Here is a 40651-nt window from a genome sequence, read left to right on the forward strand (position 1 = left end):
ATAATTCGCCTAGAGATAATTCGCCTAGAGATAATTCGCCTAGAGATAATTCGCTTGGAAGTAATTCGCCTGGAGATAATTCGCTTGGAAATAATTCGCCTAGAGATAATTCGCCTAGAGATAATTCGCCTAGAGATAATTCGCTTGGAAATAATTCGCTTGGAAATAATTCGCCTAGAGATAATTCGCTTGGAAGTAATTCGCCTGGAGATAATTCGCTTGGAAATAATTCGCCTAGAGATAATTCGCCTAGAGATAATTCGCCTAGAGATAATTCGCTTGGAAATAATTCGCTTGGAAATAATTCGCCTAGAGATAATTCGCTTGGAAGTAATTCGCCTAGAGATAATTCGCTTGGAAGTAATTCGCCTGGAGATAATTCGTTTGGAAGTAATTCATCTGGAGATAATTCGTTTGGAAGTAATTCGTCTGGAGATAATTCATACGGAGATAACTCGTCCGGAAATGCCCCTGTATAGATACCACAGAGCCGGTCGGGCAAATGCAGGCGGGTCCGATTGTTTAATTTGTGTATATTCCCGCTTCTTTATTAAACCATCTTTCTTCCGGTATTGTTGAAACTCCGGTTATTTTGAATAAATCGGTTGTTTATTTGAATAACTCAACCATTTATTCGGATAACTCAGTTATTTATATAAAAACAGTTATTAATTAAAAGAGATTCGATTATGAAAGAGAAGAAAATAATGCGTGAAGAATCCAATCGGGAAAAACTGGCAGGTGCGGATTGGGTAATGGCGGAGTTTTATGCAACCTGGTGTCCCCATTGCCAGCGGATGAAACCCGTTGTCGGAGAATTTAAGAAATTGACGGAAGGAATGCTGGAAGTCGTGGAAGTCGATGTAGACCAGGAGGCCGCCCTTGCCGACTTCTACACCATTGAGGTGACACCCACATTTATCCTGTTCCGGAAAGGGGAGCAGCTTTGGAGGCAATCCGGCGAACTTACTTTGGAAAGGCTTGAAAGGGCTGTGAAAGAGTTCAAGTCTTGAATAGGAAAGAACTAGAATCTTGAAAAAGTATTAATAAAAAAGGAGTTTTTCTTCCGAAAGTTTTAAATCGTGTTATAAAACATACTTTTTTATTTGGATTATTTGCAAAGTTGCCAAAAGTCCGTACCTTTGCAATGTGTTTTTCATAGTATTAGATTTAAGGTTAACAAAGGTTGGAGCAAGGCGTTGCTCCTTTTTTTATGTCCCTACCTTGCCTTCTTTCTCGAAACAGCCACTCATTCGGCCAGCCTTAGTTCGTACAGGCAGGCTTTTACCTCTTCCGGGCTGCCGGTGTGCTTGCCTTCGTCGTCAGACAATTTGACGCATTCCCTCCATTCCTGGTTGACGTTCATTTTGCATTGCGTGAGCTTCATGACGATATTCGAAGGTTCAAATCCGGTGTCGTTGGTGAGGTTGGTTCCGATTCCGAAAGAACAGCGGATTTTGCCTTTGCAATATTCCTGAATATCCAATGCTTTCGTAAAGTCGAGAGCGTTGCTGAAAACAATTGTTTTGGTCGTTGCGTCAATTCCCAGCTCTTTATAGCGCGCTGTCAGTTTGTCGATAAAATCGAACTCATTGCCGGAATCGCAACGTACGCCGTCAAACAGTTTGGCTTGTTTGCGGCTAAGGTTGTTGAGAAAGATGCCGGAAGTATATGTATCGGACAGGGCAATCCCCAAATCGCCGTCATAAACGTTCACCCAGTTCTCCAGCGCCATGTAATTGGCATGCTTGTATCCGAATTGCGCTCCGTGGAACATGAACCACTCGTGCGGGTGGGTTCCCATCATTTTCATCCCGTACTTCATTGCGAAATAACAGTTGGAAGTTCCCGTGCAATATTGCGCCGTTTCCTTTAGCCGTCCGATAACCGTCTCTTGCACATTTGCGGAAAATCTGCGGCGTGTGCCGAATTCCGAAAAACAGAGCCGGTGCAGGTTAGACAGCTCCGTCTTTTCCGCCAGTTTGCGGAGAATCCCGTCCATATCGGCTACATGGCCGGAAAAGCGGTTCTTGATTTCAGATACGATGGCAAGCAGGGGGACCTCGTACAGGGTGGCTTTGTAGAGGAAATCCGTGACTTCGATATGCAGGCGGCGTTCCCCGTCCAGACAGACGCGGATTTTATCCGGGTCGAAACGGAAAGACGACAGCCATTCCCAATAAACCCGTGGGAGGAACCGGCAGTTTTTAGCCATGTATTCCAATTCCTCCCCGGTAAGCCTTAATTGGCTGAGACGGCTGATTTCCGTTTGAAGGCTGTTTAAAAAGTCTTCGGTATATTCGGTTCCGTTTCTGTCATTGAAGCTGAAAGTCCCCATCGCATAGGGAAACAGTTTGATATAAGCATACGACGTGGTAAACTTATAAAGGTCGGTATCCAAGAGTGTCTTGACAATCATTCCATTGATGCTTTATGGTTTATAAACGCCGTAAAGTTAGCATTTATCGGATAAAAGAACAGCTTTGAAGCCGATAATTTCCCGTAAACAAAACATATCGGATACATGTTCTGAACAATATATTCATTTTAAAACGGAATCAGATATGGAACAATCATTTCAAAAAGGAACGGTACTCCGCCTGGCTTCCCTGGTGGAATATTCCGAAGGAGGCGTTATCAGCAAACAGTTAATCAAAAATCCGGCAGGCAACATCACCCTGTTTTCTTTCGATAAAGGAGAAGGGCTAAGCGAGCACCGCGCTCCGTTCGACGCCCTTGTGCAAGTGCTGGAAGGAACGGCGGATATCAGCGTGAACGGAAACCTGTTTACGCTGAAGGCCGGAGAGAGCATCGTATTTCCTGCCAATGCCCCGCATGCCCTTACGGCGACGGAAAGATTCAAGATGCTGTTGACAATGATAAAAGAATAAATAACCGGAGGGTATAAAAACAAAAAATGGCTACTCATCACGAGCAACCAATCTTTTGTTAACCTTAAATCTAATACTTATGAAAAAAACACAGTACAAAGGTACTAACTTCCGGATAAATAGCAAATTTTACCCCCTTTACAGACAATAATATAACACGGTTTAATACTCTCCGATGAGCGTTAACAATTTAGACTTCCTGTGTTAACATTTAACATATTCGTTCACAATCGGCATCCGATTGCTAACCGTCGGCCCACATTTCCCCTTTTCTCAGAGAAAAATGATAGCGGCAAAGGCTGTTTTACGCAATTTTGAAATAGAATAAGAGGGGGAGTGGTCCGGCGCAAACATCTGGAAGTTCTTCGGCGCCATCCTTCCGGAACATGAAGCCATAAAAAAAGGCTATCTATCCCAGACAGCCAATCTTTTTTGTTAACCTTAAATCTAATACTATGAAAAACACATTGCAAAGATACGGACTTTGGACAACATTCCAAATTTATCGGGCAAAACGGGGCATCTTATAACATGGTTTAATAGAAACCGAATCCCATTAACAGATAAGCCGAAGAATATTAACATTTTGCAGACTTCTTAAATACATAAAGGATTGACACAGGGAGAAATACAAAAAAAATCAAATACGCTGCCGAATCCTATTAAAGAGGGTTTACGCCGGATAACAAATTCCGGATACATTTGTTTTAAATCCCGAACAATTGTCAAATTCCATCCAATATGAATAGATTCAAAGATAAAGTGGCTGTCATCACCGGTGCGGCCGGCGGCATTGGCGAAGCGACCACACGCCGTATCGTCTCCGAAGGGGGAAAAGTAGTCATTGCCGACCGTTGCGGGGAAAAAGCGGAACAGCTCGCTTCCGAGCTCGCCCAATCGGGGGCGGACGTGCGTCCTGTCTATTTTTCGGCCACCGAACTTCAAAGCTGCAAGCAACTAATCAATTTTGCCGTAAAAGAGTACGGGCAAGTCGATATACTGATAAATAACGTAGGCGGAACCGATCCGAAACGTGACCTGAACATCGAAAAGCTGGATATCGACTACTTCGACGAAGCGTTTCACCTGAATCTTTGCTGCACCCTGTATCTTTCCCAGCAAATCATTCCCGTCATGATAGCGCATGGCGGAGGGAACATCGTCAATGTGGCGTCCATCAGCGGAATGACGGCCGATGCGAGCGGAACGTTGTACGGCGCCAGCAAAGCCGGTGTCATCAACCTTACCAGATACATCGCCACCCAGATGGGAAAGAAAAATATCCGTTGCAACGCCGTAGCCCCCGGCCTGATACTGACTCCCGCCGCTTTGAACAACCTGAATGAAGACGTCCGCGACATCTTTTTAGGCCAGTGCGTTACGCCTTATCTGGGCGAACCGGAAGATGTGGCGGCAACCATCGCATTTCTGGCATCCGACGATGCGCGTTATATCACCGGGCAAACGGTGGTTGTAGACGGCGGGCTGACTATCCATAATCCTACGGCGGAACTGTCATGAATGAAAAATACGGACTGTCGGCAATCCGCCAATACGGACTGTCGGCAACCTGCCGGCAACCGTTTCGCACGGATTGTCCGGACAACGTTGCGGCACCGGGCATGTCCGGGGCCGTCCGTTTGCGGAACCGATTGTCCTCCTCCGGTTTTTCCCTCCTGTCTTTTTTAATAAATTATTTTAATAGATTACCCGTTGGAAAGAGGCGGTTACGCCCCTTGTACAGGGGGATTTCCGGTTGTCGCCGGTGAAATGAATTCAGAAATTTTAAATAATGTCAAAACGGAAGATAAAAATCGGATTTTGTTATAATCTATTATTAAAAATGAGTATATTGCAGGTGAATTATTAATACTCATAGCCATGGATAAAAGAATAGTAGGGACTAATGCCGGAAAAGTCTGGTGTGCCCTGAAGGAAATTGGTGAAATTTCAATACCTGAATTGGCGAGAAAATTAAACCTTAGCGTAGAAAGTACAGCGTTGGCCGCCGGTTGGTTAGCAAGAGAGAACAAAATTTGTATTCAGCGGAAAAACGGGTTGATTGCTTTGTCCGATGAAAGCACCTTCCCTTTTAATTTTGGATAATGACGAATTTTGTGAGTGGATGTCTTTGAAGTTCCGTTAACTTATAAGTAAATAAATATCGGTACAATATCATAAGTTAAATTTGAACCTGGAGATTTTTAATTTTAAAAGAGTTGCCTGAAATGGGGCAACTCTTTTGTTGTATGATACAGGTACGCTCCCCTTTCGCCCTTAAAGAAATGGAGTAAAAAATATACACTGTTTTAAGCCGTATCTTCTGAAAAGGCGGGGTCGCGTATTCAGCCTTTTCCCCGGAATCGCAGGAAAACAGAAAACGGCATGCTTACTCTTCCGTGTTTTTATCGATTAAAGCCGTCGCGCTGCTTTTAATCGCCTGAATGATGCAGGAAGTAAACCCGCCGTGTTCCAGTTCGTTCAGTCCTTTTATGGTAATTCCGCCCGGAGTAGCCACTTTCTCAATCTCCAGCAGCGGATGCGTATCGTGGTTCAGAATCAGTTCCGTAGCCCCTTCCATGCTGTATGCTATCATCCGCATCGCGTCGCCGGCGGGGATACCCAGTTCGATTCCCGCCTGCATGGCAGCCTGAATATATTTGAGGGCAAAGGCGATGCCGCTGGAAGTCAGTGCGGAAGTGACATCCAGTTGCTTCTCTTGCAGGAACAGGCATTTTCCTCCTTCTTCGAATATCTGTTTTATCAATTGCCGGTGCTCTTTGTCGGTTTCGCGTGAGGCGATTAAAGTCAGGCTCGCGTGTTCCGTAATGGCGATGTTGGGAACCGCCCGGAAAATAGGCATTTCGGCTTCCGTCAGATGGGCGAGGTGGGAGATGCATATCCCGGAAACAAGAGATATGAGAATCTGCGAACGTGAGAAACGCAAGGGAAGCAATACTTCGTCCGCCTTCCAGGGGTTGACGGCGAGGATAATGACTTCGGCTTCCGATACGGCGCGTTGGTTGTCGGTCGTTATATGTATCGCGGGAAAACGTTTTTGCAGCCTCTCCGCTTTTTCGATGTTCGGATTGGCGACGATGATGTCTTTCTCGTTGTAAAGATGTCCTTTTGCCAGGCAGGCGACAATGGCGCTTCCTATATGTCCGGCTCCTATGATTGCTATTTTCATCTTTTCGGGTTTGTTGGTTAAGAATTTTCTGCTTCTTCCGATGAATCTTTCAGGCGGCGCGTTGGCTTTCGAAAAAATGGCTGGATAACGAACTGATAAGCCTGTTTTTATCTTTCGTATGTACGGACAGGGTAAAACAATGGTCGCTTCCTCCGTAAGAAATCAGAGAGATGGGAATATCCTTAATCGTATCCATAATCCGGCTTTCCACCTGCGTGCGTTCCCAATGGAGCGAGCCGATGATATGTATCACGGACATATTTTCGTCCACAACCATTTCAGCATATTTATGCAACTCCCTTTGGATAATTCGCAAAGTGTCCCGGCTGGCTGCCATCATCATGGAAACGGACACGTTGGTCGACGCCATTGACACAACGTTGATTTGGTATTTGTTGATAACCTCCAGCAGCTTGCCCAGCAGCAAATATCCCGGCAAGACGTTCAATGAAGTGAAACGCACGAACGTGACCGAATCTTGGGAAAGAATGGCTTTGACGCTGTTTCCCGTGTCGTGGGCGGAGATATAAAGCCTTTCCGTGTCGAGGTCGTGCATGTCCGTCAGCCGGATGGCGATGTTGGAACGCGCGGCAAGGGTGATACAGTCCGCATAGAGCAGATATACTCCGCTGTTGATTAGCTGTTCGGCTTCCGTGTACGTAAGCGAGTGTTGCTCTCTCCGGCAGTTGCGGTTCGCATAGATATGGTTGATTTCGGTAGACAAGAGTATTTCGTCCGCTTTAAATAAGGTAGCGAGTACCGTTGCGTAGTAATCATTGCGTTTGGCGCTCATAAAATCGATTTCGCCGTAAATGTTCTTGCAGATGGAGAGCGGGGCGATGAAAATATCCACATTCCGGTTTTCGTCGATGTATTGGCGGAGCGATTCCTGGATATAAGGGATGTCCGGTTTTCTTTCCAGGTTAATCTGCATGAATTTGCCGGTGTCCAGGGTTTGGGCATGCAACCCTTGCTGGCGCAGGCAATAAGTGAACAAGTCGCAGGACAACCCGTATATTTCCGCTTTAATCATTTTATCTATTAACAAATCCGCCTTATCTTCCACCAGGGCATGTATCTTATCGGTACATTCCTGAATCCGCGCTTTCATCTCCCGGTTTAGCCGGCTGTCTGCAATCAGCCGGTCGGCAAGGCTGCGGCAGTATTCCCCGATGGCGTTGACAGTAGCGTGCGACGCCTCGTCTTCTTCGTGGAACCAACTGACGGAAATGGATTGTAACCATTCCTGTAACGGAGCCAGTACGGGAAGTACGGCCACGTAAGGATGCTCTTTCTGAATGCAATTAATTACTTGTTTGATTTCATCCTCATTTTTAATTTTCTCGAATTTGCAAACTTTCATTGTTTTCTGATAATTTATCGGTTACTGTTCTTTTCAAAATGATATGCCCTTTTTCAAAAGGGAAGGCTCTGTCAGTCCCGCACCGTCACTCTTCAATCAGGCATGTCTTTAAAAATCAATTTGTTAGTCCGGACCCCCGTCTTTTTAAAGCGGTTCCTTTCTATAAATAACCTGCTAATACCATACCATATTTCATTTTAAAACAGGAATATGTACTTTTGCACTTTCAATGACCGATACAGATAAAAAATGACCGAAGATGTAAAAAACAAACTGCTGGTGTGCGCCGGAATCTACCATCGTCCGGATTTCATAGCCGATGACCCGGTGCAGTTTCCCCGCCGCTATGCGTTGAAGCAAGATATTGAAGTCAGCGGTTTGCTGACGGCGATGATGAGTTTCGGCAATCGCAAACAGATAGTGAAAAAGGCGGAACAGTTGCACAGGCTGATGGGGAACTCGCCATACCGGTATGTCCTTTCCCGGCAGTGGGAAAAAGATTTCCCTCCGGGGATGGCGGATAGCTTTTACCGTATGTTGTCGTATGCCGATTTCTATGGATATTTCTGTCGGTTGCACACGGCTTATATGCAGTTCGAAAGCCTGGAGGAAGCTTTGAAGCCTTATCCCGGAATACCGATGGAAAAGTTGTGCGCGTTTCTTGAAGTATCCGCCAAAAGCCCGCAGAAAAAATTGAATATGTTCCTGCGTTGGATGATTCGCAAAGATTCGGAAGTCGATTTGGGTATTTGGGAAAGTTTCGACCGCAAGGAGCTGATTGTCCCTTTGGATACGCATGTCTGCCGGGTCGCCCGTCATTTCGGACTGACGGATACGGAAACTTTCTCCTTAAAGAATGCCCGGCAAATTACGGCCGCTCTTGCCGAAGTCTTTCCGGACGACCCCTGCCTGGGGGATTTCGCCTTGTTCGGATTGGGAGTAAACGGGGAAATTTGAACGGGGGGAAGAGGGAGTTTGTCCTGCAGGACGGAGATTTTCCAATGACAGAACCGGAAAAGCCGATAGGAGAAAGCGGCTTTTCCGGTTGCAATTAGAGTAAAACCGGCAATTGGAGTAAAACCGGCAATTGGAGTAAAACCGGTAATTGGAATAAAAACCGGCAATTGAAATAAAACCGGCAATTGTCAGGACGCTTTTATTTTGCTTGCGTAATCTTTCCAGCCGTTTGCGGTTTTGTATTTTTCCAGAGAGACGGCAGGAACGTAAATGGCGGCAATGTCGTCCGGAAATCCGTACCATACGTGTTCGAATACCTGAGGAGGTGTTATCCCTTCAACCTTTACCTCTTTAATACCTGTATGATTGAAAGCTGAGAAATTAATCTGCATGACGCTTGCCGGAATGGTTATCCGGGTCACTTTCTTATTGCCGCCCAAAAGTCCCTGTCCCAGGATGCGGATACTTTGCGGAATCTCGAAACGGTTCAATTCCGGGCATCCTTCAAAGCAATATGCTTGAATGGCGGTGTCGGCGCCGGTGTCGGAAGCGGTTCCGTAAGTCGTTACCTCAGTCAATGCCCGGCAATAGTAAAAAGCCCTGCTTGTTATGGTTCCGATGCTGTTGGGTAGTTTCACCGTCACAATCCCGCTCTCCCGGAAAGCTTCCAGGCCGATTGACTTCACATTTTCGGGAATCTCAATCGTCCGGAGTTGCGAGGTCCTGAGGAAAGCCTGTGCTTCAATCTCTTTCAGCGTTGCGGGCAGAGCCGCTTCTTCGATGCCTGCATACATGAAACAACTGGCAGGGAGTCGGGTGATGTTTGTCCGGCTCAAATCGGCTTTTTTCAGGTTGCGGCAATAATAAAATGTATTTTTCCCCAGATGTTCCAGCGTGGAAGGAAAAACAATTTCCTGAACGGTTGAACAGAAGAAAGCCGCTTCACCGATAGATTTCAGCCCTTCATTGAGCACGATTCTGTTTATCCGGCTGCCGTAAAAAATGTTGTTAGGAATTGAAATGACGCCATCGGGCAGGATAATCTCGTCATATCCTTCCAGGACTTCCGCCAGTACGCCGTTTTTGATACGGACAGGCGCAATCCGGACGGTGAAACTTATTTGTTTCCCTTCTATCGTTATTGTCACTTCCTGTTCGTCGGCAGGGGCGGACGAGGAGAAGCCGCTAACCTGTTCAGGGGTAATTTTCACAGGGCGCCGCTTCCCGTCACTGTATTCGCCCGTCACTTTGAGTCCAGTCAAGTCTATGTTCTCTTCCAATGCATAAATCCTTTTTTCAGGCAACAGTTCTATAAGGAGATTTTCAAGCAAGACATTCTCTTCGGGTCCGGCAGGTCCGGCAGGTTCAGCCGGTTTTTCGGCAGGAGGCGTATCCTTCCGATATTCGTCGTTGTCTTTACTGCAACCGGTCAATACAAAAAATGCGATGCTCAATAGAATAACAATTTCTTTCATACTCATAGGTTTTTCAAATTTTTCCGGATGCAAAGATAACGAGGCCCTACCGTTTTTGAGTTACGATATAGCCTTAGGAATCTAACAGTTGGAAAATGAAAGTGTTGATATTCAGATAGTTATTCCGAGCGGATGCGGAAAAATCTAACACGTGCCTGACACCTGTCCGAAAAGCGCCAGAAACAGTTCCTTGTTTGCCGTTTCTGCCGACTTGATGCGTGATTTAAGCCGCGACTTGCGGGCATATACATTCGCCACCGTATCTTTCATGAACAAACTGATGACTTGCGGCGAGAAACCTGTAAAAATATAGCAAAGCAGCCGCAGGTCGTTCTCCTTCATCGCCGGGAAGTCGGTCCGCAGTTTTTCCATCGCGTTGTCATGGCAAGTGTTTACAATGAGCTCCAGCTCTTGCAGCACTTCATTGTTTTCGGCAAAGTCGGCGATTAACCGTTTGACCTCATGAAACATCGCCGCCTGTTGCGAGGCGGTATTTTCGCGTTCGTAGTAAGTTTTCCCCAGTTTGTCGATGATGTCGAAACGTGAGGCAATCAGCCCTTTCAGGTGTTTTTCCGTCTTGAGCCGGTCTTTTATATGTTCCGCCAATATCTTGTATTCGGAATTCGCCTCTTCCGCCAATAATAGATAATGTTCGGTGCGTTCCCGTTGCAGGTGCAGGCGTTGGCGGATGATGTAGCAGGCTATTCCTATGAACAGGAAAAGAATGCTTGCCGCACCGATTTCCCATGCCGTACGGCTTTTCATCCGGTATTCGGCAAAAGCCGCTTGTTCCCGGAAATATTCGCGTTCTACCATGCCGGCGGAAAATTGCATGTTCGAGCGTGTCAGGGAGTCGGTCAGGTAGATGTAACGGTGTATGTTGTCCGTCGCTTTTTTGAAATTCCCGGATAAGGCTTCGATTCGATAGGCAGTATATTGCAGTTCCGCCATATCGCGGACATCGGTCGTGCGTTCTTCTGCAAGAGCCAGGTAATAACGTGCGCTGTCCGGGCGGTTTTTCAGCAGTTGCACGTCCACCAGCGTATGATACCCGTATCGCGTGTCTTTTCGTGCGGAAAGTTCGATGCGTTGCAACAAGTCGCGGGGAATTTGCCGTTTTCCCGATATGACGTAGAGAGAAGCCAGATTAGTCAGGCTGGTTCTGGCAAGGCTTTCGCTCTTTATTTCGTCTGCCAGGTCCAGGGCGGCGGAATAAAGGCGCATCGATTTCTCCATGTCTTTAGAGCGGTATGCGGCTGCCGCCATGTCGAGCGTCGCTTCCGTTTCTTTGTGCAGGTTTTCCGATTGCCGGAAGTGGTTCCGGGCTTCGTAAAAATAATGATAGGCGCGGTTGTAATTCATTTGCGTATAATATACCTCGCCGATTTGACTGTAGAGCAATCCTTTGTAGTAGGGGTTGCCGGCAGTTTTCAGCTTTTCTTCAATCTCCAGGAAAATCCGTAACGCTCCCGCCCTGTCTCCTTCGTGCAGTTTGGTGCGCCCTAAGGCCAGGGCGCTGTCCGCGTCATTTTCCGACAAAGGCTTTGCTTTGTCAAGCCGGGAAATCCGTTCTCCGTTATGGCACGCCGCAACAAAGAGAATGATGGATATTCCGAATATGATTTTAAAATATATGTTCCGCACCGTTTTTCTGTTTCGTTTTCTGTTTTTTATATCCGGACCCTATTTGTCCGGAAGAATGTGAATGGACAGTCCTCCATAAAAACAAAAGCGGTAAATCCGTTTTTACCGCTTTTGTTTGATATCACATTGTATGATGATGGATGATGGGTCCGGAAATTAGAACCGGAAACCGATATAGAACCGCGGACCTGAAATATTGTATTTGATTTTTTCGTCCGTATCGTATAAATCGTATTTTACGGTTCCCCAACGTTTTTCAACTCCGAGGGAGATTACTCTGTAAGACACGGAAAGGCCGGATACGAAGAAAGTGGCATAACCTCCCGAATGGTAATCGTCATTTGCGTAGATTCCGGAATAGCTCGGTGCATAACGGAAGTAAACGCTTGCTGTCAGTTGGTCAACCGGATTCACCGTGACGGAAGGACCGATTTGCATGCCTGCCGTGAAATGATAGGCGTTATCTTTTCCCCCTTCTTCATAGTTTTCCATTTTATATCCTGCGGCGTTGATATCGAAATAAGTCCAGTCAAGCCCGATTTTAATCATGCTCAATATCGGAGTCTTGTGTAAATAATAAGTTTTTCCCATGGTGATTGCCGCTCCCCATTCGCTTTCGATGCTGCCGTCAAAACCGTCCACTTCTATTTTTTCTTTGTTGAAACTGAAATTACGGTATTTTCCGCGTCTCCATACGTTTGAGTTCTTGTCAACCGTTTCAATCTGTTTTTGCATGTCCTGTTGGTTAGCCTGCAAATCCTGAATGATTGTAGTTAACGAGTCTATTTTAGCTTGTTGCAAGTCCTCTTTTGAGGTTTGTGCGTTTGCTGTATAGCAGAAACCTACAGCCAATAATCCTAGTAAAAATGATTTCATAATATTTTCTTTTTCTTAAAATTAATTCGGGTGCAAATTTATTGCATCTGTCATAAATTTGCAAATCTATAAAAAGAATTAACGATTGATTCTTATGTTAATTTGCCGGTAAGTCCGGCGGAAGCCCGGTTTAGCCCCGAACCTTCTTTGATGGCCTTTCTCCACCTTTGAAACATTCTCATCAGGCTTTCTTCTTCCACCAGTTCCACCATATTATAATGTTCGACGAAAATCCCCATTGATTTTTTGAACATGATGCCGTGGCAATATTTGTTTTCCAGAAGAAATTCATAGAGTTCGGCTTTCATTTCCACTTCTATTTCCTTTTCTATGATAAGCGCGCTGTCATGGCCTATATAATTATATACATACGGATTCTTGCCGTTTCTCGGATGGGGAAGGGAAAAAGTGATGTTTCCGGTTTCGCGCCAGGATACATTGGGAGGATGGGGGACGGAAAGCTGGTGGAGAAAGTGATAGATAGGATGGGTATCGGGAAGATGGATGGCGGAATGGATGTGATTTTTGAAACGCACGTACATATAAGCCGCTAAATGGGGCTTAATGGAGAAAGTGACTGTAACCATTGGTATTAGAATTTAATTTGTAAATATTTGTAGATGGATGCTGCGCCGGGCGCCGGCATCCGTCTTTTTTGTGTCGTGAATTTCCTTTTAAAGAATGGAACAGTTTCTCTCTTGTGTAATAGGTTGTTTTTCAAATGGTTACATAAGCGTTTTTTGGTTTAAAACCAACGGGTCGTTCCTTTAAAAGGAACGACCCGTTGCACACCGAGAAACACCCCGTTGGTTTTAAAGCAACAAGGCGTCCCTTGAAATCAAAAGATAAATCTATATCAAATATCCCGAATTATTGAAATTAGGGGAAAATACGGCTTTCTTCAATGTAATGAAATAATATCACCGGAATACCTTATTGTTTTTATGCGTATGGAGGAGTGTCGGAGTGTAATATATACGGAATATTCAATAAACGGTTTTTTAACATAGTTTAAAAAAGAGGCTTTTGTATTTCCGAATTTATTTTATGTCGGGTTTTATTTTGAAATAAAACGATAATGTGTGTAAGAGATACTCCTGATGCGGATTTGCATAAAAATAAATACGGAATAATTATAAAAATGAAGATTTACCAAGTACTGATAGAACTTGGTATTTTCCTACTCTTTCCGCTATTAAAAAAAACTATATAATGTATAAAACGCTAATTATCTTCTATTCTTAGATAGGATTTATTAACTATTCTGTTATAGTATTAAACTATGGAACAAAAGTATGGATTCTTTTTGCAAAAAACAACGAAAAGACATATTTTTTTTGTGAAATATACTCCCCGGACAGGGCTAAAAAATAAAATATGGATACAAATTCGTTTTGAATAGCCGATTCGATGTAAAAACACGACATAGATATTGAAAATGGAATAAGTTCTATCAGAACTTATGCTAAATGTGAAATTTGAATTTAATTGTTTTAGGGCTATTTAATAACTTAAAAGGAGATTTATGAAGGAAAAATTAGCGCTGTTATTGGGATGCTTATTCTTAGGTATCGGATTGATAACAGCTCAAACGCAGAAAATTACAGGGGTCGTTATTTCCGAAGATGACAAACAGCCTGTCGTAGGAGCTTCTATTGTAGTAAAAGGGACCGCTTTGGGAACTATTACAGACGTAAACGGTCACTTTACCTTATTGAATGTACCGGCTTCCGTAAAGACGTTGCAGATTTCCTATATCGGCATGAAGACCGAAGTAGTACCGGTGAAGCCCTCTATCAAAGTCATTTTGAAATCAGATTCGCAATTGGTGGACGAAGTGGTAGTGGTAGGTTACGGTTCTGCCAGAAAACTGGGTTCGGTGGTCGGTTCGGTCACCACTGTGGGCAGTGAAAAAATAGCGAACAAACCGGCTGCCAATGCCGGCGATGCCTTGCAAGGGCAAATCGCCGGTTTGCAGGTGTTTACTCCGAGCGGGGAACCCAGCGAAACCGTAGTCATGAGGCTGCGCGGCGTCAGTTCCATCAATTCAAATACGGAACCTTTATTTATATTGGACGGCTCGCCCATCTCTTCCGGGGCGTTTACGATGCTGAATCCCAATGACATTGAAAGCATGACGGTGTTGAAAGACGCTTCTTCTACCGCTATTTACGGTTCGCGCGCCGCCAACGGGGTCGTGATAATGACCAGTAAAAAAGGCAAGAGGGGGCAGAAAGCGCGTGTATCGCTCAATGCGTTGTACGGTTGGTCGAGAATAACCGGAGACAACATCGACATGATGAATGCCGAACAGTGGTTGAATTTCCAGGAGATACTGGACCCCGGAAAAGCGTATGACGATGCTTTCCAAAAGAGAAAGAGCTTTTATGTGGACAACGGGATTTCAACGGATTGGGCGGATGTCTTTTTCGGAGATGCGAAACCTACCCAGCAGTATGACATCAATGTCGTGGGAGGAACGGAAAGCATCAATTATTATATCTCTTTCGGGCATTACGATACCGACGGAATCATGGATGATTCTTCCATGCGCCGCGAAACCTTGCGCAGCAATGTGGAAGTGAAAGTCACGGACTGGCTGAAAGCGGGAATCAATATGAACCTTTCTTATAAAAAATACCGCACCACGGCATTCAGTACGGACCTCAACAACGTTTACAATAAGGCATACGCCGCACGCATGTACCGTCCCGACCAGGCGGCCAATGAAATACTGACGGATGCGGAAGGCAATTTCACCGGTTACGGCAAACGCCTGAATTATCTGGAGGATATGGGATATTATAATCCTTATTATCTGTCGGAGTTACAGCCGAACAACCGCAGTACGATACGTGTCAACGGCAATACGTTCTTTAATATTAATCCCATAAAAGGCTTGAATATACGCGCTTCCCAGGCTGTGGACGCCTTTGACTACCGCAATTCCCATAAAGCATATCCGATAGGCCCGTTTGAAGGCGCGGGAGCGGCTACGGAATCTTTTGAACGCTACTATTCGTTCACTTACACCAATACCGCCGAATATAAGTTCAGCCTCGATAAGCTTCACCGTTTCACGGTATTGGCGGGACAGGAATCCATTATAACCAAAAATGAGAATTTCTCGGCGAATTCAAAGAAAATGGTGGATGCGCGGATGATGCTGATGACGTCGGGTGCGGAATCGGAAGTGCCTGCCCACTCCATGTATAAAAAAGTATTCAACTCTTATTTCGCTACCGTCAGTTATAGTTACGACGACCGTTATTACGTCGACCTGGCGGGCAGGCGCGACGGTTCTTCCCTGTTTGCGAAGAATAACCAATGGGCCAATTTCTACTCGGTCGGAGCCATGTGGAACATGAGAAAGGAAACTTTCCTGCAAAACGTGTCGTGGCTGGATGCCCTGCAATTGAAGGTAAGTTACGGCACGACGGGTAATTCCGGCATCACTCCTTACAATGCTCTGGCATTGGTAGGTTCCGGCTTGAAATACAACGGGCAACCGGGAATTGCGCCTACGACCGTTGGCAACGACGATTTGACATGGGAGAGCATGAAGACGCTGAATGTGGGTGTCAGCGCGAAAATATTCAATCGTTTTTCCATAGATTTTGAATTTTACAACCGCCATACGGAAGACATGCTGATGGCTTATCCGCTTTCTTATACGACGGGGCATAGTAACAGCGTGGAAAATGTGGCGAGCATGCGCAACCGGGGTTTCGACTTGACTTTGGGGGCGGATGTGCTGAAAATAAAAGATTTCCTCTGGAGCGTGTCCGGCAATCTGAACTACAATAAAAATGAGATTACCAAGCTGTTCAACGGGTTGGATGAATACACGCTTCCCGCTACTGGGCTGAAAATGCAGGTCGGCAAGCCGTGGGGGGAATACTATTACGTGAGATGGGCGGGAGTAGACCCGCGCGACGGTTACAATATGTGGTATGACAAGAACGGCAACCTGACAAAGAAATATTCGGAAGACGATGCGGTGTTTGTCGGCAAGCAACGCTATGCGCCGTGGTCGGGAGGATTCGGCACGCAGTTGAGTTGGAAGGGGATTTCCGTCAGCGCGGACTTTTCGTTCATACTGGGGCAGTATATGATGAACAACGAGCGTTACTTCACGGAAAATCCCACCTTTGCCGGCTCTGACAACCAGACGACGGAGATGCTTACCATGTGGCAGAAGCCGGGTGATATAACCAAGATTGCTATTCCGGATTCGCCGGTGCAGTTTGATTCCCACCTGTTGGAGAACGCTTCGTTCATGCGTATGAAAAACATCACTGTCGGATATGCTTTTCCTGCCAAATGGATTCAAAAGACCGGGGTGCTCAGCAGCGCAAGGGTCTATTTCGTAGGGCGTAACCTGCTTACGGTAACCAAATACAAAGGATACGACCCGGAGGTGGACAGTAATGTCCAGTTGGGCAACTATCCCAATACCAAACAGTATTCTTTCGGTGTCGAACTAACTTTCTAAAACATAAAGTACGGAATATATGAAGAGATTATCTATTATAGCATTGATGGCGGGAACGTTCGGAGTGGTTTCCTGTGATATGGATTTGATGCCTTATGATTCCATTCCGACGGAAAAAGCACTGACGACTATTGTCGGTTTTGAGGAAGCCCGCACGGGCATTTACTCCGCATACACCGGGCTGGCGGGGGGAAGTTACGTGCTTGTGCCGGAAATCCAGGCGGACGCCTTTAATGCAGTGGCGGACTTTTCCAATACATACGGTGAGATATACCGCTGGATGTTTGAGAGCACCCATTCCAACATAGAAGCCATTTGGGCGAATTGTTACGGCGCTATCGGCCGTGCGAATTTCTTTATCGACGGCGTGCAGAAAATAGAGGAGAATCCGGACGTGGAACTGACGGACGTACAGAAGCAGCAGATTAACGTGTATGAGGGAGAAGCCTATTTCACGCGCGCCTATTGCTATTTTTACCTGACTACCCTGTTCTGCCGCGATTACGACCCCGCTACCGCCGCTTCTACGCCCGGACTTCCGATTCAGATAAAGTACGAACCGAAAATGACGGCCGGCCAATATCCGGGGCGTTCTTCGCTGAAAGACACTTACCGGCAGATATTGGACGACCTTGAAGAAGCCGATGTGCGGATTGAAACGGCGCGAAACGGCATTGTAGATTATGACAGGTATATCAACAGCGCTTATGTGGCGGTGAATACGGCGCCTAAGAATGGCGGGAATTACATAACGGTAGATGTGGTGAAGGCGCTGAAAGCGCGCGTCGCCTTGCAGATGGACGATTATGAAAAGGCGGCGGAATATGCGGGCAGCCTGGTTAATTCGAAAAAATACCCGTTGATGAATACGGAGGAGGATTTTAGGAAAATCTGGAAAGATGACGGAGGCACGGAGACCATCTGGCAAATTGCCATGACCAGCGCGAATGATGCCGGTGTGCCGCTGGGCACTATGTTTATAGGATATCCGACAACCCAGAAAGATTATATCCCCACTCAGACTCTCGTCGATTTGTATGCGGCGGAAGATATCCGCCTCGCCGTTTATTTCGGCAAGTATCACCTGGCAGTGTCTTCCGGTAACGCCGCGGACATTTATTTCTTCAATAAATATCCGGGCAACGACTATTACAATGCGTTGGGCAGTGCGACAAGGTATCTGAACCAGCCCAAACCGTTCCGCATCGCCGAAATGTACCTGATTGCAGCGGAAGCGAATGCAAGGATAGGGACTTCCGCGAGTGTGGAAAAAGGGAAAGAAGCGATTAATGATTTGAAGAAAGCGCGTATTCCGGGATTTACGGAAGGAACGTATGACAAAGAATCTTTGCTGAATGAGGTGATGAATGAACGGGAACGGGAGCTGGTGGGCGAAGGTTACCGGCTGATGGACCTGAAACGTTGGGGAAGGGGAGTGACACGCGGAAAAGCGCAGAGCGCCGGTCTGATACTCTTTCCCGGACAGGCTACGACTGACGGGCTGGACAGGCCCGCCGACGACCACCGGATGGTGTGGCCGATTCCCAAAGCGGAAATGGACGCGAACCCGCAGCTTGCCGGGCAGCAGAATCCGGGATACTGATAAAACTGAATAATGTTAATCACAAAAGACTTGAGTAAAATGAGAAATCTGAAAATATATGCGCTTTTCCTGTGTACAGCCGCTATGACGGCATGTTCTTCCGACGATGAAGAGACGTTCAACACGGGAGCGGCTACGGTGAACTTTCAGGAGACCTCCATGACGGTGAAAGAATCCGCCGGCCTGTGTACGGTTCCTGTCGTGGTGACAGGCGAACACAACGGGAATATCCGCGTGACAATCGGGCTGGAAAACAAAAATGCCGTAGAAGATGAAAATTACATCATTACCGTAAAGACGCTTGTCATTCCTGCCGGGCAGGAGACGGCGAATTTCGAGTTCCGGACGGTGGATGACGAACTGGTGAACGACGACCGTTCTTTCAACATCGTCATAACCGATGTCCGGGGAGCGGAGGCCGGTACGAAGAACCGGCTGGCGGTCACTATCAAAGACAATGATTCCAACCTGTATGAGACGTTTGCCGGGACATGGGTATTCACCGGGACGGCTTCGGCTGTCAAGGTTTCCAATGTCAAAGTGAGTTTCTCCGTGAAAGTGGTTACGGCGGCCGAAGGCACGGAAGCGTTCGGCAACTACCTGGTATGCACGAATGAATCCGGTTTTGACCCGGACAATGATATTCCCTGGCAGTTTAGCTGGAGGCTGAAATACGAATACGACTCGGCTACGCAAAAGGTTTCCTTGTCCATCGTGTCGGGGGAAGACGTAGCGGCGAACGGTCCCTATACCGTCCGTTTCAGGCGGCTGTCTCTGGACGGGAGCACTTCTGTGTTTTATCACGGCGAATACGATGCCGGGACGAAGGCCATAACGTTTGAAAATGCCAATCTGGTGGGCGACCTTTATAAAGACGGGGTTATCCAGATTCAGAAATTCAGGCTGTTCGGCTGTAAGATGGAACGTATCAGATAAACAGGATTATTAACCAAACTAACGAATGTATTTATGAAAGCATTAATTGTCAGCATTGCATTTTTATTTGTGGCCTTTACTTGTATGATGGCACAGATTCCTTCCGTAAAGGTGGAAGACTCTAAAGGCGCGCAATTCAACACTTCTTCTTTGATAAATCATAAGACCCCTATGATTATTTCTTTTTGGGCTACCACCTGCAAGCCGTGTATCCGCGAGCTTGACGCCATCAACGAACAGATGCCCGACTGGCTGGGAGAAGCGGAATTCCGCGTGGTGGCGGTGTCTACGGACGACAGCCGTTCCACCGCCAAGGCGCGCTCGATGGCGGAAGGGCACGGATGGGACGATTTTGTCATGCTGTACGATAAGAACCAGGAGTTTATGCGTGCCATGAACGTCAGCCTGACACCGCAGGTCTTTGTGGTGGATGTCGACGGCAAAATAGTCTATTCGCATACCGGTTATGCTCCGGGAAGCGAACGGGAACTGTTGAAAGCGATTCAGAAACTGCAGAAATAAGTCTGCCATTATTCATTGATAAACGCAATAACATGACTGGGAAAAGTTTTCAGATGTTGGCTTTGCTGGTATTGCTGCCAGGCGCGGCCGGTGCACAGGCGGATGGCAAGAACGGGTATCTGACCGGGAGTTTTGAGACGAATACCATTTACTACAAGAATGACAGTAAGGCGGATTCCAAATCTCCGGAAGACCATTTCGGCTCCAACAATTATCTCAAACTGGATTATTACCGGGGCAAGTTTGCCGCAGGCGTGCAACTGGAAGCCTACGAGCCGGTATTGGCGGGCTATCCGACGGAACTGGAAAAGGCTAAATTAACCAATTACTATGTGTCCTGGGCGGACAAGGATTTTTCCGTAACGGCGGGGACTTTTTACGAGCAGTTCGGCAGCGGGCTTTTGTTCCGCAGTTGGGAAGACCGCATGCTGGGGCTGAACAATGCGTTGATGGGGGCCCGTTTTGCCTATAATTATAAAAACATCGTAGGAGTGAAGGCTGTCTGGGGGACTCCGCGCTTCGGCATGGAATTTTCCGATACGCAGGTGCGCGGCATGGATGTCAGCTTTTCCTTGTCCGGCTTGCTGCATTGGGAAAAAACGGCGTTGAGTATCGAAGGGTCCGCTTTGAACCGTTACGAGAAGATTAACGTCGATTTGAGCGAAGAGGGAGGGAAACCTTATTCAAACGGTTTTTCGGGAAGAGTGAACTTCGAACGTTCCGGCTTCGTGGCGAAAGGGGAGTATGTAGACGGAGGCGATAAATATTACAACTTTATCCACGACGACAAGGTTTATGCGAAGAAACGCGGGAACGCCCAATTGCTGGAGCTGGGATATAACGGCAACGGGCTCGGCGTCAATCTGACGGGACGGCGCCTGGAGTGGATGAACAGCGAGATTATAACGGGCAGCGGTTCTACCTCGAACCTGTTGAATTATGTACCTGCCATGTGTACCCAATATACGTATATGCTGACGAACCTGCATCCCTATACTCCCAATGTGGGAATGATTATGAACTCGATTAGCGGTGAGATGGGAGGCCAACTGGATGTGTTCTACCATTTCAAGAGAGGAACCGCCATCGGGGGCAAACGCGGGTTGAAATTGCATGCCAATTTTTCTACCTATTATGCGTTGGACAAAGAAGGGACGGCGCATGCGGGCAACCTGTTGTTCCGTGATTTGAATGTCGATGTGGAAAAGCAGTGGACAAAGGCGTTCAAGATGAATCTGCTGTATTCCGTCCAGGAGTATAATCCCGGTTACGGGAAGAATAAAACGACTCACCTGTCGAATATATTCGTCGCGGACTTGCAGTATAAGTTCACCCCGGACTTTTCAACCCGCATGGAATTGCAATACCTGACAACGCAGGAAGACCAGAAGGATTGGATGGCGGCGTTGCTGGAACTGAATTTCGCCCCTTCCTGGAGTATTTACGGGAGCGATATGTACAATCACGGCAAAAACAAGATACATTATTACAATGTAGGCGCCAGTTATGCCAAGTCACGTACGCGCATCGCTTTGAGCTACGGTCGCAACAAAGACGGCTATGTCTGTTCCGGCGGCGTTTGCCGCACGATACCCAAATATACGGGAGCGAATCTTACCGTCACCACTTCTTTCTAGGTCCCGGTAATTTCAGAATTTATTAATTGATAGAAATAGAATTATGAGAAAGTTTCCAATGTTTTTTGTTTTCAGCCTGTTGTGTCTATGCGGATGCTTTATGGCATGTAGCGGTTCGTCCGACGGAGGTGATGAACCTGATTTTCCGGATAATGGAGAGGTGAAGGGACCGATTACCCTGTCTGTGGATAAAGCTAAAATCGAAGCCGACGGGACGGATATGGCGACCTTTACGGTGACGGACGCCAACGGGAAAAAACTGACGGTTGCCGAATATTTGAAGAATGTGTATTTTGAGGATACCAGCACCGGCGATTATCTGGAGCGAAGGACCAATACCTTTACGGCGGTCGAGAACGGCGTACACCGTTTCAAGGCCTATTACCTGGACTGGGAGTCGGAGGAAGTGACCGTGACCGCACAGAACCGGAAAGACTATGAAATGTTTTATCGCAAAATCGCCGTGTTCAAAATGACCGGGACCTGGTGCACTTATTGTCCGGCAATGACCGCTTCCCTGAAAAAAGTGGAGGAAATGCTGCCGGGACGCATGATAAAGATGGCTTTCCATGCTTCCAGCAGTTCGTCTACCGACCCTTTCCATCTTTCGCAGACGACTACAATCATGTCCCGTTTCGGAGCGAACGGTTTTCCTACCTGCATTTATGATTTGAAAGAGATGTCTGCCGACAGGAATGTCAGCGCTATCAAGAATATACTGGCGGAACATATCAGGAAGTATCCGGCCACCTGTGGCATCAAGGTAAACGCCTCTTATGATGCGGGCAAGGAAGAAGTTACGGTGAATGCCGCGCTGAAATCGAGCAAAGGGGGAGAGTACGACCTTGTTTATGTATTGGTGACCGACGGGCTGACGGCTGCCGGCGGCAATGAAACGTCTTACGACTATACGGTCAGGGCCATTTCTTCGAATTTCCTGGCTATGTCCACAGACAGAAGGTTCACGGTGGATGCCAATCAGGAACATACGTCCGGCGCGTTCACTGTTTCCAATGCCGCAGGACTGAATTCCGCGACTTCCCGGATAGTGGTTTATGCATTGCGTATGGTAGACGGCGCGTATATGGTGGACAATATTACGGAATGCCCTGTCGAAGGAAGTGTGGATTACATCTATAATGAATAAGCTCATGAAAAAATTGTATCCGGCAAGATTACTGACGGTAGTTTCCTGTTGTTTCCTGATGCTGTCATCCTGTTCCGGCAGTTCGGAAGAAGGAGATACCGGCGGAACGGACGACGGCATCCTGCGCATTGCGGCGGATAAGACGGAGATACTGGCAGACGGCGTGGAAAAGGTGACTTTCACGGTCAGGCTGGGAACCAGGGACGTGAGCGGTGAAAGCACGATGAACCTGGTTCTGGTGAAACAGTCGGGAGAGGAGAAACTGGACTACGGGGTTCGTGTGTTCAGTACTTCGGTGGCAGGCTCTTATACGTTCAAGGCGCGGTATTACGAAGGCGGTGCCATGTATAGCGAAAATGAGATTACGGTGACGGCGAAACCGGTTACCGGCGGCGCCAGTTATTACCATAAAATGCTGGGCATGCAGTTCACGTCGGTCGGATGCCAGGCTTGCCCGATGCTTAGCGCCACCTTGAAATCTATCCAGGCGGAGTTGCCGGGACGGTTGGCGGTGGCTTCTTTCCACATGAATTTCGGAAATGTGGCAGACCCTATGAGTATCGCGGCTACTAACAGTTACCGGACTAATGTATTGGGCAATTTCTCCGGATTACCCCGCTTCTTTTATAATCTGCGTAAAGGCACGCTGGAAATGATTAGCGTGAAAAGCCAGATTGAAGGGGAACTGGAAAATGAACTGCGGAATTATCCGGCATCCTGCGGGGTTGCCATAGAGTCGGTTTACGATTCGTCTTCGCGGACTCTGTCTCTTACGGCGAAACTTACTTCGAACGTGACAAACACGTACCGTTGCCTGATTTATCTGGTGGAAGACGGCATCAGGTATTTCCAGATGAACGGGGACGACAATTACGTGCACAATAATGTGGTGAGGGCGGTTGTCTCCACTTCATTGAACGGTGACCGGTTCAGTAGTGAGGTACAGGCGGGACAGGAAATTACGATGAAGCGTTCCTGCCAGTTGGCGGAGGAGTGGAATAGCGATAATATGCGCATCATCGTTTCGATGCTGACTACGCTGGACGGAGGAAAGACTTATACATGCAACAACGTGAACGAGTGCAAGCTGGGAGAATCTGCCGGCTACTTGTATAACGAATAAAAAGGACGATATGAGTATTTATAAAAGTATGTTTTGGGCAGGCATTTGCCTGGTCTGTATTTTCTGGACGGCTTGTTCCGGAGATTCGGACGAGACGGAACAAACGGAGCTGATTCTGAAAGCGGATAAAAGCACGTTGAAAGCCGACGGGAAAGAAACGGTGGCCTTTACGGTGGAGCAGGCGGGGGCGGACGTCACTTCCGGGGCGACGGTCCGTTGCCTGACGGACGGCAAGACGATTGCCGGAGCTGTTTTTTCAACGGCGACTTCCGGAAAATACGTATTTGAGGCTTCGTACGGCGGGCAAGTATCCGGACAGGTGGTTGTAACCGCCGAAAAAGCGGCGGTGAGCGTGTCCAAATTCGCCAGACGTATCTGTGTGATGGAATTGACGGGGACGTGGTGCGCCATGTGTCCGTCTGGATTGACCCGGTTGAATTATCTGGTGAATCAAAGTTATGAAGGAATTATTTATCTGATGGCGTTTCATGTCAACGGTACGTCTTCCGACCCGATGTCGATAGCGCAATCCCAGCTTCTTTCCGAGAGGTTTTCCGTGACGGGGTATCCTGCATGTATTGTCGATATGCGTGGCAAAATGGGGCTTTCCGAGAATTACAGCGTTATGCGGGGGGTATTCAACGAGTCTCTCGAAAATTATCCGGCACATTGCGGGGTAGCGATACGGTCGGACTGGAATGAGACGGCTTCGCAGGCGGTTGTGACAGTGAAAGTCGCGTCCGAACGTACATCGGAATACCGCTTGATACTGTACGCTGTGGAAGACGGGCTGAAATACCGGCAAAATGACGGGGGCGTGTACCGGGATTATACGCATAACCATGTGGTACGTAAACTTTTGTCGGCAACTGTCGACGGTGACAAACTGGGACAGATTGCGGCCGGCAAAGAGGAGACCAAGGATTATACAGTCACATTGGATGAGGATTGGAATGCGGAGAACCTTTCGTTTTATGCATTGGTTACCGATGAAAACGGGTATGTAAACAATCTTGCCGTTTGTAAAGCGGTTGACGGCGAAGCCGGTTATGAATATGTAAATAATTAGTCACATTTATCTCTTTTAGTTATGAAGAAAAAGTTAGTTAGTTTGTTTTTTATGTTGGGACTGGTTTTAGCGGCCGTTCCCGTGATACTTTCATGTTCGGACAACGACGAACAGGCAGTAACTCCTGATGAACCGGTGAATCCGGATGTACCAGGTCTTCCCTCTAATCCTACGCCGATAAACTGGGAAGAATATGAAGTGGACGGCGGGGAACGCGGAGTCGGTATCAAAGTAACCAGTACTTCGGAGCATAGTTTCGTATTTGAATGCACTCCGGGGGATAAGGTACAGTCTTACCGGATGGATGTTTATCCTTTGTGTCGTATGTACAATTACCTGCTTGAAGGTATAGGCACAGGCGTGCAGGCTACTGAGGAACAGGTGGAAAAACTTATCATAGAAGCCGTTTACAATTCGACGGGACAGGGAGCTTATACGTTCACCAAAGCCAATTCAGGCGACAGCTATGCAAAGAGGGAATTCGATTGGGGGAATAGCCAGTATAAACGTTCGGAAATTGTTCCCGGCGCGGAATATCTGATTGTAACCATCGGCTGTAACGACGAAGGCGGGCAAAAACCGGCGGATATGAAAATCTGTTATCTTAAAACGTCCAAAAGGGATGTAATGGGCAATCCCCGTGTCGATATTGACATCACTTCCAGTTACCGGGCTGCCGGCATCCAATTTCTTCCTAATGAGGATTGTAAATACTTTTACCAGTTCTGCGGAGATACCGGACCGGTCGATGCATATATCAATGCTTACGGTGAACAGATGTATATAGACTTTATGAGACATTATATCATAGCGGCGGAAGATGCGCAGGTTTCCAAAGAGGATTTGTACTATCTGGTGAATTTCGGTTTTACTGCTGACCCGAAAAAACCGATAACTGCTTCTACAATCGGCTTGGACGAAAACAAGTCTCAAGGCGAGTATGTCCGTCAGGATTTTCATTTAAAGGAAGTTCCTGAAGATGCGGTTCCGCCTGAATGTACTTTAACCGTAAGTAAAACGGGAGCGTCTATGGTGAATCTGGATTTGGATATGGAGGATAATTGTTATGCCATGTTTTATCGTATATTCAAAGCTTCGGAGTGGAAGGCTTATGAAAATGCGGATGAGGCTACAATGACGACGTTGGCGCAAGCACTGGACCAGGAAGGTTGGTACGTCAAAAATGAAAATATCAGCCAGGAAGGTTCATTTGCCGGAACGGAGTTTCAATTCGATTTGGAGCCCAACACCTCTTATGTGGTTGCTTATATCGGTCGTAACAAATATCTGCAGTTATCAGAAGTGAAAACGGCTACGTTTACGACCAAAGAACGGGTGATTGACAGGCCGTCGGAGTCAAAAGCCGACATTGATATTACGATTAGTGATGAAGAACGTACCAGTTTGAAACTGAATTACAGTTATGGTGCCGGAACGGTTGTATTTTATTTCCAGTACATCATATTTCCGGATTTGCTCAAAGAAGAAAATAAAGCTGAACTGATTGACTATTTGGTGTCTGGTAACTCTGATGACCATGATACCCCTAACTATGTCAATGTCTGGCCTGCAAATGCACCGGGAGGAAAGGAGAGCTTTACTTGGGCAGGATTTAATCCTGCAACCGAATATACGTTTGCCTATATAGCTGAAGACTGGGACGGCGTTTTATCGGAGGTGAAAACCGTGACGGGTACGACGGAAGCAATTCAGGCAGGTCCTAATCCGACGATGGAATTACATCCCTATATGAGCAAAAAGGATAATTTTACCGTACAATTCTCGATTGTAAAAGATGTTGCTAAGGTTTATTATATGATTACCAAAGACAAATATTCCGCAAGCGGTGATTATACCTATGAAGACTGTATGGTTGCATGGAAAGAATATTGCATGGATAATGGTCTTTCATCGGTCTCTTCCGCTATAAATGAATACAGTGATACAAGTACGGCAGACCGCCTGGTTGCCTTATGCGTGCCTATCGGCGTCGATAGTGAGGGAAAGGACGTTATCGGAGACCTTTATACCGTATTCTATGATAAAGATAAAGGCGGCATTATCACCGATCCTTCCGTCATATTCCCGGATGCTCCGAAAACAACGAATGTAATGGTGGGAGCGGTAAAACCGCAGGTTGTAAAGAGAGGGCAAAGGCTTCCGGCAGACCGGATTATCCATGAACAACCGGTCAAGGAGAACTTGCCGGGAGCGGTGAGAAGCGGAAATACGATTTATCTCGATATGAAGAAACTGGGAGCTCATCCTTATGCCGAATAACAACCGGTAAAGCTAATTATTCAATCGCACGATGGTGTGTAGCTATCGTGCGTTTTTTTCTTTAATCATTAATTAAAACTGGTATGGGTATGAAAAGGAATCAATTTTCACACGGCATAGGTAAATATCTGTTTATCTGTATGGCAATGTGCGGAGTGGCGCTTTCATCGTGTTACAATGATGATGATTTGAAGGATTCGATTTCCGGTTTGGAAGAGCGTGTGGGTAAATTGGAAGCTTCTTTGCAGAATGTGCAAAGCGATATTTCTACATTGAAAACGCTGGCTGACGCTTTGGCGCAGAACAAGATGATAAGTTCCGTATTGGAGAATGAGGACGGGAGTTATACCATCCGTTTTTCGGATAAGACGGAGGTGAGTATTCGTAACGGGGAGGACGGGGAAGACGCTCCGCAGATTACCGTTATAGAAAATGAAGAAGACGGTGTTTATTATTGGGGAATGACTGCCGCGAACGGCACTAAGACTTTCTTGCAGGACGGTAAAGGGAATAAGATGCCTGTAACGGCTGCCGCTCCCCAGATACGTATCAATAAAGAAACGAAAGAGTGGGAGATATCGACAGACAGCGGAAGGACATGGAAATCCACCGGCGTATATGCTTCTGGCGAAGCGACCGGAGATACTTCCCTGTTCACGGAAGTGAGCCAGGATGATGATTACGCTTATTTTACTCTAAAGGACGGTACGGTGCTGAAACTTCTCAAATCGAAAGAATTGAAATGTGAGATTTTATCGGGAAAGCAGTATTTTGCCAATGGTGAGAAAAAGGTGATTGCGGTGGAAATGAGCGGTATCTCGAAATATACGGTGACAAAACCGGACGGCTGGAAAGTTGCTTTGTCGGGAAAAGGACTGGAAATTACCGCTCCCGTTGCGGAAAACCAATATGCGGAGACGGGCGGAAAGGTAGCCATACTGGCGGTTGCCGCCAATGGACAGAGCCTTATCTCGGAGATTCCGGTACTGATTGGCGAGGCTCCTATTGTTGTCTCCGTAGACAAGCAGACGGTTTCCACCAGCCTGGCGAACGGAATAGGGACCTATTATCTGGGTGTATCGGAATTGGGCGAATATAGTTCGGAAAGCGTTGCCGGGCTTGTGAACGGTAATTCTGCACGGGGGTATATGAAAACCCAGGCTTTGGATAAAGTTCCTTTGACGGAATTATTGGGCAAGGATTTGGAGTCCGGAATGTCTTATATGGTTTGGGCGGTACCTTCTTCTGAAACCGGTGATGCCTGTCAGGCGGATGATGTGATTGCCACCGTGATTCGGATTGACGGCACTGTGGAGTTGAAGGTTTCGGATGTCACGTTTGAAGGGGCAACGGTTTCCGCTATAAGAAAGGGTTGCACCAGTTATTATACGGGGATAGCGGATAAGGATTATTATTCGGCTGAAACGGTGGTGAAAGACCTTGCATACGGCGGCGGAACTTTGCAGTCGGCAGACTATAACGGGCCGTTGACGGAAGGAGTGCTGGATTTCTTTACGAAAGCGACTCCCGGTGCGACTTATGTGGTATGGGCGATTCCTTATAAAGAGGAAAAAGGTTATGAGGCCAGCGAGCTGGTAGCTGTGGAAATCGTTGTTCCTCCGTTGACTTATGGCGGAACGGCTGCCGTAAGTATCGGTAATGTAAGTTCTACGGTGACAAGCGTCAGCGCGGCACTTACTCCGGGAACGGATTGTTATCTGTTTTATTATGCTTATATGACGAAGTTGACCTTGGACAATTATGCCGGTGATGAGGATGTCATTGCTTATCTTATCAAAAGCGGGAAGAGTTCTAAAGTTGCTACAGATTTCGAAAGGGGGAGTCTAGAACCCGGTGCAAAAGGAATGATTGTGGCGGTGGCTGTAAATAACCAGGGGCAGGTAGGCGCATTGGTGAAAGTGCAGGCGGATACCAAAGAGCTGTCTTATAACTCTTCGATAGCGGTAGCCGTTTCGGCGGAAGCCGGAGCGCAATCCGTGACTTTTACCCTGACACCGACCGGCGGTCCTGTAAAATACCGCTATGTACACATGAAGCTTAACGACTTTAAAAGTTATCCGTATTGGGGCGATGAGGAGGCTGTGAAGCATTATTTATCGATGAATGAGGGGGTGACGGAGGTCACGGCGGCATCATTGGCTGATAATAAGCTGGTGATTGGCGATTTGCTGTTCAAAACGGAATATGTGTTGTACATGGTGGCGGTGGATGCGGACGGCAATCCTTCATCGACAATGGCTAAGGAATCATATACCAGCGCAAAACCTGTTTATGTAAGGAAAGAGAGCGGGGCTGATTTATGGAATGCCGGTGCTCCTAAGGTAACCGTTGACAAGATTGAAAAGAACGGGAATTTTTATAGTATCTCCTATACCGTTAAGGCGGGAGCGAATAATAAGGAGTTTTATGTATATGCAGCTTCCGACAGTTATTTGTCCGGTAAGATGTTTGATGAACAGATTAAAATTGTAATGACGAAGGGGGTGAAATGTACTGCTGATTATTCGGGGGGAGCTGCGTACGCCAGCCTGCCGACTAATATAAACGTGACATGGGTGGACACGGAAGGGAGGTTCTACGAGGTGTCTAAAACGGTGATAGGAATCCCGGCGGAATAGTTCTTTTAATTTCTAATTTAATAAAATAACAGATGAAAAATAGTTTGAGATTTTTTTACGGGGTAATCTTGTTTGCTCTATGCCAGGTGGGATTGACGAACTGTTCGGACGGCGACGACGGGGAGAATAACGGCAGTGCGGACAATGGGATTACCGCCATTACCAACGAGACGGAAAAAACGGTCACAGTGTATGGGGAGACGGTTGAAGTTTCGTTTACGGCTGCTGCGGGATGGACTTCTTCATTGAAGTATTCCACCGGTTCCGATTGGGCGAGAATCAGTAATATCAGCGGCAATTCTTCTGCCGGCAAAGGCGGGTTCAGGCTCAGCGTCAGCAAGAATGAAACGGGGAAAGAACGTGTATTGACCGTGTTGGTGCAGGTGGAAGGATATAAAATTCCTGAAACGGTGTGTACCGTTACGCAAAGCGGAACCGAAGAGGGGGGCAAAGTTTCCACTATTGATGTCGCTTTGAATGAGTATATGCACAGTTACCTGAAAGAGCATTATTTGTTCAAGGATGAATATAATACCTTGGATGTCAGTTGCAATAGCGTGCCTTATTCCGATTTTCTCTCTACCAATCTTTTGCGGATGACGACTAATCTGGAGGACGGAGGAACCTACCGTGCCTTTTCTATAAATTCCGGGAAACGTTATGTTTATTCGTATATCGAGAAGTTGGGGTCTGCAAGAACGCGCGCCGTTACTCGTTCGACCAGTGTGACGGGTACGGGTCTGGGGACTTTCTTCTCTTCTTATATGACTGATAAAACGACCATCGGTCTGGCGATAGGTTATGTGTTTATAGGTTCTCCTGCGGATAAAGCCGGTTTAAGGCGCGGCGACGTGATTGTTTCCGTGAATGGAAATACGGTGAATAAGGGTAACTACCAGCAATATATGAATGATTTGTATTATGCGGGCGGAGGACAGACATTCAGTATCGGCTACAAGCGTTTTATTGCCAATGAAGCGTTAAAACAGTATGAATTGGTAGACGGGACGACCACGTTGTCTACGGGGTCTTACAACAATAATCCGGTTATTTTCTCCATGTATATAAAGGAGAAAGAGGGTGACTTGAGTGTTGCGTATTTGGTGTATCAAAGTTTCGATTTGAGTTATACCGAAGAGCTGAAATACGCGATTCAGCAGTTTAAAGCGGAAGGTATCACCGACTTGATTCTGGATTTACGCTTTAATATGGGCGGCTCTGTTGAGCTGGCGCGTTATCTGGCTGCTTCTATTGCGGGTTCCGCTCATCGCCAGGATGTCTTTATGAGAATGCAACGTAATTCCGGAGCGGATGAATATATCCGGTTCGGTGACGGCGATGATTTAGGATTGAATTCGATAAGGATTATTTGTTCCGATGAAACGGCTTCTTCCAGTGAATTGGTGATTAGCGGTTTGAGGGGCATTGATTTCCCGGTGAAGTTGTTCGGCAGTAAGACGGAAGGCAAGAATGTGGGTATGGAGGTACAGGAGTACAAATACGGTGATGCGTATTATGAATTTGCCCCTATCACGTTCCGTTCGTTTAATGCAAAGGACTGGGGAGATTATGCCAACGGCATTGAGCCGGATGTCATGATGAATAATCAGGACGGCGATTATACGAACGATATCGACGACGTGTATCCATACGCTTTTGGCGACTGGGACAACTTTGACTTCAATCTTGCTTTGTGGTATGCGTTATGCGATATTCAGGGTGTCGACCCTACTACCGGCAAACCGAAATCACGCTCGGTAGTGGCGGGAATGGAACGTCCGCAAATAGATGTGATAGGTCTTCCGTCTGTTCCGCTCAAACGCTCTGTCGGTACTTTCGGCTCTGTGATTTACAATAGGCCGGAAGTGGAGAATTTATATTAGTAAGGCTAAATCTCTATCGAAAATAAATTTTCTCTCTTAAGTTAAAGGGGATGCTTCTCGTCAAGGTGTTAGTGGGGGCATCCCCATTTTGCTTTATACTTATAAATAAAAATGATACTATGAATATAAATATCTTATGTAAGTTAATGATAATTGGGGGAATATTAGGCTTATGCAGTTGCTCGGAGGATGATAAAATTGAAAATAAGCCGGAATATGAGGTGGTGGATAATGTGATAAGCAGTTGGGACATCATACTGTCGAATTATTACGAGAGTATAGTGCCTTCAAACGAATTGTTCTGCATTGCCGAAAGTGAAGAGTGTCCTTTGACTAATACGTATATATCAATCGTGAATTATGATTCGGAGTATCCGCTCATCATACCGAGAGGTGTTTATATGGAAAATGAACATGGAATTTGGATAGATAGGCCTGTAGCTGCCAGCCAATCTATAAAAGAGATACTTAATGCTGATTATTACACCACTTTTGTCGCTTTATATGGCGGTGAAGGAACGTATAATTTTGCAATAAGAATTTATAATCCGGTTTTGGATAAATATTATATAACCCGAACGTATCAGTTAAAAATTAAAAGGGAGTGGGTAAAAGAGGAATTTAGGTGGTATCGTTCTATTTCATTGGCTGATTAATCGTTAATCTAAAATTAAATAATACTATTATGAATAACAGGAATATGATGGGGCTATTGGTCTATTGTTTATTTATGCTTGTAGTAATCTCGTGTACCAGTGATTTGGAGGAAGTGGTAATAAAACATGAAACTACTTTAGAGAAAACAAAGACTAGAGGGTTGGAGACTTATTCTTCTATATTTGAGTCTGATAAGGCAATATTAGCGGCACATGGTTATGATACTGTAGCGATAATGGACTGTGATTCTTTTTATTTGGTTGAATCGGAATTGATTTTTAAGAAATCAAGATTACAAGAATTACGTGAGCAGCCTAGTACACGTTTGAACTATAAGAGAAGGATTGAACCGAGGTTTTATCGGATGCATTTAGTACTTTTTGATAATCAGTATGGTAATGAGAGTGTTTTTAAGGAGGCTGTATCTGAATGGAATAAGTTAAGTAAATGTTGTCTTAACTTTAGTACTTATTTTGAAACTAATACTCCTAACAACCGCTATATTGTAAATGTTTTGGTTCAGGATAATGCAAACTCTATGAGTTCGTCGGAACTAATCCGTGTTGTAGGAATAACAAATGGAAAACCTGGTGATAATATTTATATAAATTCAAAATATAAATATTGGTCGGAATTAACCAAAGAACAGAAAAAATATACTTTGATGCATGCTATTGGGCATTTGGTCGGACTGGAACATTCTAGTGAATATGATACCTCTATTATGCAACCTGAATCGGGATTAGCTGCAAATAAAAATCTATGGAACGGTTTTTCTTTTGAGGATAAAGTGTTTATTCCTGAATTGTATCAGTTGAATCCTGCCAAAACTCAAATTGATTATAATCCGACTCCTGAAAATAATAAAGGGACAATGAAATTGAAAATGGGAGTGAAATACACTGTTACAACTTTATATACGTATGAGTGGTGTTATAATCCTAAATATACAATTGTAGCAGAACCGCTTAGCAATCCCGGCTCTTATAAGTTCACAAAAACAGGTGAGAACTCTTTCGATTTGCGTTTTACGGAGCCAGGAGAATGTATTGTCACTTTTGTAGTAAAAGACGAGGTAGATGGTACTGAATATAAATATACAAAAAAGTTTAGTGCAACTTATGACAAACCGACTTTTACAGTTCCAAGCAGTATTGAACTTGGGGAGTATTATGATTTTGAAATGGCGTATCAAGAAGAAGGATTTACGCCTATTTTTAAAATTACTGTGGAAGAGCGTACCTTTGATAATAATACCGCACAAAACGTTTCGATTGTAAAAGTGAGTAATGGACATGTGCGAATTAAGTTTAATGATTATGGGAATTATAAAGTTACCGCAAGAGTATCTAACAATATGGGTATCCCGGCAAAGCATTTTTATTTTTCCAAATATTACCGTCCCGATTATAATGTGACTTTTACAGAAGAGGGTATGGTGAATGAAGGGAATGTTAATTTACCTACCAGTAAGCCAAACCAACCGACGGGAGAAAACAGATTGAATCGTTACAGGTATGATATAGGCATAGGTCAGGTATCAACATTTGAGCATCGTGTGGCTTGTAGTGTTAAAACTACATATATTCAAAATTTTCTAAAATTTCGCCGTATTAATCGTAGTTATATTGAAGATTCCGAACCTCGTGTATTTCGAGTTGGAGACTCTACTCAATTACAGTTAACTGTTTATAGTATGTACCATCCGGATTCATTAAATTACGTGGACCATCATTCTATGGTTTATCCTCTTAAATGCGAAGTTATTTATCCTAAAGGTGTTTGTTATTTAGCAAAAGAAAAAGAGTAAAGTGTAATGTAAACTATGGTAAAATTATAAGTACTTTTATACCTGTAAGGCAGGGGAAAATCTGCTGTGGAAAGAGAAATATCAGCCGTCGGAAAGTGTGAGGTAATATCTCACATTGGAAGAAATGAAAACGGTTATGACGACTTCCTACCCGCACGGGATGCGAAATGGGTTTTCTTGGTGTAGGTGATGCTTACTCTATGACTTTTGCCACTCATCCCCCATATATTGCCCAATAACAGAACCTGTTTTCTGTTTTTCAGACAATACTTATGTATCACCTTATAATAATATAATGTATTGATTATGAGATTATTTAAATATTTGTCAGGAATTTATGAGTATATGTTTTATAGAGTTTATATACGACGTCGTAAATTATGGGATAGGGCTCCTTGGCTGAGAACTTGGAGTCCAGGGATGACAGCCTCATTAGTTCCACTAATGTTATTTAGTATAGCATTTGTATTTCCTTTGTTATTTGTGTTTTTGTATTTACTTAATATTCATAACAATAATATATTAGTGATAATTTTTCTAGTTACGTATTTTATTGCAGGTGACTTTACTGACAAATTTTTTCTTAATAAAGGAAACTATTTAGAAATTGTAAGGAAATACGAAAACGAGAATAGGTATGAACGTAAGCGTCGAACTAAACAAGTTTGGATATTAGTCTTAATCACTGTTTTATGGTTGGTAGTATTTACATGCATTATTTATTTTGTTTTCCCCCATTCTTCTAATTCTTTATATAAGAATTCTTCTCCAGAATATATAGAGATGTTGAAAGATATAAGAGATAGGAGAGCACAATAGAATATAAACAGTGAAACAAGGTTATTGATGGATTTTGAATGTTATACTTTAAAAAATAAATTATTATGGAAAAGAATCGGATAGCTTTATTATTTCCGCAAGCATGAGCATATTTGTTCAGTCGTGCAGCAGAAAGGACTTGCAAACTTTGTGCGTATTTCATTCTTTAACCTTCAAAATAATAATAACTTCAAAAGGCTTATAAATATAATATTTATTTTCTATCTTTACAAGCGTAACACCCTGTTGTCCCTGCTGAAAAGCATACTTCAGGGTTATTGTTTTTTATATCCCTACCCTTCCTTGCCACAAATCTGAATATTTGTTTATTGCAGATAAATATCGTAATGAAACTAAAAAAACAGCGACAACGTATGAGGCAAGTTTGGATTTAAATAGTAGATACCTCAAATAAAAATCCTCCTTTGGAATATATAGAGATGTTGAAGGAAATAAGGGGTAGGCGACCACAATAGAATTAAACAGTGAAACAAGGTTATTGATGGATTTTTAATGTTATAGATATGTTATACTTTAAAAGATAAATTATTATGGAAAAGAATCGGATAGCTTTATTATTTCCACAAGCATGAGCATATTTGTTCAGTCGTGCAGCAGAAAGGACTTGTAAACTTTGTGCGTATTTCATTCTTTAATCTTCAAAATAATAATAACTTCAAAAGGCTTACAAATGTAATATTTATTTTCTAAAATTGTATCAGAAATATAACCTCTTAAAATCAAAAGAGTTAGAAAAATTATCTCATTATTAGGTAATGAATTGGCAACCGTCCTGATTGCTGTGGTCTGCATCGCTTTGCTTATTTGGATAACTCTTGTGTATGCAAAAATACACAAATAAATCAAGATGAAGTAAACAACGGCATTTTTTTATTTGAATAAAACACATCAGAAAGAAATTCATCCACTCTATATTGAAGTCCGTCCTTTCTATTTTACACCTTGTCAGCCATCGCTTTCCGCTATTACAGGGTGGTTTTACCTTTGCATAAAAAACGAAATGAGAAGAATACAGTTTTTAATGGTCTTAGTATTTACAGCCATAAGTGCTTATGGGCAAGGTTATGTGGAGGTTGGTCACACCCCCTCAAGGAATTTTATGGAAGATGAAGGTGGTGAAAAGTTAGGGGCTGGAAATATGTGGCAACTCAAAGGCAGATACACATTCCCATTTTTAGTGAAACAAAACGAAAGAAAACAGCCGATGGTATGGTCGGGCACACTCAACGGAATGTTTTCCCACATGAATAATAACGGCATGGCTGCGGAAGTTAATCCGAATGACATATTAAACTTGAGTTTTAATGTGTCACATTTGCGCCCCATATCTTCAAGATGGTATATGATGGCTTCGTTTGGCATCGGGTTATATACGATACCGAATGATATTTCTTTTAAGAGCATATTGGCAAACGGCGCAGTCATTTTCGCTTATAAGTTGAGAGATAATCTGGATGTCGGAATAGGCGCAGGACTGACAAACTCATACGGAGTTCCTCTTATTATGCCTATGGGTTTTCTAAAATGGAACATGACAGGGCTGTATGAAGTGAATATGGAAGTAGCAAGCAGTATGAAAGCCTCTGTATCAAGGACATTCTCCCACAAATTCAGGTTTACGCTTGTACCCATAGATATGGACGGAATGTCTGCCGTGGTCAAACGAAACGAGAAATACGCAATATATGGTGCTACAAGAATGCGAACCTACATCAGTCCGGAACTGAAAGTCGGCAGTCAGTCATGCCTATATGTGGCTGTGGGTGTAGAGCTGCTTCATTCGGTCAAAGTGTCCGACCGAAGTTATAAAGGGTTCATCAGCAGTTTCAAGGGTAACAGCAGTTGGAGGTTTGGCTGTGCGTTCCATGTCATGGCAGGTTTCAAATACGGGTTTTAATCGAGAATAGTTTCAGAAAAGACAGAATTGGCGTACTTTTGCAATATGGTTGATTACATGATTATAGAAGACGAGCGTTTTGCATATGAAGAAATGAAACGCATGATGTCAGCCCTTCGCCCCAGTTATTACCTGCAAGCATGGGTCAGTAGCGTGAAGGATGCGGTTTTCGCATTGAGACATGCTGTGCCGGATTTGCTGATTATCGACATACGTCTGTCTGACGGATTGTGCTTTGACGTGTTTGAACACATATCTGTAAATACTCCTGTCATTTTTACAACTGCCTATGACGAATATGCGTTGCGCGCTTTTCGTGTGAACAGTATTGACTATTTGTTGAAGCCTATTGAGGAGAAGGATTTGGAAAGAGCCTTGGTGAAGTTTGAAACGAACAATTTACCCAATCCGGCATCAGCAGGATACCATTCTTTGGCGACAAGATATCTTGGGAGTGTCAAGAAAAACCGTTTCCTTGTCTCCATCGGTGACACGTTCCGATACGTGGATGCGTCAAATATCGCATTCTTTTACAGCGAGGAGAAATACAATTATCTGCATACATTTGAAAGCAAGCGTTACATCATAAATTATTCTTTAGAACAATTGGAAGCGATGCTCGGGCATAGTGATTTCTTCCGTGTGTCCCGCAGTTGCATCGCCAACATAAAGTCTGTCAGGAAAGTCTCAAAGTTTTTCGGTGGTCGTTTGCTGGTAAACTTTTCACCGGATTGTCCGTTGGAAGTCATCGTGAGTCGCAGCCGTGCGGATGGTTTTCTCAAATGGATGGACGGTCTTTAACACGTTTGCCGACATGAAAGGAAAACGAATGTTTTGGGGTGTTGCCTTGCTTGCCGTTCTGACGTTGATGGCTTGTATCGCCACATTTTCAATTTTGGCAGGCTCTTTTCAGGGTGAAGTCATCTTGCTTAATTTCGCCTTGAATATTCCGTTTTGCATATTCATCGGATATGCAGACTATAAGATTGTGTCATTCCTGCATAAACGCCAAAAGAATACAGATGCGCTATCCATAGTGGCTAATGTCATTGTTTCCAATCTGACAATAGGCATCGTGTTCCTCACCTTCTATCTCATAAGCTGTTCCATCACGCCTTACAGGCTAAATGGTATATTGCAACACCTGTTGCCCGTGATACTATTGAACAGCATGATAGTGCTTATCATCGAAGCGTTCTTTTACAACAACCTGTTTCTTGCAAACAAAGTCCGGCTGGCAGTGGTTGAAAAAGAAAAAACGAAATATCAGCTCGAAAATCTCAAGAGGCAAGTCAATCCGCATTTCCTGTTCAACTGCCTGAACGTGCTTTCTGCTTTGGCATATCAGGATGCCGACAAAGCGAATTTGTTTACCAAGAAACTTTCGTCCGTGTACCGCTATCTGCTTGCCACACAGGAAGAAAATAAAGTGCCTTTGCCAGATGAACTTGACTTTGTAAATGCGTATATCTATCTTGAGCAAATCCGTTTCGGGGAAACCCTGTTTATCAGCATGACGTGTGATAAAGAGGCTTTAACCAAGTATATTGTTCCGGCAAGCGTTCAAATGCTTGTTGAAAACGCTTTGAAGCATAATATAAATACAAGGGATTTTCCTTTAAGGATAGACATATGCATCGGCAAAGAGCACATAACAGTAACAAATAATCTGCAACTTAGAAGCACTGTAAGCAAGAACGGGGTAGGACTGAAAAATTTGGAAGAACAATACCGTATTCATGGCAAGTGCATAAAAGTCAGGAAGTCAGATTTGGATTTTACAGTTACATTGCCTTTACTCTAAGTTCTATTTCAGCCAACGGGATATATGACAGAGTATGTTTATGATAATCCGTCCATATATCGTTGGCTGTAGATTATAATCCCATTCTCTTACTTTTTCGTGGCGGTGTAATTGTTCTCCGAACAGACGAAAACAGCTTGTCTAACTGCTCCCTAAACCACTCGCCAATCGGTTTTCCCTCCATACAAAGTACCAGCTTTGTATTGTCTTTCACCACATGGAAAGTCGCCCTCTCGGTCTTGAACTTCCGCTTGTGTTCCTCCGAATAGAGTTTACCCGCATACTCCAACGGCTTACCGCTTATGAGTGTGGCGACTTGCCTGTCGTTGAAGCCTATTTTGAGGCAGAAGTTCTCCATGTGCAACATTTTACGGAAATAGGGAAACCATGCCGCAGCCTTTGATATGACCGTTTTCAGCAAGGACACTTCCTTCCGGTGCTTGGCTTGTATTTCCATTAACTGGCGGTGGTATTCCTCCTGCTGGCATTGCATCTGCTCCTGCAACAGTTCAATGTTTTCGTCACGTGCGGCAATCTCATTTTGCAGGGTATGGTTGTCGGCTTCCAGTTCCCCCGTCCAGCGTTTCAGGTCACGGTAGTATTGGGCGGCGGAAACATGGCGTGCTTCCGAACCACGAACGCCAGGCTGCAAGCCGTATTTCGCCATTGCTTGGGCATAGCTGTCGTGATAGGCAACCAGTTTCTTACGTGTCAGCACGTCATCGGCGCACGGTGTCGGCTTTCTTGCGGTATTGGCGTTTGCCCTCCGCCTGCTTCTTCCTTGCCTTTCTGTGTTCGCCCGTCACTATCGGCACGACTGTGGCATGGATGTGCGGCGTATGTTCATCCATGTGCAAAACAGCCGAAACGGTGTTTTCCCGTCCGAAAGTGCGGTACAGCCATTGCAAGTTGTAAAGTTTTGACAGCAAATAGTAAACATAGGTTTAGAAATCCAATCGTTTAACACTATTATAAGACGTTATTAATTTAATCGGGAGGTTCTTCTTTTATCTTTGTCTTGTCCTTTAGTTGGTTCAGCAAAAGGACAAGACAAAGATAGAATGAACGATACCATTTGATAATATGCTTGGCTTATTTGTCAATGTCGTATTTTATCTTTAAAATATCTAATATGTTACTTTATAAAAAATAGATTACAACAATAGAAAATAGGAAAATATGAAAGCAAGAAATCTTTTTGGAATATTTTTATTATTTCTTTGCACATTCGGTTTTATAGGCTGTAATGATGATGATAAGCAAACTGACGAATTAAGTCCCGAAGTCCTTTATCAGACTTCATGGCGTGGCACAGGGCATTGCAAAGTATGGACCGTGCAGAATATGGGGATAGGTGTACAATTCATAGATACTCAAAAGGGAAAAGTAAATTGGGAAGGTTACGACGAGATTGATATTACTTACTCAATAGAGGGCAAATATATCACATTTAACAGCAACGCTTTGTATTTAGGAGGAGCTCCTTGGAGTATTAAAAGTTATACGGATGGGCATTTGGTACTTGTACAAAATGAAGCCAGTCCGGACGAAGAAAAAATAGCTATAATAGAATTAGAAAAGATAGATTAAATATGGAAAGAAAATAAGCCTTAGCGATATTTCGCTAAGGCTTTTAAAAGCTCTGAATTTATAAAGTCGCAGATTGTAACTCTGCTCCGATATTCTTTATGGTATCGAGAATCTTCTTTGTTGTTGATTCTCCAGCCTTAATCACACTCCCAAGACAATATTAGCATCAATATTCAACTTTCGACTTATTTCACGAGCTACTTTCAAAGTAGGTTCACACTTTCCAGAAATATAATCACTAAGGCGTGAAGGACTAACACCAACTAATTGTGCAAGTGATTTTTGATTCAGTCCCATTTCGTACATACGAAGTTTAAGAACAT

General features: G+C 44.8%; 33 protein-coding genes and 1 pseudogene. 24 read left to right on the forward strand and 10 right to left on the reverse strand.

Features of this window, described 5'->3' with window-relative positions:
* Together Q5076_RS12875 and Q5076_RS12880 are read left to right on the forward strand one after the other, a co-directional pair.
* Positions 1-479, forward strand: a pseudogene (locus tag Q5076_RS12875) (hypothetical protein); the annotation flags it as partial.
* Between the two features lie 210 nt (positions 480-689).
* Entirely contained in the window at positions 690-1013 is a 324-nt protein-coding gene (locus Q5076_RS12880; protein ID WP_303013924.1) for a co-chaperone YbbN, read from the forward strand.
* A 236-nt stretch (positions 1014-1249) separates the two neighbouring features.
* Here Q5076_RS12880 and pncB read toward each other — a convergent pair whose 3' ends face one another.
* A complete protein-coding gene (gene pncB / locus Q5076_RS12885; protein ID WP_303013926.1) occupies positions 1250-2419 on the reverse strand; it encodes a nicotinate phosphoribosyltransferase in 1170 nt (389 codons plus the stop codon).
* Positions 2420-2564: 145 nt separating this feature from the next.
* Between pncB and Q5076_RS12890 the strand changes: the two genes are divergently transcribed.
* The 3 genes from Q5076_RS12890 (at position 2565) to Q5076_RS12900 (ending at position 4997) form a co-directional block, all read left to right on the forward strand.
* Positions 2565-2891 carry a cupin domain-containing protein gene (locus Q5076_RS12890; protein WP_303013928.1) on the forward strand — a complete coding sequence of 109 codons (327 nt, stop codon included), beginning with the start codon at positions 2565-2567 and terminating at the stop codon, positions 2889-2891.
* A gap of 741 nt (positions 2892-3632) precedes the next feature.
* Positions 3633-4412 (forward strand): SDR family NAD(P)-dependent oxidoreductase, encoded by a 780-nt coding sequence (locus Q5076_RS12895; RefSeq protein ID WP_303013929.1) that lies wholly within the window; start codon positions 3633-3635, stop codon positions 4410-4412.
* A gap of 360 nt (positions 4413-4772) precedes the next feature.
* Positions 4773-4997: a winged helix-turn-helix domain-containing protein gene (locus Q5076_RS12900; RefSeq protein WP_303013930.1), complete on the forward strand. Its 225-nt coding sequence runs from the start codon at positions 4773-4775 to the stop codon at positions 4995-4997.
* Positions 4998-5280: 283 nt separating this feature from the next.
* Here Q5076_RS12900 and proC read toward each other — a convergent pair whose 3' ends face one another.
* Both proC and Q5076_RS12910 read right to left on the reverse strand, forming a co-directional pair.
* The gene (gene proC / locus Q5076_RS12905) at positions 5281-6081 is read right to left on the reverse strand and encodes a pyrroline-5-carboxylate reductase (protein ID WP_368389384.1); all 801 of its coding nucleotides are present in this window, start codon (positions 6079-6081) and stop codon (positions 5281-5283) included.
* A 49-nt stretch (positions 6082-6130) separates the two neighbouring features.
* A complete protein-coding gene (locus Q5076_RS12910) occupies positions 6131-7444 on the reverse strand; it encodes an aspartokinase (protein ID WP_303013931.1) in 1314 nt (437 codons plus the stop codon).
* A gap of 249 nt (positions 7445-7693) precedes the next feature.
* On the opposite strand from Q5076_RS12910, the gene Q5076_RS12915 reads away from it, so the two are divergent.
* Entirely contained in the window at positions 7694-8401 is a 708-nt protein-coding gene (locus tag Q5076_RS12915; RefSeq protein WP_303013932.1) for a TIGR02757 family protein, read from the forward strand.
* Positions 8402-8589: 188 nt separating this feature from the next.
* Here Q5076_RS12915 and Q5076_RS12920 read toward each other — a convergent pair whose 3' ends face one another.
* The 4 genes from Q5076_RS12920 to Q5076_RS12935 form a co-directional block, all read right to left on the reverse strand.
* Complete coding sequence (locus Q5076_RS12920) at positions 8590-9876, reverse strand: leucine-rich repeat protein (protein ID WP_303013934.1); 1287 nt, start codon at positions 9874-9876, stop codon at positions 8590-8592.
* Between the two features lie 144 nt (positions 9877-10020).
* Positions 10021-11511, reverse strand: coding sequence for a lipopolysaccharide assembly protein LapB (locus Q5076_RS12925; protein WP_303013994.1), 1491 nt, complete (start codon positions 11509-11511; stop codon positions 10021-10023).
* Between the two features lie 165 nt (positions 11512-11676).
* A complete protein-coding gene (locus tag Q5076_RS12930; RefSeq protein ID WP_303013936.1) occupies positions 11677-12396 on the reverse strand; it encodes a hypothetical protein in 720 nt (239 codons plus the stop codon).
* A gap of 92 nt (positions 12397-12488) precedes the next feature.
* Complete coding sequence (locus Q5076_RS12935; protein ID WP_303013938.1) at positions 12489-12983, reverse strand: hypothetical protein; 495 nt, start codon at positions 12981-12983, stop codon at positions 12489-12491.
* 938 nt (positions 12984-13921) lie between these two features.
* Here Q5076_RS12935 and Q5076_RS12940 point away from each other — a divergent pair.
* The 17 genes from Q5076_RS12940 (at position 13922) to Q5076_RS13020 (ending at position 38738) form a co-directional block, all read left to right on the forward strand.
* Positions 13922-16891, forward strand: a complete 2970-nt coding sequence (locus tag Q5076_RS12940; protein WP_303013939.1) for a TonB-dependent receptor — start codon at positions 13922-13924, stop codon at positions 16889-16891.
* A 19-nt stretch (positions 16892-16910) separates the two neighbouring features.
* Positions 16911-18494 carry a RagB/SusD family nutrient uptake outer membrane protein gene (locus tag Q5076_RS12945; RefSeq protein WP_303013940.1) on the forward strand — a complete coding sequence of 528 codons (1584 nt, stop codon included), beginning with the start codon at positions 16911-16913 and terminating at the stop codon, positions 18492-18494.
* Between the two features lie 39 nt (positions 18495-18533).
* Positions 18534-19430 carry a Calx-beta domain-containing protein gene (locus Q5076_RS12950; protein WP_303013942.1) on the forward strand — a complete coding sequence of 299 codons (897 nt, stop codon included), beginning with the start codon at positions 18534-18536 and terminating at the stop codon, positions 19428-19430.
* Positions 19431-19463: 33 nt separating this feature from the next.
* Complete coding sequence (locus tag Q5076_RS12955) at positions 19464-19952, forward strand: TlpA disulfide reductase family protein (RefSeq protein WP_303013943.1); 489 nt, start codon at positions 19464-19466, stop codon at positions 19950-19952.
* Between the two features lie 32 nt (positions 19953-19984).
* Positions 19985-21589, forward strand: coding sequence for a DUF6029 family protein (locus Q5076_RS12960; RefSeq protein WP_303013944.1), 1605 nt, complete (start codon positions 19985-19987; stop codon positions 21587-21589).
* Between the two features lie 43 nt (positions 21590-21632).
* On the forward strand, positions 21633-22736 hold the full coding sequence (locus tag Q5076_RS12965; RefSeq protein ID WP_303013946.1) for an Omp28-related outer membrane protein: 1104 nt from the start codon (positions 21633-21635) through the stop codon (positions 22734-22736).
* A gap of 4 nt (positions 22737-22740) precedes the next feature.
* Positions 22741-23859 carry an Omp28-related outer membrane protein gene (locus Q5076_RS12970; protein WP_303013948.1) on the forward strand — a complete coding sequence of 373 codons (1119 nt, stop codon included), beginning with the start codon at positions 22741-22743 and terminating at the stop codon, positions 23857-23859.
* Positions 23860-23869: 10 nt separating this feature from the next.
* Complete coding sequence (locus tag Q5076_RS12975) at positions 23870-24928, forward strand: Omp28-related outer membrane protein (protein ID WP_303013950.1); 1059 nt, start codon at positions 23870-23872, stop codon at positions 24926-24928.
* Positions 24929-24949: 21 nt separating this feature from the next.
* A complete protein-coding gene (locus Q5076_RS12980) occupies positions 24950-27208 on the forward strand; it encodes a hypothetical protein (RefSeq protein WP_303013952.1) in 2259 nt (752 codons plus the stop codon).
* Between the two features lie 89 nt (positions 27209-27297).
* Positions 27298-29847, forward strand: coding sequence for a PL29 family lyase N-terminal domain-containing protein (locus Q5076_RS12985; protein WP_303013954.1), 2550 nt, complete (start codon positions 27298-27300; stop codon positions 29845-29847).
* Positions 29848-29879: 32 nt separating this feature from the next.
* The gene (locus Q5076_RS12990) at positions 29880-31730 is read left to right on the forward strand and encodes a S41 family peptidase (RefSeq protein ID WP_303013956.1); all 1851 of its coding nucleotides are present in this window, start codon (positions 29880-29882) and stop codon (positions 31728-31730) included.
* 119 nt (positions 31731-31849) lie between these two features.
* Positions 31850-32386, forward strand: coding sequence for a hypothetical protein (locus Q5076_RS12995; protein ID WP_303013957.1), 537 nt, complete (start codon positions 31850-31852; stop codon positions 32384-32386).
* Positions 32387-32415: 29 nt separating this feature from the next.
* Positions 32416-34197, forward strand: coding sequence for a M57 family metalloprotease (locus tag Q5076_RS13000; RefSeq protein ID WP_303013959.1), 1782 nt, complete (start codon positions 32416-32418; stop codon positions 34195-34197).
* 306 nt (positions 34198-34503) lie between these two features.
* A complete protein-coding gene (locus tag Q5076_RS13005; protein ID WP_303013960.1) occupies positions 34504-35016 on the forward strand; it encodes a hypothetical protein in 513 nt (170 codons plus the stop codon).
* A 1021-nt stretch (positions 35017-36037) separates the two neighbouring features.
* A complete protein-coding gene (locus Q5076_RS13010) occupies positions 36038-36934 on the forward strand; it encodes a DUF6268 family outer membrane beta-barrel protein (RefSeq protein WP_303013963.1) in 897 nt (298 codons plus the stop codon).
* A 45-nt stretch (positions 36935-36979) separates the two neighbouring features.
* Complete coding sequence (locus Q5076_RS13015) at positions 36980-37735, forward strand: LytTR family DNA-binding domain-containing protein (protein WP_303013965.1); 756 nt, start codon at positions 36980-36982, stop codon at positions 37733-37735.
* Between the two features lie 13 nt (positions 37736-37748).
* Positions 37749-38738, forward strand: coding sequence for a sensor histidine kinase (locus Q5076_RS13020; protein ID WP_303013967.1), 990 nt, complete (start codon positions 37749-37751; stop codon positions 38736-38738).
* Between the two features lie 73 nt (positions 38739-38811).
* On the opposite strand, the gene Q5076_RS13025 is transcribed toward Q5076_RS13020, so the two are convergent.
* Both Q5076_RS13025 and Q5076_RS13030 read right to left on the reverse strand, forming a co-directional pair.
* Positions 38812-39456 (reverse strand): mobilization protein, encoded by a 645-nt coding sequence (locus Q5076_RS13025; protein WP_303013970.1) that lies wholly within the window; start codon positions 39454-39456, stop codon positions 38812-38814.
* A 1-nt stretch (position 39457) separates the two neighbouring features.
* Entirely contained in the window at positions 39458-39667 is a 210-nt protein-coding gene (locus tag Q5076_RS13030) for a plasmid recombination protein (protein WP_303013973.1), read from the reverse strand.
* Between the two features lie 250 nt (positions 39668-39917).
* Between Q5076_RS13030 and Q5076_RS13035 the strand changes: the two genes are divergently transcribed.
* A complete protein-coding gene (locus Q5076_RS13035; protein WP_303013976.1) occupies positions 39918-40328 on the forward strand; it encodes a hypothetical protein in 411 nt (136 codons plus the stop codon).
* Positions 40329-40469: 141 nt separating this feature from the next.
* Here the strand turns inward: Q5076_RS13035 and Q5076_RS13040 are convergent.
* Positions 40470-40651: helix-turn-helix transcriptional regulator (locus Q5076_RS13040; protein WP_303013980.1), on the reverse strand; the 182-nt coding region annotated here is incomplete at its 5' end.

This window comes from uncultured Bacteroides sp. (assembly GCF_958445495.1).
In the GTDB taxonomy this organism is placed as follows: Bacteria; Bacteroidota; Bacteroidia; order Bacteroidales; family Bacteroidaceae; genus Bacteroides.

Excerpts from the sequence above, each read along its gene's own strand:
- Q5076_RS12880 (WP_303013924.1), top strand. The coding sequence starts at position 690 with ATGAAAGAGAAGAAAATAATGCGTGAAGAATCCAATCGGGAAAAACTG.
- pncB (WP_303013926.1), bottom strand. The coding sequence starts at position 2,419 with ATGATTGTCAAGACACTCTTGGATACCGACCTTTATAAGTTTACCACG.
- Q5076_RS12890 (WP_303013928.1), top strand. The coding sequence starts at position 2,565 with ATGGAACAATCATTTCAAAAAGGAACGGTACTCCGCCTGGCTTCCCTG.
- Q5076_RS12895 (WP_303013929.1), top strand. The coding sequence starts at position 3,633 with ATGAATAGATTCAAAGATAAAGTGGCTGTCATCACCGGTGCGGCCGGC.
- Q5076_RS12900 (WP_303013930.1), top strand. The coding sequence starts at position 4,773 with ATGGATAAAAGAATAGTAGGGACTAATGCCGGAAAAGTCTGGTGTGCC.
- proC (WP_368389384.1), bottom strand. The coding sequence starts at position 6,081 with ATGAAAATAGCAATCATAGGAGCCGGACATATAGGAAGCGCCATTGTC.
- Q5076_RS12910 (WP_303013931.1), bottom strand. The coding sequence starts at position 7,444 with ATGAAAGTTTGCAAATTCGAGAAAATTAAAAATGAGGATGAAATCAAA.
- Q5076_RS12915 (WP_303013932.1), top strand. The coding sequence starts at position 7,694 with ATGACCGAAGATGTAAAAAACAAACTGCTGGTGTGCGCCGGAATCTAC.
- Q5076_RS12920 (WP_303013934.1), bottom strand. The coding sequence starts at position 9,876 with ATGAAAGAAATTGTTATTCTATTGAGCATCGCATTTTTTGTATTGACC.
- Q5076_RS12930 (WP_303013936.1), bottom strand. The coding sequence starts at position 12,396 with ATGAAATCATTTTTACTAGGATTATTGGCTGTAGGTTTCTGCTATACA.
- Q5076_RS12935 (WP_303013938.1), bottom strand. The coding sequence starts at position 12,983 with ATGGTTACAGTCACTTTCTCCATTAAGCCCCATTTAGCGGCTTATATG.
- Q5076_RS12940 (WP_303013939.1), top strand. The coding sequence starts at position 13,922 with ATGAAGGAAAAATTAGCGCTGTTATTGGGATGCTTATTCTTAGGTATC.
- Q5076_RS12945 (WP_303013940.1), top strand. The coding sequence starts at position 16,911 with ATGAAGAGATTATCTATTATAGCATTGATGGCGGGAACGTTCGGAGTG.
- Q5076_RS12950 (WP_303013942.1), top strand. The coding sequence starts at position 18,534 with ATGAGAAATCTGAAAATATATGCGCTTTTCCTGTGTACAGCCGCTATG.
- Q5076_RS12955 (WP_303013943.1), top strand. The coding sequence starts at position 19,464 with ATGAAAGCATTAATTGTCAGCATTGCATTTTTATTTGTGGCCTTTACT.
- Q5076_RS12960 (WP_303013944.1), top strand. The coding sequence starts at position 19,985 with ATGACTGGGAAAAGTTTTCAGATGTTGGCTTTGCTGGTATTGCTGCCA.
- Q5076_RS12965 (WP_303013946.1), top strand. The coding sequence starts at position 21,633 with ATGAGAAAGTTTCCAATGTTTTTTGTTTTCAGCCTGTTGTGTCTATGC.
- Q5076_RS12970 (WP_303013948.1), top strand. The coding sequence starts at position 22,741 with ATGAAAAAATTGTATCCGGCAAGATTACTGACGGTAGTTTCCTGTTGT.
- Q5076_RS12975 (WP_303013950.1), top strand. The coding sequence starts at position 23,870 with ATGAGTATTTATAAAAGTATGTTTTGGGCAGGCATTTGCCTGGTCTGT.
- Q5076_RS12980 (WP_303013952.1), top strand. The coding sequence starts at position 24,950 with ATGAAGAAAAAGTTAGTTAGTTTGTTTTTTATGTTGGGACTGGTTTTA.
- Q5076_RS12985 (WP_303013954.1), top strand. The coding sequence starts at position 27,298 with ATGAAAAGGAATCAATTTTCACACGGCATAGGTAAATATCTGTTTATC.
- Q5076_RS12990 (WP_303013956.1), top strand. The coding sequence starts at position 29,880 with ATGAAAAATAGTTTGAGATTTTTTTACGGGGTAATCTTGTTTGCTCTA.
- Q5076_RS12995 (WP_303013957.1), top strand. The coding sequence starts at position 31,850 with ATGAATATAAATATCTTATGTAAGTTAATGATAATTGGGGGAATATTA.
- Q5076_RS13000 (WP_303013959.1), top strand. The coding sequence starts at position 32,416 with ATGAATAACAGGAATATGATGGGGCTATTGGTCTATTGTTTATTTATG.
- Q5076_RS13005 (WP_303013960.1), top strand. The coding sequence starts at position 34,504 with ATGAGATTATTTAAATATTTGTCAGGAATTTATGAGTATATGTTTTAT.
- Q5076_RS13010 (WP_303013963.1), top strand. The coding sequence starts at position 36,038 with ATGAGAAGAATACAGTTTTTAATGGTCTTAGTATTTACAGCCATAAGT.
- Q5076_RS13015 (WP_303013965.1), top strand. The coding sequence starts at position 36,980 with ATGGTTGATTACATGATTATAGAAGACGAGCGTTTTGCATATGAAGAA.
- Q5076_RS13020 (WP_303013967.1), top strand. The coding sequence starts at position 37,749 with ATGAAAGGAAAACGAATGTTTTGGGGTGTTGCCTTGCTTGCCGTTCTG.
- Q5076_RS13035 (WP_303013976.1), top strand. The coding sequence starts at position 39,918 with ATGAAAGCAAGAAATCTTTTTGGAATATTTTTATTATTTCTTTGCACA.